51 protein-coding genes (1 of these 51 running past the window's edge) are annotated in these 57,671 nt (G+C 35.1%); 46 read left to right on the forward strand and 5 right to left on the reverse strand.

Features of this window, described 5'->3' with window-relative positions; all coding sequences use genetic code 11:
* Window positions 1-54: 54 nt before the first annotated feature.
* From Q0039_RS08860 to carA, 3 genes are all read left to right on the forward strand, one after another.
* Window positions 55-1,047 (forward strand): DNA-directed RNA polymerase subunit alpha, encoded by a 993-nt coding sequence (locus tag Q0039_RS08860; RefSeq protein ID WP_297511792.1) that lies wholly within the window; start codon window positions 55-57, stop codon window positions 1,045-1,047.
* 27 nt (window positions 1,048-1,074) lie between these two features.
* Window positions 1,075-1,587 carry a 50S ribosomal protein L17 gene (gene rplQ, locus Q0039_RS08865; protein WP_297511794.1) on the forward strand — a complete coding sequence of 171 codons (513 nt, stop codon included), beginning with the start codon at window positions 1,075-1,077 and terminating at the stop codon, window positions 1,585-1,587.
* Between the two features lie 127 nt (window positions 1,588-1,714).
* Window positions 1,715-2,833, forward strand: coding sequence for a glutamine-hydrolyzing carbamoyl-phosphate synthase small subunit (gene carA, locus Q0039_RS08870; RefSeq protein ID WP_297511796.1), 1,119 nt, complete (start codon window positions 1,715-1,717; stop codon window positions 2,831-2,833).
* Here carA and Q0039_RS08875 read toward each other — a convergent pair.
* On the reverse strand, window positions 2,830-3,861 hold the full coding sequence (locus Q0039_RS08875) for a hypothetical protein (protein WP_297511798.1): 1,032 nt from the start codon (window positions 3,859-3,861) through the stop codon (window positions 2,830-2,832). The two genes, carA and Q0039_RS08875, sit on opposite strands and share 4 nt — an antisense overlap.
* A gap of 295 nt (window positions 3,862-4,156) precedes the next feature.
* Here Q0039_RS08875 and eno point away from each other — a divergent pair, with 295 nt between their 5' ends.
* The 8 genes from eno (at window position 4,157) to ctlX (ending at window position 14,505) form a co-directional block, all read left to right on the forward strand.
* Window positions 4,157-5,449, forward strand: coding sequence for a phosphopyruvate hydratase (eno, locus tag Q0039_RS08880; protein WP_297511800.1), 1,293 nt, complete (start codon window positions 4,157-4,159; stop codon window positions 5,447-5,449).
* A gap of 286 nt (window positions 5,450-5,735) precedes the next feature.
* A complete protein-coding gene (locus Q0039_RS08885; RefSeq protein ID WP_297511802.1) occupies window positions 5,736-7,019 on the forward strand; it encodes a citrate synthase in 1,284 nt (427 codons plus the stop codon).
* A gap of 241 nt (window positions 7,020-7,260) precedes the next feature.
* Complete coding sequence (locus Q0039_RS08890; RefSeq protein ID WP_297511804.1) at window positions 7,261-9,117, forward strand: hypothetical protein; 1,857 nt, start codon at window positions 7,261-7,263, stop codon at window positions 9,115-9,117.
* Window position 9,118: 1 nt separating this feature from the next.
* Entirely contained in the window at window positions 9,119-11,095 is a 1,977-nt protein-coding gene (locus Q0039_RS08895) for a 3-coathanger stack domain-containing protein (protein ID WP_297511805.1), read from the forward strand.
* A gap of 77 nt (window positions 11,096-11,172) precedes the next feature.
* Window positions 11,173-12,087 (forward strand): arginine deiminase family protein, encoded by a 915-nt coding sequence (locus Q0039_RS08900; protein WP_297511807.1) that lies wholly within the window; start codon window positions 11,173-11,175, stop codon window positions 12,085-12,087.
* Between the two features lie 73 nt (window positions 12,088-12,160).
* On the forward strand, window positions 12,161-12,811 hold the full coding sequence (locus Q0039_RS08905; RefSeq protein WP_297511809.1) for a PIG-L family deacetylase: 651 nt from the start codon (window positions 12,161-12,163) through the stop codon (window positions 12,809-12,811).
* Between the two features lie 7 nt (window positions 12,812-12,818).
* Entirely contained in the window at window positions 12,819-13,406 is a 588-nt protein-coding gene (locus tag Q0039_RS08910; RefSeq protein WP_297511812.1) for a sugar transferase, read from the forward strand.
* 163 nt (window positions 13,407-13,569) lie between these two features.
* On the forward strand, window positions 13,570-14,505 hold the full coding sequence (ctlX, locus tag Q0039_RS08915) for a citrulline utilization hydrolase CtlX (protein ID WP_297511814.1): 936 nt from the start codon (window positions 13,570-13,572) through the stop codon (window positions 14,503-14,505).
* A 15-nt stretch (window positions 14,506-14,520) separates the two neighbouring features.
* Here the strand turns inward: ctlX and Q0039_RS08920 are convergent, their stop codons facing one another.
* The gene (locus Q0039_RS08920; protein WP_297511816.1) at window positions 14,521-15,141 is read right to left on the reverse strand and encodes a chromophore lyase CpcT/CpeT; all 621 of its coding nucleotides are present in this window, start codon (window positions 15,139-15,141) and stop codon (window positions 14,521-14,523) included.
* A 2-nt stretch (window positions 15,142-15,143) separates the two neighbouring features.
* Complete coding sequence (locus Q0039_RS08925) at window positions 15,144-15,773, reverse strand: MarC family NAAT transporter (RefSeq protein ID WP_297511817.1); 630 nt, start codon at window positions 15,771-15,773, stop codon at window positions 15,144-15,146.
* A 62-nt stretch (window positions 15,774-15,835) separates the two neighbouring features.
* Between Q0039_RS08925 and Q0039_RS08930 the strand changes: the two genes are divergently transcribed.
* Window positions 15,836-16,192 carry a CoA-binding protein gene (locus Q0039_RS08930; RefSeq protein WP_297511819.1) on the forward strand — a complete coding sequence of 119 codons (357 nt, stop codon included), beginning with the start codon at window positions 15,836-15,838 and terminating at the stop codon, window positions 16,190-16,192.
* On the opposite strand, the gene Q0039_RS08935 is transcribed toward Q0039_RS08930, so the two are convergent.
* Entirely contained in the window at window positions 16,189-17,691 is a 1,503-nt protein-coding gene (locus Q0039_RS08935; protein WP_297511821.1) for a sodium:solute symporter, read from the reverse strand. The two genes, Q0039_RS08930 and Q0039_RS08935, sit on opposite strands and share 4 nt — an antisense overlap.
* Before the next feature lie 68 nt (window positions 17,692-17,759).
* On the opposite strand from Q0039_RS08935, the gene recR reads away from it, so the two are divergent.
* From recR to Q0039_RS09060, 25 genes are all read left to right on the forward strand, one after another.
* Window positions 17,760-18,380 (forward strand): recombination mediator RecR, encoded by a 621-nt coding sequence (recR, locus tag Q0039_RS08940; protein WP_297511823.1) that lies wholly within the window; start codon window positions 17,760-17,762, stop codon window positions 18,378-18,380.
* A gap of 67 nt (window positions 18,381-18,447) precedes the next feature.
* Complete coding sequence (locus Q0039_RS08945; protein WP_297511825.1) at window positions 18,448-19,227, forward strand: polysaccharide biosynthesis/export family protein; 780 nt, start codon at window positions 18,448-18,450, stop codon at window positions 19,225-19,227.
* 9 nt (window positions 19,228-19,236) lie between these two features.
* A complete protein-coding gene (locus Q0039_RS08950; RefSeq protein WP_297511827.1) occupies window positions 19,237-21,711 on the forward strand; it encodes a tyrosine-protein kinase in 2,475 nt (824 codons plus the stop codon).
* A 2-nt stretch (window positions 21,712-21,713) separates the two neighbouring features.
* Entirely contained in the window at window positions 21,714-22,697 is a 984-nt protein-coding gene (locus tag Q0039_RS08955) for an SDR family oxidoreductase (RefSeq protein ID WP_297511828.1), read from the forward strand.
* Between the two features lie 8 nt (window positions 22,698-22,705).
* Entirely contained in the window at window positions 22,706-24,097 is a 1,392-nt protein-coding gene (locus Q0039_RS08960) for a UDP-glucose 6-dehydrogenase (RefSeq protein WP_297511830.1), read from the forward strand.
* 11 nt (window positions 24,098-24,108) lie between these two features.
* Entirely contained in the window at window positions 24,109-25,386 is a 1,278-nt protein-coding gene (locus Q0039_RS08965) for a nucleotide sugar dehydrogenase (RefSeq protein WP_297511832.1), read from the forward strand.
* A 1-nt stretch (window position 25,387) separates the two neighbouring features.
* A complete protein-coding gene (gene rfbB / locus Q0039_RS08970) occupies window positions 25,388-26,434 on the forward strand; it encodes a dTDP-glucose 4,6-dehydratase (protein ID WP_297511834.1) in 1,047 nt (348 codons plus the stop codon).
* Between the two features lie 116 nt (window positions 26,435-26,550).
* Window positions 26,551-27,588, forward strand: a complete 1,038-nt coding sequence (locus Q0039_RS08975) for a glycosyltransferase (RefSeq protein ID WP_297511836.1) — start codon at window positions 26,551-26,553, stop codon at window positions 27,586-27,588.
* On the forward strand, window positions 27,585-28,742 hold the full coding sequence (locus Q0039_RS08980; protein WP_297511838.1) for a polysaccharide pyruvyl transferase family protein: 1,158 nt from the start codon (window positions 27,585-27,587) through the stop codon (window positions 28,740-28,742). The genes Q0039_RS08975 and Q0039_RS08980 overlap by 4 nt, the downstream gene beginning before the upstream one ends.
* Window positions 28,739-29,932: a glycosyltransferase gene (locus tag Q0039_RS08985; protein ID WP_297511840.1), complete on the forward strand. Its 1,194-nt coding sequence runs from the start codon at window positions 28,739-28,741 to the stop codon at window positions 29,930-29,932. Before Q0039_RS08980 ends, Q0039_RS08985 begins: the two co-directional genes overlap by 4 nt.
* Window positions 29,925-31,121 carry a glycosyltransferase gene (locus Q0039_RS08990; protein ID WP_297511842.1) on the forward strand — a complete coding sequence of 399 codons (1,197 nt, stop codon included), beginning with the start codon at window positions 29,925-29,927 and terminating at the stop codon, window positions 31,119-31,121. Before Q0039_RS08985 ends, Q0039_RS08990 begins: the two co-directional genes overlap by 8 nt.
* A gap of 16 nt (window positions 31,122-31,137) precedes the next feature.
* Window positions 31,138-31,692: an acyltransferase gene (locus Q0039_RS08995; protein ID WP_297511844.1), complete on the forward strand. Its 555-nt coding sequence runs from the start codon at window positions 31,138-31,140 to the stop codon at window positions 31,690-31,692.
* Window positions 31,693-31,702: 10 nt separating this feature from the next.
* Window positions 31,703-32,887 (forward strand): glycoside hydrolase family 88 protein, encoded by a 1,185-nt coding sequence (locus Q0039_RS09000; protein ID WP_297511847.1) that lies wholly within the window; start codon window positions 31,703-31,705, stop codon window positions 32,885-32,887.
* Entirely contained in the window at window positions 32,887-34,437 is a 1,551-nt protein-coding gene (locus tag Q0039_RS09005; RefSeq protein WP_297511849.1) for an oligosaccharide flippase family protein, read from the forward strand. The genes Q0039_RS09000 and Q0039_RS09005 overlap by 1 nt, the downstream gene beginning before the upstream one ends.
* Before the next feature lie 4 nt (window positions 34,438-34,441).
* Window positions 34,442-35,536, forward strand: coding sequence for a glycosyltransferase family 4 protein (locus tag Q0039_RS09010; protein ID WP_297511851.1), 1,095 nt, complete (start codon window positions 34,442-34,444; stop codon window positions 35,534-35,536).
* Window positions 35,536-36,741: a glycosyltransferase gene (locus Q0039_RS09015; protein ID WP_297511853.1), complete on the forward strand. Its 1,206-nt coding sequence runs from the start codon at window positions 35,536-35,538 to the stop codon at window positions 36,739-36,741. Before Q0039_RS09010 ends, Q0039_RS09015 begins: the two co-directional genes overlap by 1 nt.
* A gap of 121 nt (window positions 36,742-36,862) precedes the next feature.
* Entirely contained in the window at window positions 36,863-37,954 is a 1,092-nt protein-coding gene (locus Q0039_RS09020; RefSeq protein WP_297511854.1) for an EpsG family protein, read from the forward strand.
* Between the two features lie 4 nt (window positions 37,955-37,958).
* A complete protein-coding gene (locus tag Q0039_RS09025) occupies window positions 37,959-38,960 on the forward strand; it encodes a glycosyltransferase (RefSeq protein WP_297511855.1) in 1,002 nt (333 codons plus the stop codon).
* Window positions 38,961-40,115, forward strand: a complete 1,155-nt coding sequence (locus Q0039_RS09030) for a glycosyltransferase family 4 protein (RefSeq protein WP_297511857.1) — start codon at window positions 38,961-38,963, stop codon at window positions 40,113-40,115.
* Window positions 40,099-40,710 carry a sugar transferase gene (locus tag Q0039_RS09035; RefSeq protein WP_297511859.1) on the forward strand — a complete coding sequence of 204 codons (612 nt, stop codon included), beginning with the start codon at window positions 40,099-40,101 and terminating at the stop codon, window positions 40,708-40,710. The genes Q0039_RS09030 and Q0039_RS09035 overlap by 17 nt, the downstream gene beginning before the upstream one ends.
* Entirely contained in the window at window positions 40,700-41,320 is a 621-nt protein-coding gene (locus tag Q0039_RS09040) for an acetyltransferase (RefSeq protein WP_297511861.1), read from the forward strand. The genes Q0039_RS09035 and Q0039_RS09040 overlap by 11 nt, the downstream gene beginning before the upstream one ends.
* Entirely contained in the window at window positions 41,313-42,446 is a 1,134-nt protein-coding gene (locus Q0039_RS09045) for an aminotransferase class I/II-fold pyridoxal phosphate-dependent enzyme (protein ID WP_297511863.1), read from the forward strand. The genes Q0039_RS09040 and Q0039_RS09045 overlap by 8 nt, the downstream gene beginning before the upstream one ends.
* 52 nt (window positions 42,447-42,498) lie before the next feature.
* Window positions 42,499-44,466 carry a nucleoside-diphosphate sugar epimerase/dehydratase gene (locus Q0039_RS09050; RefSeq protein ID WP_297511865.1) on the forward strand — a complete coding sequence of 656 codons (1,968 nt, stop codon included), beginning with the start codon at window positions 42,499-42,501 and terminating at the stop codon, window positions 44,464-44,466.
* Between the two features lie 63 nt (window positions 44,467-44,529).
* Window positions 44,530-45,285 carry a polysaccharide biosynthesis/export family protein gene (locus tag Q0039_RS09055; RefSeq protein WP_297511867.1) on the forward strand — a complete coding sequence of 252 codons (756 nt, stop codon included), beginning with the start codon at window positions 44,530-44,532 and terminating at the stop codon, window positions 45,283-45,285.
* Window positions 45,286-45,288: 3 nt separating this feature from the next.
* A complete protein-coding gene (locus tag Q0039_RS09060) occupies window positions 45,289-47,712 on the forward strand; it encodes a polysaccharide biosynthesis tyrosine autokinase (RefSeq protein WP_297511869.1) in 2,424 nt (807 codons plus the stop codon).
* A 10-nt stretch (window positions 47,713-47,722) separates the two neighbouring features.
* On the opposite strand, the gene Q0039_RS09065 is transcribed toward Q0039_RS09060, so the two are convergent.
* Window positions 47,723-48,451 (reverse strand): CpsB/CapC family capsule biosynthesis tyrosine phosphatase, encoded by a 729-nt coding sequence (locus Q0039_RS09065; protein WP_297511871.1) that lies wholly within the window; start codon window positions 48,449-48,451, stop codon window positions 47,723-47,725.
* 174 nt (window positions 48,452-48,625) lie between these two features.
* On the opposite strand from Q0039_RS09065, the gene Q0039_RS09070 reads away from it, so the two are divergent.
* The 9 genes in view from Q0039_RS09070 to Q0039_RS09110 are tightly spaced (at most 18 nt apart) and all read left to right on the forward strand, a layout consistent with a single transcriptional unit that may run on beyond the window.
* Window positions 48,626-50,338: an ABC transporter ATP-binding protein gene (locus Q0039_RS09070; RefSeq protein ID WP_297511872.1), complete on the forward strand. Its 1,713-nt coding sequence runs from the start codon at window positions 48,626-48,628 to the stop codon at window positions 50,336-50,338.
* 1 nt (window position 50,339) lies between these two features.
* On the forward strand, window positions 50,340-51,257 hold the full coding sequence (locus Q0039_RS09075) for a glycosyltransferase family 2 protein (protein WP_297511874.1): 918 nt from the start codon (window positions 50,340-50,342) through the stop codon (window positions 51,255-51,257).
* Entirely contained in the window at window positions 51,247-52,257 is a 1,011-nt protein-coding gene (locus tag Q0039_RS09080; protein WP_297511876.1) for an N-acetylneuraminate synthase family protein, read from the forward strand. Before Q0039_RS09075 ends, Q0039_RS09080 begins: the two co-directional genes overlap by 11 nt.
* Window positions 52,254-53,411: a UDP-N-acetylglucosamine 2-epimerase gene (neuC, locus tag Q0039_RS09085; RefSeq protein WP_297511878.1), complete on the forward strand. Its 1,158-nt coding sequence runs from the start codon at window positions 52,254-52,256 to the stop codon at window positions 53,409-53,411. The genes Q0039_RS09080 and neuC overlap by 4 nt, the downstream gene beginning before the upstream one ends.
* Window positions 53,411-54,112 (forward strand): acylneuraminate cytidylyltransferase family protein, encoded by a 702-nt coding sequence (locus tag Q0039_RS09090; RefSeq protein WP_297511879.1) that lies wholly within the window; start codon window positions 53,411-53,413, stop codon window positions 54,110-54,112. Before neuC ends, Q0039_RS09090 begins: the two co-directional genes overlap by 1 nt.
* Window positions 54,112-55,809 carry an asparagine synthase (glutamine-hydrolyzing) gene (gene asnB / locus Q0039_RS09095; protein ID WP_297511881.1) on the forward strand — a complete coding sequence of 566 codons (1,698 nt, stop codon included), beginning with the start codon at window positions 54,112-54,114 and terminating at the stop codon, window positions 55,807-55,809. Before Q0039_RS09090 ends, asnB begins: the two co-directional genes overlap by 1 nt.
* A gap of 18 nt (window positions 55,810-55,827) precedes the next feature.
* Complete coding sequence (locus Q0039_RS09100; RefSeq protein ID WP_297511883.1) at window positions 55,828-56,598, forward strand: class I SAM-dependent methyltransferase; 771 nt, start codon at window positions 55,828-55,830, stop codon at window positions 56,596-56,598.
* The gene (locus tag Q0039_RS09105) at window positions 56,591-57,382 is read left to right on the forward strand and encodes a hypothetical protein (protein WP_297511885.1); all 792 of its coding nucleotides are present in this window, start codon (window positions 56,591-56,593) and stop codon (window positions 57,380-57,382) included. Before Q0039_RS09100 ends, Q0039_RS09105 begins: the two co-directional genes overlap by 8 nt.
* Window positions 57,379-57,671 carry the 5' end (the start) of a hypothetical protein gene (locus Q0039_RS09110; RefSeq protein WP_297511887.1) on the forward strand. The gene runs 1,102 nt beyond the window's last position, so 293 of the gene's 1,395 nt are visible here — the first part of the coding sequence; it begins with the start codon at window positions 57,379-57,381; its stop codon lies off the right edge, out of view. The genes Q0039_RS09105 and Q0039_RS09110 overlap by 4 nt, the downstream gene beginning before the upstream one ends.

Below are 57,671 nucleotides of genomic sequence, written 5' to 3' on the forward strand. Positions count from 1 at the left end.
GAACAATTGATCGTAGAGTTGTACAACAAATAATAACTGACACCTGTCGAAATTATGGCATTATTTAATTTTCAAAAACCAGACAAAGTAATCATGATCGATTCTACCGATTTTGAAGGGAAGTTTGAGTTCAGACCTTTAGAACCGGGATATGGATTGACTGTTGGTAACGCATTACGTCGTGTAATGTTATCAGCTTTAGAAGGTTACGCAATTACTTCTGTAAGAATCGAGGGTGTTGAGCATGAGTTTTCAACTATCTCTGGTGTTGTAGAAGACGTAACAGAAATCGTTTTGAATTTGAAACAAGTTCGTTTCAAACGACAAATCGAAGATATTGATAATGAATCGGTGACCGTTTCTTTATCCGGAAAAGACCAAATTACAGCAGGAGATTTCCAAAAATTCATCTCTGGATTTCAGGTTTTAAATCCTGAACTAGTTATTTGTAACCTTGATTCAAAAGTAAATTTCAATCTTGAATTAACAATTGAAAAAGGACGTGGATATGTACCTGCTGAGGAAAACAAAAGACAAAATGCTGCCTTTGGTACTATTTTCATTGATTCTATTTTTACTCCAGTAATCAATGTGAAGTATGCTATCGAAAATTTCCGTGTTGAACAAAAAACGGACTATGAAAAGTTGGTTTTCGAGATCAAAACGGATGGTTCAATTAATCCAAAAGATGCACTTACTGAAGCCGCAAAAGTTTTGATTCACCATTTTATGCTTTTCTCTGATGAAAGAATCACACTTGAAGCTGATGAAATAGCACAAACGGATACCTATGATGAAGAATCGCTTCACATGAGACAATTATTGAAAACCAAACTGGTTGATATGGATTTATCAGTGCGCGCACTAAATTGCTTAAAAGCTGCTGAAGTAGAAACTTTAGGTGATTTGGTTTCTTTTAACAAACACGATTTGATGAAGTTCCGCAATTTCGGTAAAAAATCATTAACGGAATTGGATGAGTTGGTTGCTAATAAAAACCTAACCTTCGGAATGGATTTGTCAAAGTATAAATTAGATAAAGACTAGGGCTTTATTGAATAAAAAGATTTTAAAATGAGACACGGTAAAAAAGTAAATCACTTAAGCAGACAGAGCGGACATAGAAAATCCATGTTGGCCAATATGGCTTGTTCTCTAATCGAGCACAAACGTATCAACACAACTGTTGCTAAAGCTAAAGCTCTAAAAGTATTTGTAGAGCCACTTATCACTAAATCAAAAGAAGATTCTACGCACAATAGACGTATCGTTTTCGCTTATTTAAGAAATAAATACGCAGTTGCTGAATTGTTTAGAGATGTTGCTGCTAAAGTTGGAGATCGTCCAGGAGGATACACTCGTATTATTAAATTGGGTAATCGTTTGGGAGATAATGCGGATATGGCGATGATCGAATTGGTAGATTTCAACGAATTGTACAACGGTGGTAAAAAAGAAGAGAAAAAAGGAAGAAGCCGTCGTAGTGGTGGTAAAGCTAAAAAAGTAGAAGTTGTTACTCCTGCTGCTGAAGCTGCACCAGAGGCTCCTGAAACCGCTTCAGAAGAAACTACTGAAAGTGCTGAATAATGTATGATTCACATTAAATATAAAGGATAAGCTTTCGAGTTTATCCTTTTTTTTGTTTATAAAGTTTAATAAAAGAATTTTTTCAAATAAGTTCTAAATCCTAATTTTGTCCAACAACACTACTTAAATGAAATACACAACTCGTCCTCAAGCACTTATTTTATTGGCTGATGGTACCCTTTTTTATGGTAAATCTATTGGCATTTCTGGAACTACTTTTGGTGAAGTATGTTTCAATACCGGTATGACCGGCTATCAGGAAGTGTTTACCGATCCTTCTTATTTTGGCCAGATTATGGTTACAACCAATGCGCATATTGGTAATTATGGGGTTAATGCCAATGAAACCGAATCGGATGGGATAAAAATAGCAGGCTTGGTATGTAAAAATTTTAGTTTTACTCATTCACGACCCGACGCTGAAGGGGATTTATTGAACTATTTTATGCAGCATAATTTAGTTGCAATTGCCGATGTAGATACGCGTGCTTTGGTCAGTTATATTCGAGACAATGGCGCTCAAAATGCTGTGATATGTTCGGATGGTACACCTATTGAAGAATTGAAAAAACAGTTAGCTCGAGTTCCCGATATGAATGGCTTAGAATTGGCCTCAAAAGTTTCAACAACAGAAGCCTATACCTATGGAGACTCCACGGCTTCTTTTAAGATAGCCGCATTAGATTTGGGGATAAAACGCAATATTTTACGCAATTTAGCAAAACGCGATTGCTTTATTAAAGTATTTCCCTATGACACTGCTTTTGAGTCATTAGCGGCATTTAATCCGGATGGTTATTTTTTGTCTAATGGTCCTGGTGATCCCGATCCATTGGTTCAAGTACAAGAAACAGCGCGTCAAATGATTACTAGTAATAAACCCGTATTTGGCATTTGTTTAGGTCATCAAATACTGGCCTTAGCCAATGGAGTAAAAACCTATAAAATGTTTAATGGCCACCGAGGGATAAATCATCCAGTCATGAATATACGAACTGGAAAAGGAGAAATTACGTCGCAAAATCATGGATTTGCTGTGAATCGCGAAGAATTAGAAGCACACCCTGATTTGATGATTACCCATTATCACTTAAATGATAATACTGTAGCAGGAATGCGAATGCAATCAAAAAATTGTTTTTCGGTTCAATACCACCCCGAAGCGAGTCCAGGGCCACATGATTCATCGTATTTGTTTGATGAATTTGTTGCGGCAATTGAAGCTAATAAAAAAGAAACGGTTTAATCTGTTGTTGTAAATTTATCGTATAAATCCTCAAATTCAATATTGTTTTTAAGGAACAGACTATTGGTAACATACCATCGATTAACTAAATCACTTTTTTTGACTTGTAAATCGTATAGCGTGTCAAAAAAAGTGTTTTTTATTCGATTAAAGCGAACTACTTCCGCATTGTAAACTTCAACATTTGAATTATCATTTTGTTCTAAGAAATTTTTCTTTGTATTTTGAAAGGTATCATATACGGCAACATACTCTTGGTATAGAGGAAAAATAATTTCGTTCTGTTTGCTGATAAATTGCAGAAATTCCAAATTGGCTTCAATCAAGGATTGATCTTCATAATCATTTTTGTATGCAATTGTTTTTGCTTTTAACTCTTGCGATATAGTATTCATGTAGTGGATGCATTCGCTGACTTGTTCAATGTTGCGGTTTTTAAGCAATTGAATCAACTTATCATCTAAAATGTTAATCTTGTAAAACACCAAATTTTGGTAGGCATTGTATTCAAAAACATTACGCTTATTGTAATGACGAATAGTAATATTGTATTTTAAACCAAATTCTTTTTTTGACTGTTCATACCTTAAAATCTGCGCATAATAATGGGCTATTTCTTGTTCTTTATAGGCGTAGTTTTTAAAAATTTCAGCATAGGGTAATCCGCTTTGAAAAGTATAGTCGTTTAGTTTTAAGGATTTATTTTTTAATAAAGCAACTGTTTTTTGGTTTAATTGGATAAAAGCATCGCGTAATCCGGTATCCCCATCAATTCCGATGTCATTACGCAATAAATTTTCATTTAAAGATTCCAATTTTAAATAAATACGTTCGAGTGTCGAATTAACCCGTGAGTTGGGCGTAAAGTCAATAATAGATTTTGAATATTCCATTAAGGATTCCTTCACAAACAATTCGTTTTTGCCAAAGTCTGTTACATACGCCTTGGCATTGCGATAATTTTGCGCCTGAAGAAATGTAGCACTGAGTAGCCACGTAAAAACACTAATCTTGACTAAGGTTTTCATGCTTAAATATAATTGATTTTTTATTCTCACCGTTAAAATTAATAACTTTAACTGGTTTCAACCAATTAATTATTCGATTAAACACTATAAAAATCGACTAAATGCATAAATAATATTTAAAAGTAAGAAAATGCATAAATAAATATTTTTATTCAACGATGGTCTTTTTAATACGAATTTCGTGCCTATGGCTAAAACGTTTGCGTTTATAAGTTTTTTTAGTTTTGATAAATTCGTACAGATCGATTAATTAAATTTGCTTTTTATTATTGAATAACTATTAAATTCATACCTAATGAGTATTATAATTAAAGTTCATGCACGTCAAATTTTGGATTCCCGAGGTAATCCTACAATTGAAGTTGATGTAATTACAGAAAATGGAGTTTTAGGACGTGCTGCTGTTCCTAGTGGAGCTTCAACGGGAGAGCATGAGGCCGTTGAATTACGTGATGGTGGTAGTAATTATTTGGGCAAAGGTGTTTTAAATGCCGTTAAAAATGTAAATACTAAAATTGCTGCTGCACTGGTTGGAACTTCAGTTTTTGAACAGAATTGGATAGACAAAACCATGATTGACTTGGATGGCACCTCAAATAAATCCAATTTAGGAGCAAATGCTATATTAGGTGTTTCACTTGCGGTGGCTAAAGCAGCTGCTAATGAATTGGGGTTACCATTGTACCGATATGTAGGAGGCGTTTCTGCGAATACATTGCCCGTTCCTATGATGAATATTATCAATGGGGGATCTCATTCGGATGCGCCTATTGCATTTCAAGAGTTTATGATCATGCCCGTAAAAGCAAAATCATTTTCTCATGCAATGCAAATGGGTACTGAAATATTTCACAACTTAAAGAAAGTACTGCACAATCGTAATTTATCTACTGCTGTTGGAGATGAAGGTGGTTTTGCTCCCAATTTGCCAGGTGGAACAGAAGATGCATTAGATACTATTAAAAAAGCAGTGGAAAATGCTGGTTATCAATTTGGTGATGAAATCATGATTGCTTTAGATTGTGCTGCTTCAGAATTTTATGTTGATGGAAACTATGACTACAGTAAGTTTGAAGGGGCTTCAGGAAAAGTACGTTCTTCAAAAGAGCAAGCAGAATATTTAGCTTCTTTGGCCGCAAATTACCCTATTATTTCGATAGAAGATGGAATGTATGAAGATGATTGGGAAGGTTGGAGCTATTTAACTGAATTAATTGGTGATAAAGTACAATTGGTTGGAGACGATTTATTTGTAACTAACGTAAACCGATTGTCAATAGGGATCGAAAAAGGAATTGCCAATTCCATTTTGGTGAAAGTAAACCAAATCGGTACGCTCACTGAAACAATTGCAGCGGTAAACAAAGCACACAATGCGGGATATACTTCGGTAATGTCGCACCGGTCAGGAGAGACAGAAGATACAACTATTGCCGACTTAGCGGTAGCTTTAAACTGCGGACAAATTAAAACCGGTTCTGCGTCCCGTTCGGATCGTATGGCCAAATACAACCAGTTGTTGCGTATTGAAGAAGAATTAGCTGAAACAGCCTATTTTCCGGGTGTTAACGCCTTTAAACAAAAATAAACGTAGTAACTATTTGAACATTAAGAACCCTACGCCAATGTGTAGGGTTTTTTATTCGATTTTTTATACAATTCGGTCTAATTGAGTAATACTTCCCTTTTTTTTTTAAGATTAATGATTACCTACTTTTGTGTTTCAATTTTCGTGCTTCGGGGGGTAAGCTAGATAATATGAAAAATTTATCCTTTTTTTAACGAAATCGTTAGAATCTTTCTTTTTTAATTCGATGTGAATTCTCTAAATTTGTTAAATTAATAATTAGTTGATTTAATTCCCAATTTATATCATGTCAAAAACTGCAACAATCGAGTTGGATGGACAAAAGTATACGTTTCCAGTAATCGTTGGAAGTGAAAACGAAGTCGCCATCGATATTGAAAAATTACGTGCACTTACTGGAGCTATAACTATTGATCCAGGGTATAAGAATTCCGGTTCATGCGAAAGTAAAATTACATTTCTAGATGGTGAGGAAGGTATTCTTCGTTATCGAGGTTATTCCATTGAAGAATTGGCTGAAAAGGCTACGTTTCTTGAAGTTTCATTTTTATTAATTTTTGGTGAATTGCCAACGGCTGCTCAATTGCAACAATTTGAGGAGGATATTCGCAAGTACACTTTAGTTAATGAAGAAATGAAAAATATCATTGATGGTTTTCCTAAATCAGCACATCCAATGGGTGTTCTTTCTTCCTTAACATCGGCATTAACTGCGTTTAATCCAAAAACAGTAAATGTTGATAATGAAAAAGAAATGTATGAGGCGGTTTGTAAAACCATGGCGAAGTTTATTGTTATTGCAACATGGACCTACCGCAAGTCGATGGGTTATCCATTAAATTACTATGATAATACGAAAGGCTATGTAGAAAACTTCATGCGTTTAATGTATGAGTTGCCTACCGGTCCATATCAAACGGATCCTGTAATTGTAGATGCGTTGGATAAATTGTTTATACTCCATGCAGATCACGAGCAAAACTGTTCGACGTCTACAGTGCGTATTGTGGGTTCATCCCATGCAGGTTTGTTTGCTTCAATTTCTGCAGGGGTTTCAGCTTTATGGGGTCCACTTCATGGCGGCGCCAATCAAGCTGTATTAGAAATGTTAGAGCAAATTAATGCCGATGGCGGTGACGTAGCCAAGTATGTTTTAAAAGCAAAAGATAAAGATGATTCATTCCGTTTGATGGGATTTGGCCATCGGGTTTATAAAAATTTTGACCCCCGTGCAAAAATTATCAAAAAAGCAGCCGACGAGGTATTGGCAAAATTAGGCGTTAATGATCCCCTTTTGGCAATAGCAAAACAATTGGAACAAGTTGCTTTAGAGGATGATTATTTCAAAGCTCGTAATTTATACCCCAACGTTGATTTCTATTCGGGTATTATTTACCGTGCATTAGGTATTCCAACAGAAATGTTTACGGTTATGTTTGCTATTGGTCGTTTACCCGGTTGGATTGCGCAATGGAAAGAAATGCGAGTCAATAAAGAACCAATCGGAAGACCACGACAAGTCTACACTGGCTATCCTTTACGTTCTTTTGTTGATTTAGAGAAACGTTAATAATCCATAATTTTTTTATAAACTCCCTATTGGGAGTTTTTTTTTGGAACACCTCTAAATTGTAAGAAATATAATTCAAAAAAAATAAAAACATGTAATACATCGATTATTTGTGTTTTTTGTCGTTTTTTAATTGATTTATTCTTTACTTTTGAAAGTGTAAATAGAACACCATTTGTTTTATATACATCGAATCAATAAAATCTTAATTATTAACTCACCCCTCTAATAAATTTAGCCTATGAAAACGAATAAAATTACTTTGGTTTGGTTGTTTTTATTTCAAATTACAGCTTTAATGGTTGTTGCACAAACGCCAACAACTGCCGTAAACAATACGTTTTATGGGCAACAAACAGGTGCTTTTAATACGGGAAGTTATAATTGTGGTTTTGGAGTTAATACTTTAATCAATAACACAGGGAATAGCAATACTGCATTTGGAACACAAGCGTTAATAAGTCCAACGGGAGAGTTTAATTCTGCCTTTGGCGCAAGTGCTATGAAAAGTAATAGTACAGGTTCGCTCAATGCTGCTTTTGGAACGCGAACTTTAGAAAATAATACTTCGGGTAGTTTTAATGTTGCGATTGGTCACCGTACCATGGGTGATCCTCGAAATCCGGGAAATAACAATACTGCAGTGGGTTATGCTGCCTTACGGACTAATTTTGGATTTGGGAATGTTGCCATTGGCTATGCTAGTCCTCGGCATTTGCTTTTTGGAAACAATAATATTTTTATTGGTAACGAAACTGCTTTAAATCTGACGCGCGGTAACGGTAATGTATTTTTAGGAAAAGTAAGTGTTCTGCCTTTAACGAGTTCATCGCATTTGGTTGGCAACGACACAAATAATACTCTAATTTTTGCTGATGGTGTAGGTAATCAACGATTAACCATTTCCAAAACCGGATTTGTTGGTTTAGGATTGGGTAATAATGTTTTAGCATCCAATCGTTTGGAGGTTAATGGAGGTGCTGTTATAGGGAGAAATTATGTTTCAAAAGCAAGTGCTCCAGGTTTTACCGCCCCAAGTAATGGTTTGTTGGTAGAAGGGAATGTTGGTATTGGAACGGCTACTCCACGTAATCGATTAGAAATTACACACGGAACAGCGGGCTCATCAGGTTTGCGTTTTACCAATCTAACCAATGCATTTGTCCCAACGACGTCAAGTAGTGCTCATAAATTTTTAACGGTAAATGCTACGGGCGATGTTGTTATGGAAAATGTAGCGACTACAAATGTTTTGGCGGTCAATGAAAATAATCTTACAAGTACCGTAAATGGTGTGGCTTCAAGTACTCCAATTATTAATTCGGTAACGACTATTGTTTCTGAGAATAATCAACTTACGACGTTTGTTAATGGTGTTGCAAGTGCTTCTGTTGCCTTACCTTCATCAGTAGATGAGCAAAATTTATCGGTATCAGGAAATGTATTAACAATCTCCAATGGAAATTCGATAACATTGCCACAAACGGTTGTAACAGCGGGAGATAATATATCAGTTACAGGAACTGGTTCTACCGATACACCTTATGTAATTAGTTCAAACGATTCGAGTTTGTATACTGCCAACGGATCGATTAGTCAAAACACTACGACTGGTGCAAATCGGGTTGTGAATATGAATAGCCGTAATATTTGGTTTAATACGGCTACTAGTACTAGCAATGGTAAAATCTATATCGGAAATACAACGGCTTATCCTACAACAACGGGGGATTATCGCTTGTATGTTGAAGGCGGAATTTTAACAGAAAAAGTTAAAGTGGCTTTACGAAATTCAGCGAATTGGGCAGATTATGTTTTTGAGAATGATTACAAGCTTATGCCCTTACAAGAGGTGGAGGCTTTTATTCAAAAAAACAAACATTTACCTGGGGTAGCTTCTGCAGAATTTTTGGCAAAAGAAGGCCTTGATTTAGGGCAAATGCAAGCGAAACACATGGAGAAAATTGAAGAATTAACGCTTTATGTGATTGATCAAAATAAAAAACTATCCGCACAAAATACAACGATTCAAAAACAACAAAGTGAAATTGATACGTTGAAAGCGCAAGTAGCATTGTTAATTCAAAAAACAAAATAACATGAAGAAGTTTCACTGCCTTCTTGGTATTGGCGCTCTGTTTTTGAATATAACTTTTGGACAAGCGCAAGTTCAGGAATACCTGGACCAAGAGAATAAACGTATTGAAGTAGCTAATGGAATTGAACGGGAAGTTGAACAGTTTATTGAAGCTAATTTTTCTAAATACCGCTTGTCAAAATTAACGACAGTGCAAACCATAGAAGAATTAAGAATTCATGAAGATTTTACAGACGCAGAAATTGAAAAAGCATTAATTGCTGCCAAACGCAATGAATTGCGAAAATTATTTTTCACCAAATTTCCAGAAAAAACAGCTTATTTCCGGGCAGGTGAAATTCCTGTTAGTACGCAACAAAATTGTGTTAACGGTGATTTTGAAGATGGAACCGCTGGTTATACCTTTTGGGCAGATTTGTATCCCCAACCCCAGTCCGGACTTGCATTTTTTCAATCCTGCGCTACACCAACTGCCTTAACAACAACCAATGTTCTTACTCCAACAGTAAATAATTTTACTTCGCGCGCTACTTTAATCGATAGTAATGCTCCCAACTACCGCCAGTTCGATCCAGTATTGGCCAGTTTTGGTGTTAATGTTCCTACATTAAATACAAATGGAGGTACGCGTTGTATTAAATTAAACAATACCGGTGGAATGGGCTCTTCTGATTTGTCTACAGTTTCGCGTTATATTCCCGTGATTAATGAAGCGACGTTGGATTTCAACTTTTCGTTAATCATGGATAATAAACCCGACCATGAACAAGATATTCAGCCGTATTTCCGTGCACGCGTAAAAGATCTTAACGGAAATGTAGTAGATGAGTTTTGTATCATCGCAAATCCAAACAATTGTTTGTTCAACCGAATTACCATTAAGTCCACGCGCCGAATATTATATACGGGTTGGGTTTGTGCTCGTTTAAATGTAGGCGAATTATTGGGGCAACCCGGAATTTTAGAGTTTTCAGTGAGTGATTGTCAGCCCTCAGCCCACTTTGGAACGGTTTATATCGATAATGTGTGTGGTATTGTTTGTGGTGCACCCGAATTAGGAGCCTTAAATATTGATCCTATTCAGTTGAATTGCCCATCAAATACAGCTGCTGATCCAATTCAAGTTTGCGGTACATTTAGTCCGCCCGCCAATGCTACACTAAGCACTTTGGTTCTGCAAGTAACACAAGCTGGAACTGTTGTAGGTTCGGTAAATGTACCTTCGCAACTTACCTCGGGTAATTTCTGTTTTACGTTGCCTCCAACAATTTTTGGAGTTAACCCTCAAGGCGATTTCGAGTTTCAAATTGAAGCTACTTTTAGTGTTAACTGTCCGGCAGGCGCATTTTTTTATACCATTACTGATTCTTCAGCTGCAATTGGACCCGATGTTACGTTTGATAATTGTTGTTTAGCCACGCTATCGTTGACCTCTCCTGTGGATGACACGAGTAATAATGGACAACTCGCCGATATACAAAAAGAACGCTCAGATTGGATTCGGGCTTCCAATGTGATCGCTCAAGGCAATTCCGGTCTGGGTAACGGAGTGATTTATCACGCTGCTAATTTTGTTGAATTATTACCCGGATTTGAAGCGGTTACAGGATCTCAATTTGCGGCATATCCCGAAGGATGTAGTGGGGATTATTTATATAAATCCACACCAACCACCCAGCGGGATGATGATACAGTCTCGGTAGAATTAATTCCTGAGGAAATTAATTTAGAACGTATTGGAATCGGATTCACTTTGGTCCCCAATCCTGCTCATAGTCAGGTTGAAATTGCAATTGATGAGGGTGAATTCAATGCCTTTACAATTACAACTATCGATGGAAAAATCGTGATGCAACAAAATATTTCGGCCTCTAGTCGCCATAAAATAGAGGTGAGTGCCTATGTTAACGGAATTTATCTTATTACCGTTAATTGCACCAACGGTGAAGTTTTAACTGAAAAGTTAATCAAAAATTAAGCGATTATGTTTCTTGTTCATAAAGCTTCGTCGTTCGGCGGAGCTTTATTATATTTGTAAAAGCCAATAAATAAATTATGCTACCGTTAAATGTAAAAAATGAAACCGCACGCTTGAGGACCGTGGTGTTGGGTACTGCCGTTAATAATGGACCAACACCTACCGCCGAAGAAGCCTACGATCCAAAGTCACTAGAACATATACTCGCTGGAACCTACCCTATAGAAGTTGATATGATCAATGAAATGGAAGCGTTTAATCAAGTGTTTCAAAAGTACGATGTACAAGTATACCGCCCTGAAATCATCGAAAACTACAATCAAATTTTTTCCCGCGATATCGGCTTTGTTATAGACGATACGTTTATTAAAGCTAATATTTTACCCGATCGAGAACGGGAATTGGAGGCCATTCAATATATTATTGATCAAATGGATCCCAATAAAGTAAAACGCCCACCAGAAGAAGTCCATATTGAAGGGGGCGATGTAATGCCTTGGAATGACTATATTTTTATAGGCACATATAAAGGTTCTGATTACAAGGATTATATTACTGCACGTACGAATTTACAAGGAGTGGAGTATATTCAAAGTTTATTTCCCAACAAAAAAGTGAAAGCATTTGACTTGGTAAAGTCCAAATTGGAAGCGCGCGACAATGCATTACATTTAGATTGTTGTTTTCAGCCCGTCGGGAAAGACAAAGGAATTATTTACAAAAGTGGATTCCGCGAAGAGGCCGATTACGTTTTTTTGCTAAAAATGTTTGGTAAAGAAAACCTCTTTCATATTACACGTGATGAAATGTACCACATGAATTCGAATGTGTTTTCAATTGCTGAGGATGTAGTCGTTTCAGAACGAAATTTTACGCGATTAAATAATTGGTTGCGCAGTAAAGGATTTACGGTTGAAGAAATTCCCTATGCCGAAATAGCCAAGCAAGAAGGGTTGTTGCGATGTTCAACTTTGCCATTAGTAAGAGATTAAAGATCCTTTGGTAGCACTACATAGAATGAAAATTTTTCTACATTTTGTAGTGGAAGCATATTTTTATAATTGAATGGATTTAATTGCAAAAAAAATTTTAGTCGTTATTGCTCATCCTGATGATGAAACTTTAGGGTGTGGTGGATTATTATCAAAGGCCTCAAGATTAGGAGCAGAATGTAAAGTGATTTTACCGCTTAAAAGGACTAATCAAAGGGAAAATTATAGCTGGAATGATGAGGTTTCTCATTTTAAATTAGCATGTAAACAATTAGGTGTTACTCCGGTTATTTTGGAAGAATTGGTCCAAGATGATATTGCGTCTTTAAATATTCAAAAAATAGCTAATTTAATAGAAGCCTATGTTGATTGGGCCGATATCATTTTATCCCATTGGAAGTACGATGTGCACCATGCTCATCGGGCTATAGCAAATGCGGTAGAAATTTCTACACGACCATTTAAAAAGTTGAAAACGGTGATGTGTTTTGAAATTTTAACCTCAACCGATCAAGGATTTGAAAATTCATTTTCTCCAAATTGTTATATTCTACTAGATGAAATAGATTTTAATAATAAAAAAACTGCTATGGGAAATTATGTGTCAGAAATTTTTAATGGACGCACCCCTTCAGATTTGGAAAATCAAATGCGATATCGAGGTTCTCAATCTGGGGTAAAATATGCAGAAGCTTTTATGATAGTTAGACATTTTATTTACTAAATAAAATATGACAAAAATAATTGCATTTATTATTTTATGTTTTTTTCTTCCATTTCTACTATTAATTGCTTTAATAATTAAGTTAAAATATCCTGGGCCTATATTTTATTCGCAAGTTAGAGAAGGCAAGAATGGAAAGCCTTTTAAAATTCTAAAATTAAGAACTATGGTTGTAGATTCAAATCTAATTTTAGAGAAAATGCTAGAAAAAGATAAAGAGTTTGCTAAATTATGGGTAGCTACAGGAGTAATTAAAAATGATCCCAGAATTGCCGGAAAGTTTGGGCGTTTATTACGTCAATTAAGTATAGATGAAATTCCTCAACTGATTAATATTTTAAAAGGTGAAATGGCTTTTATTGGCCCAAGACCTTTAGAAATCGAGTCTGTTAAAACGTTTAGTCCTGAAGCTAGATTGATTCGCAGTTCAATTTTACCGGGTATTACAGGCTTAATGCAAGTTCGATTCCGAAGTGCAAGTATAAGACAGATGATGCTTTATGATCGTATTTATATCAAAAATCAAAGCATAATTTTAGATACATATATTTTATATAAAACTATATTTGCCATACTTAAAAGAACGGGAAAGTAAAAGAGACATCCAATAAAATAATTATTCATTAAATTAAGCTATAATATATTTTGGGTTTATAATCATATTGAGTTATGAAGCTCAATTTAAAAATCAATTCAAAAATTCTTACATCTATAGTATCCGTTACTATAAATACAATAATCAAACTAAATGATCTAATATGAATCAAACGACCAATGCTATCTTAATGATTCGCCCAGTGGCGTTTCGAATGAACGAACAAACAGCAGTCAATAATTATTACCAAAAAGTAATAGACGGTTTATCACCCGAAAATGTAAATGCAAAGGCACAAGTTGAATTTGATGCTTTTGTCCAAAAACTTCGATTGGTTGGCGTTGATGTAACCGTTGTTGATGATACCTTAACTCCTAATACCCCCGATAGTATTTTTCCGAATAATTGGATCTCGTTTCATGAAAATGGTGACGTGGTTTTGTATCCTATGTTTGCCGAAAATAGGCGTGCAGAACGTCGTGAGGATGTGTTGGATCTACTCGAAGCGAAAGGGTTTTTAGTAAACGATATTATGGACTACACCGCAGCGGAGGATGACAATATTTTTTTGGAAGGTACGGGAAGTTTATTGCTCGATCGTCAAAACGGAAAAGCGTATTGTGCATTATCACCGCGTGCTGATGAAGAGTTGTTAATCGAGTTCTGTGAAGATTTTGAATATACCCCGGTTATTTTTGAAGCCTTTCAAACTGTAGCGGGTGATCGTAAATTAATTTACCACACGAATGTAATGATGTGCATAGGCGCTACTTTTGCAGTGATTTGTGCCGATTGCATCGACGATAAAAAAGAACGCAAAATGGTGTTGGATTCGCTTCGAAGTGATGAAAAAGACATTATATTAATTTCAGAAGATCAAGTCAATAATTTTGCAGGTAATATGCTCGAAGTGAAGGGTGCTGATGGCAAACGTTATTTGGTAATGAGCACTGCTGCTTATAAGGCATTGACCAAAAAGCAAATCGCTCAAATCGAACAACATGTTACGATTCTACATTCGAGTTTAGATACTATAGAAGCTTGCGGAGGTGGAAGTGCACGCTGTATGATGGCCGAGGTATTTTTACCCAAAAGCTAAAATAATTTTGAGGGTTTACATTTTTATAAATTGATAGCCACCTTTTGTGGCTCCCCAAACTTGTTTGCCTTCTTTGTCAAAACCTTGGTCCCACGAAAGAATTGAGTTCTCGGTAACAGTTACTTTTGAATTGGCCCAACCTGCGCCGCGTAACTCACTAGGGCACGTTTGATTTCCGGTTGCGCCTTCAAATGTGTTTTTAGAAACGCGATTTAAGACTACTTCACAACCGGTTTTAATTTCGATATCATTTTCGGTAAGTTGGTTATAAACTTCTGGAGTTGCCCATTTGCCTATCCAAGCTTTTTCATCCTTTACGGTATAAATTGAACTAATGAAATTATCGCCTTGTTGTGTTAATTTGTAAATACGGACTCTGTAGGGTTGGTCTTGTTTGTTGTAAATTGCTTGTTCGACAAACAAATAGTTTCCCTTCGATCTCCAAATAGGAGTCATCCGTAAAGAAATGTTGAAATAATCTTTATCGGAAATAGATTGTTTTTCCGATGTATAGTGACCTTGCATAATTGCTACTAATTCGTTTAGTTCAGCACTGTTTTTTTTAAAATTTTGATGGGGTGACTTGCAGCAAATGCTGATTAAGGCAACAAATAAGGACAGAATTACGATTCGCATAATTATAAATTTAGGTCGTGAAGAATGCTTGAAATGGCACTAATAATATATTGTATTCCAATAGCAATCGTTAAAAATCCAACAATGCGAGAAATCGCTACAATTCCAGAAGCACCCAAGTATTTGGCTAAGTAATGGGCACTGCGTAAGATTAGAAAAATTAATAGGGCTACTGCCAAAATAGCCAAACAGGAGGATAAAATGGCATTCGTTTCATGATGCTCCTGGTAATAAGCAATTAAAAGAGAAATTGAACCGGGGCCGGCCAACATAGGCATCGCCAATGGGGTCAAGGCAATACTGTCGCGTTGTTGTGCTTCTTCCTCTGCTTTTTTATCCAAACCTTTGTTGCGACTGAATTTTCCATTAAGCAAACCAAATCCAGAACTTGCAATAATTATTCCTCCAGCAATACGCAGGGCCGGAATTGTAATTCCAAAAAAGGTCAACACATATTCTCCAACAAAATAGGAAATAATCAATATTAAAAACACATTGATTGCGGTCCATAGCGATACTTTTGAGCGCTCTCGTTTGGTGTAGTCTTGTGTTAGCGCAACAAAAATTGGAACTGTTCCAATGGGATTCAATACCGAAAACAATGCCGCTAAAAGAAAAATGAATTCATTCATAGCGCAAAGGTAAGGCAACAAACTTTTACTTGTATTTTTGTAGTAATAAAATATGATTAGGTATGAAAACCTTAATTATTGGAGCTTCTTCCAATCCAGAGCGATACAGCTATCAAGCGCTATTAAGTTTGCAAAAACACGACCATGAAGTGCTAGCTATTGGGCAAAAAGTTGCAGTTGTAAATGGTGTCTTGATTCAGGTGGGTTTGCCGGATATCAAAGAGGTAGACACCGTGACATTATATTTGAATCCTTCGCGTCAACAAATGTATTATGATTATATAATTGGACTCCAACCACGTCGCGTATTATTTAATCCAGGGACTGAAAACCCCGCTTTTTATGCACTTTTGACTTCGCATGGAATTCAAATCGAAGTGGCTTGTACGCTGGTATTATTGGCTACGCATCAATATTAAAAACGCGTTTCTGATACGGCCGGTTTGCTGATGAACAGTAAGCCAATAAACGTAAACAAACCATTTACAATAATCAATTCGTTATCAAACTGATACGCTCCAAAAAGTGTTTTAGAATAGTAAGTTAATAACCAACAGAGTAAAGGTGCTACAACACAAACAAGCGGTACCCACTGATCGCGTACGGTTTTGGTTTTCATAAACAGGCCAAATCCATATAATCCTAAAAGCGGCCCGTAGGTATAACTCGCGACTTTAAATATCATTTTGACAACCGAATCATCGTTAAGCACATTAAATAAAAGGATGACTATAAAAAGTAAAAATGAAAATCCTAAATGTACCAAATGGCGCAGTCTCACCATCTCCTCAGGTGAATACCGGTTAGTTGCTACTTTATCCATTTGAAGAAAATCAACACAAAACGATGTGGTTAATGCAGTTAAAGCACTATCGGTTGTAGCAAATGTCGCTGCTGTGAGTCCAAGCAAAAAGGTAACCGCCGGAATGATTTCTAAATGATGGAATGCAATTTCTGGAAACAATAAATCGGTTCGGGCTACATTATTGATTTTTGGAATATCAATTCCATTTTGATGGGCATATAAATACAATAAAGCCCCAACACTTAAGAAAAAGAGGTTGATAATCACAAAAATTCCAGTAAAAGTGAACATGTTTTTTTGTGCTTCTTTAATTGTGGCACAGCTCAAGTTTTTTTGCATTAAATCTTGATCCAAGCCCACCATGGCAATGGTAACAAAAATTCCACCTAAAAGCTGTTTCCAAAAATAGTTTCCTTTGAGGTAATCTTCGTAAAAAAAGATTTTCGAATAGCTACTGTTTTTTATGGCTTCAAACGCTTGGGTTGGACTATAATTTAGGCTACTACAAATGAAATAGATGGTTAGAAATACAGAAGTCACTAAGAAAAAGGTTTGCAACGTATCGGTAATGATGATTGTTTTTAATCCACCGCGATAGGTATAAGCAAAAATGAGTCCGAGCGAAATTAATACCGTTGCTGCAAAAGGGACAGAAAAGGCATCAAAAACATAGCGTTGCAATACCAAAACAACCAAATACAAACGAAATGCCGATCCGATTGTGCGACTGATTAAAAAGAGTGAAGCCGCCGTTTTATAGCTTACGGTTCCCAACCGCCGTTCGATATAACTGTAAATTGACGTCAAATTCATCCGGTAGTATAAGGGTAGTAGTACGGTGGCGATAATTAAAAATCCTATTGCATTCCCCAAAATAAATTGAAAGTAGGAAAATTGTGCTTCTTCATTGCCTACGGCACCCGGGACCGAAATAAAGGTTACGCCCGAAAGTGCTGTGCCAATCATACCAAAGGCCACTAAATACCATTTTGAATTTTTGTTGGCTTTGAAAAAAGTATCGTTGTCGGTTCCTTTTTTACTAACCCGATAAGCGATAAAAATGAGAATTCCAAAGTAAACTAGGATGATGGAAAGAATAAGTAGCGGACTCATAATTTGTTTTTTTAGGTCGAAATGTACAAAAATAGTAGTACGATTTTCAAATTATGTACTTTTGTAGCATGGAATTTTCATCAAAATTATTGGAAAAGGCCGTGAATGAAATGGCGCAATTGCCCGGAATTGGCAAACGTACGGCCTTGCGCTTGGTGTTGCATTTACTAAAACAGCCTGCTACACATACTCATTTTTTGGCGGAAGCATTGACCGAAATGCGCGACCAAATTAAATTTTGTCAAAGTTGCCACAATATTTCCGATGTTGCGTTATGCGAAATTTGTAGTAATCCAGCGCGAAATCATCAGATTATTTGCGTAGTTGAAGATGTACGCGATGTTATGGCTATTGAAAATACCAATCAGTTCAAAGGAGTATACCATGTGTTGGGAGGCAAAATTTCACCAATAGATGGGGTAGGACCGAGTCAGTTGAACATTGCTTCGCTAGTTGCGAAAGTGAAATCGGGTACTGTGGAAGAATTGATTTTTGCCTTAAATTCAACCATGGAGGGTGATACCACCAATTTTTATATTTATAAACAAATTAAAGATTCTTCCATAAAGATTGCAACTATAGCTCGAGGTATTGCCGTAGGCGATGAGTTGGAATATGCCGATGAGGTTACCTTAGGGCGCAGTATTTTGCATCGAATTCCCTATGAAAATTCCCTTAAAAATAATTAGAGAAAACTAGGACTTCACTTTTGATATTACATTTGAAAAGTTATCTTTGTTCATTAAAACAAAATTGATGAAAACCAAACTACTGACGTTTTCCGTCTTCTTGTTGTTGCTATTCTCTTCTTGTGTTCCAACGAACGATTTAACATATCTTCAAAACAAATCACCAAAGGTTGAAAATCAAGTTGTAGAGGCTGCTAAACCCTACCGTTTACAAGTAAATGATGTTGTTTCCATCACCATTAAAGCATTGGATGAAAAATTAGTTGAGATATTTAGTTTAACTAAATCAACCGTCTCACCTACGATTGAAAATGTGTATTTTAATGGATATACCGTAGATGATCATGGAAATATTCGTTTGCCTATTTTAGGTGAAGTGAATGTATTAGGTAATACGGTAGAGGAAGCAAGAATAAAAGTTGAGTCAAAATTGTTGAATGAATATTTCAAGAAAGAAGCACAATTGTTTGTGAGTATAAAGTTGGCTGGATTTCGATTTGCAGCCAATGGCGAAGTCAATAATCCGGGATCTAAAGTGTTGTATCAAGATCGCGTAAATATTATTGAAGCATTATCAAACGCAGGAGATATTACGATGGTAGGTGATCGTAAAGACGTAAAAGTATTGCGCCAATACCCTGGAGGAATTCAGACCTATTCAATTGATTTAACGGATGCCGCAGCGATGGGCTCTCCGGTGTTTTACTTACAACCCAATGATTTGATTTATGTAAAACCTTTGAAGCAAAAATCATGGGGTACCGGTGGAACGGGTCGCGAAACATTAACCACGTTGATTACTTCCTTATCTTTAGTGGCCACACTTTTTATTCTACTTAAAAATTAAGATGCTAGAATGTTAGATATTAAAGATTTTGCCTTTTTTGAAAAACAAAATAGTTTTGACTTCAAAGCTTTTTTGATCAAAACCGCAAGCTATTGGAAATGGTTTGTTTTAGGTCTTGGGATTTCGTTATTTGTAGCGTATCAAGTCAATATTCGCAAGCAAAAAATCTATGCTTTAGAGACTACGCTTGCAGTAAAAGAGCAAGAAAATCCATTGTTTACAAATAATACCAGTTTAATTTTTAATTGGGGAGGAACTTCAGATCAAGTGCAAACCATTGCGACAACTTTGAAATCTCGTTCTCATAATGAGCTAGTTGTAGATAAACTTTCGTTCTATGTGGATTATTTGAAAGAAAATAAATATTTTACAGAGGATGTTTATGGTTACACGCCGTTTATCATCAATTTGGATAAAACAAAAGAACAACTTTTTGGGATGCCGATTTCAATAGAGTTTAAAAGCTTAAGTGAATATGAATTATCGGTAGTTTTTAATTCCAATTCGGCGCCATTAATCAACTACAGTACTAACATTAAGTCGAGTCAATCGGTTGTTTCTGGAACTTTTGTAAAACGTTTCAAAGTTGGGCAGCCTGTCCGCATTCCTTTTTTGAATTTTACTTTAGAAATCAAAGACATGCCAGGGAATTATGTAGGGGAAAAGTACCTTGTTAAAATGAATTCCTTTGACGATGTAGTCACTCAGTACCGCAATGTAAAAGTCAATATTGATGAGAAAGCGGGTTCAATTATTAAATTGTCGTTACAAGGGACCAATAAAGCACGTATTGTAGATTACCTCAATGAAACCGTGCGGATGTTGATGAAAAAGCAGTTAGAAAGTAAAAATCTTTTTGCAGAAAATACCATCAAATATATCGACACCACGTTAACATTGATGGAACAAAATTTAAAAGATGCCAATAACGATTTAAAAGATTTTAGTAAAGGGCGCAACGTTATCGAGATTGAAAAGCGGGGAGAAACGTATCAAAATCAAATCCAAGAACTCGACCTTTCGCGCGATTTAATTAAGCGTAAAATCAATTATTACAATGCATTGAGTAATTACTTGATGAACAGCAAAGAATATTCTAAATTACCTGCACCCTCAGTTGCCGGAATTGATGACCCAAATTTGATTAATAGTGTTGCAAAGTTAATTGATTTGTCGGTCCGTCGTTCAGAAATGGCTTATGCAGTAAAAAGTGAAATGATGTTTAATAACATCGATAATGAGATCGCTGCAGTTAAAAAATCTGTTTTAGAAAATGCTGCTGCAGCTAAAAGTGCCATTAGAACAGAATATGATCAGGTGAATTCCAAAATTAGTCAGTCGGAGGGTAGGATTGAACGATTGCCTGAAGAAAGTCAAGATTACCTTCGTATTACGCGAAAATTTAATTTAAGCAATAGTGTTATTGATGCCTATTTACAAAAACGCAATGAAGCACAAATTGTTAAAGCAGCTAATCTTTCCGATATCCATTTTATTGATCCCGCCAAAGATATAGGTGGGGGATTAATTGGTCCGCGAACGGGTGTAAACTATGTGATTGCGCTTTTTGTTGGGTTGTTGTTGCCTTTGTTAATCGTGTTTTTGATTTTCTTTATCAATAATGCTATTCAAAATGTTGAGGATATTAATGCGCTAACCTCAGTACCTTTAATTGGTGTGGTTGGTTTGAAACAGACTTCATCGAATTTAGCTGTATTTGAAAAACCAAAATCGGCATTGTCCGAATCCTTTAGAGCAATTCGTTCTTCTTTACAGTTTTTGTATAAAAAACAACAAAAAGACGGAACTAAAACCTTGATGATTACCTCTTCAGTATCGGGCGAAGGAAAGACATTTTGTTCTATCAATATTGCAACCGTATTTGCCATCAGTGAAAAGAAAACGGTTATTGTAGGTCTTGATTTACGTAAACCTAAAATCTTTGAAGATTTTAATTTGAACAATAAAGTGGGTATTGTAAATTATTTGATTGGAGAAAAATCGTTGGATGAAGTGGTGCAAAAAACCAAAATTCCGTATTTGGATGTGATTTCATCGGGTCCAATTCCCCCCAATCCTTCAGAACTAATTATGGGTGAGTCGATGCGGGAGTTTATAAAGGAATTAAAAAATAATTACGATTATATTATTTTAGATACTCCACCCGTAGGATTGGTTACAGATGCTGTAGAATTATCAGAGTTTGTTGATGTAACGTTATTTGTTATGCGCCAAAATTATACCAAAAAAGACATGGTAAATTTGATTAATACTCGTGTTCAACGGGATGAACTTCACAACGTGAGTATTGTGTTTAATGGATTTGAAAACAAAGCGAAATATGGAACAGGATACGGCTATGGCTATGGCTATGGCTATGGATACGGCTATGGCAATTATTCAAACGGTTATCACGAAGAAGACGCCCCAATGCCTTTACTACAAAAAATAAAAAATCTCTTTTCAAAAAGTAAAGCCAAATAATTATGGGGAACAATGTCCAACCTACAATTTTAATTACAGGTGCGGCCGGATTTATTGGGTCTAATTTGTGTGAATACTTTTTGTCAAAAGATTTCAAAATTGTTGGGTTAGATAATTTTTCAACTGGACATCAGTATAATATCGAACCTTTTTTGAGCCACAATAACTTTACCTTTATCGAAGGAGATATTCGTGATTTTTCAACGTGTCAACAAGCGGTTTCTGATGTCCATTACGTATTGCATCAAGCAGCTTTAGGCTCAGTTCCACGTTCGATTCATGATCCCATTACAACCAATGCGGTTAATGTTACCGGTTTTTTAAATATGTTGGTTGCTTCCCGCGATGCTGGGGTAAAGCGTTTTGTTTATGCAGCGAGTTCCTCAACCTATGGCGATTCTGTTGAATTGCCAAAAGTCGAAGAAGTTATTGGAAAGCCATTGTCACCCTATGCAATAACCAAGTATGTTAATGAACTATATGCGGATATTTTTGGAAAAACATATGGACTTTCAACTATCGGTTTACGCTATTTTAATGTATTTGGCCGAAAACAAGATCCCAGTGGAGCTTATGCTGCTGTAATCCCTAAATTTGTTAAACAGCTAGTTAGAAAAGAGTCACCTGTGATTAATGGCGATGGTTCATTTTCCCGAGATTTTACCTATATTGACAATGTGATTCAAATGAATGAATTGGCTTTGTTTACAACTAATGATAAAGCTATCAATACCGTTTACAACACTGCCGTAGGGGACCAAACTACATTAAATGAAATGGTAACATTGTTAAAATCGTATCTTTCGGTTTTTGACCCTGATATCGCAAATGTTGAAGTGATTTACGGACCCAATCGGGTGGGAGATATTCCGCATTCAAAAGCGAGTATTGAGAAAGCAAAACAATTATTGAATTATCAACCTAACTATCAATTTGCCGCGGGCTTGAAAGAAGCAGTAACTTGGTATTGGGAAAATTTAAAATAAATGACCAAATGAAGATTACAAATATTTGTTGTATTGGTGCCGGATATGTGGGTGGACCTACAATGGCAGTTATCGCCAATAAATGTCCACATATTAAAGTAACCGTTGTTGATTTAAATGAAGCACGGATAGCGCGATGGAATGATGCTGATGTAGATAATATTCCGGTTTATGAACCGGGTTTAGGTGCTATTGTAGCACAATCCCGTGGGAAAAATTTATTTTTTTCAACCGAAGTAGATCAAGCGATTGATGAAGCGCAAATGATTTTTATTTCGGTAAATACCCCAACCAAAACCTATGGTTCAGGAAAAGGGATGGCGGCCGATTTGAAATATATTGAATTATGCGCCCGTCAAATAGCCCGCGTTTCTACTACCGATAAAATAGTAGTTGAAAAATCAACCTTGCCTGTTCGAACAGCTGAAGCTATTAAAAGTATTTTAGATCATACGGGTAATGGAGTGCAGTTCCAAATTTTATCCAATCCTGAATTTTTGGCAGAGGGTACCGCTGTAGCCGATTTATTGCATCCTGATCGCGTATTAATTGGTGGCGGAACCGATGCGTTAGGACAAAAAGCAATTCAATCATTGGTCGATGTATATGCAAATTGGGTACCTACAGATCGTATTTTAACTACCAATGTTTGGTCGTCAGAGTTGTCTAAATTAACGGCTAATGCTTTTTTAGCACAACGGGTTTCGTCTATTAATGCAATGTCAGAATTATGTGAAAAAACAGGAGCTGATGTAAGTGAAGTAGCCCGTGCAATTGGAATGGATAGTCGAATCGGTTCTAAATTTTTAAAAGCCTCCGTTGGTTTTGGCGGTTCTTGTTTTCAAAAAGATATTTTAAATTTGGTTTATATTGCCAAGTCATTCGGATTAAATGAAGTTGCCGATTATTGGGAACAAGTGATTATTATGAATGATCATCAAAAGCGTCGTTTTGCTCGAAATATTGTAAGTACATTGTACAATACAATTGCCGGAAAAAAAATTGCTTTCTTAGGGTGGGCTTTTAAGAAAGATACAAACGATACGCGTGAATCAGCAGCCATTTATGTAGCCGATGATTTGATAAATGAACAAGCAACTATCGCAGTGTATGATCCAAAAGTAAATCTGCAACAAATCCTGAATGATGTGGATTATTTAGAGTCGCGTACTAGTGATGAAAATAAACAAAACATCCATTCTTATACTAATCCTTATGAGGCTTGCAAAGGGGCACATGCCATTGCTGTTTTAACAGAATGGGATGAGTTTACAACCTATGATTGGCAAAAGATTTATGACGGAATGTTAAAACCTGCCTTCATTTTTGATGGCCGAAATTTATTAGAGGGCGATCAATTAAAGTCAATTGGATTTCACTATCAAGGAATCGGATCGTAAATTTTACACCAATGGATATAAAAGTAGGAGTTATTGGTTTAGGTTATGTGGGGCTTCCTTTAGCACGTTTATTTGCTACAAAATACCCCGTAGTTGGATTTGATATCAATCAGCAGCGTGTTGAAGCACTAAATAAGGGTAATGATTTTACGCTTGAAATTAGTTCAGAGCAACTCCATCAAGTTTTAGTAGATGACTTTAATGGCAATAATGGATTGATTTGTAGTTCAAATTTAGACGATTTGCGGCAATGCAATTATTATATTATTACCGTACCAACACCTGTAGATAAGAATAACCGCCCCGATCTTACCCCGTTGTATAAATCGAGTGAAACGGTAGGTAAAGTTTTAAAAAAAGGAGATATCGTTATTTATGAATCTACAGTTTATCCTGGATTGACAGAAGATGAATGTGTTCCGGTTTTGGAACGGGTAAGCGGTTTAAAATTTAATCACGATTTTTTCGCCGGATATTCACCGGAGCGAATTAATCCAGGGGATAAAGAACATACGGTAGAAAAAATTCTCAAAATCACCTCAGGTTCTACCCCTGAAATAGGTGTTAAAGTGGATGCGTTATATAAATCAGTTATAGTTGCAGGAACCCATTTAGCTCCATCGATTAAAGTGGCAGAAGCCGCAAAAGTGATTGAAAATGCGCAACGCGACATTAATATTGCTTTTGTCAATGAATTGGCCAAAATTTTTAATCTTTTGGATATTGATACTCAGGCTGTTTTAGCAGCTGCCGGAACTAAATGGAACTTTCTAAATTTTAAACCCGGTTTAGTAGGCGGTCATTGCATAGGTGTTGACCCATATTATTTGGCTCAAAAAGCACAAGAAACCGGTTATCACCCCGAAATTATTTTGGCAGGTCGCCGTTTGAACGATAGTATGGGTGAATATGTGGCTTCTCGTATTATCAAATTGATGATAAAAAAACGTATACCAGTAGATAATTCCCGTCTTTTAATGCTAGGGATAACGTTTAAAGAAAATTGTCCCGATGTTCGCAATACAAAAATCGTTGATGTTATTAATGCTTTAAAGGATTATGGCGTAAATGTTTCTATCTATGATCCTTGGGCAAATCCTTCAGAAGTTATGCATGAATATGGATTAGCAACTGTTAATCAATTACCCAAAGAGCGTTATGATGTGCTGGTTTTGGGGGTAGCGCATAAAGAGTTTTTGGATTTGGATTTGGAAATTTTGAAAAATCCAAAATCTGTTGTATATGATGTTAAAGGGGTATTGACTTGCCCCATAGATGGTAAATTATAAGATGAAAAAAATTTTAATCACCGGTGGTGCCGGATTTATTGGTTCGCATGTAGTGCGCAGAATGGTAACTCGCTATCCCGAGTATCAAATTTTTAATTTAGATGCGCTTACTTATGCCGGCAACTTGGAAAATATTAGCGATATAGAAAAAGCTTCCAATTATTCCTTTGTTAAAGGGGATATTACCGATGCACATTTTATTCAAAATTTGTTTATAGAACACCAATTTGATGGGGTTATTCATTTGGCTGCAGAATCACATGTCGACCGATCAATTACCGATCCTCTGGCTTTTGTTCGCACAAATGTAATGGGTACCATGACGCTTCTAAATGCGGCAAAAATGATTTGGAATGGAAACTATGAAGGTAAACGGTTTTACCATGTTTCTACCGATGAGGTTTATGGTTCGCTTGGTCAAACAGGGTTTTTTACGGAAACTACGGCTTATGATCCCAATTCGCCCTACTCGGCATCCAAAGCAAGTTCGGATCATTTTGTTCGCGCTTATGGTGAAACGTATGGATTACCATATGTGATCACCAATTGTTCCAATAACTATGGACCCAATCATTTTCCAGAAAAATTAATTCCTTTGTGTATTAATAATATCATTGAAAAAAAACCATTACCAATTTATGGTGACGGTAAGTATACGCGGGATTGGTTGTATGTAATTGACCATGCAATCGCGATAGATTTGGTATTTCATGAAGGGAAAAATCATGAAACCTATAATATTGGGGGCTTTAACGAATGGCAAAATATCGATTTGGTTCGTTTGTTATGTCAAATTATGGACCGTAAATTAGGACGAGCAGCGGGTGAATCTGCGGCCTTAATAACATTTGTGAAAGACCGACCCGGACATGATTTGCGCTATGCTATCGATGCTTCAAAGATTAATTCAGAACTGGGATGGAAACCATCGGTAACTTTTGAAGAAGGATTAGAGCAAACGGTCGATTGGTTTTTACAAAATACAGCGTGGTTGCATAATGTGACCTCAGGTAATTACCAAAAATATTACGAGCAACAATACCAGTAAAAAATCAAATTCAAATTACACAATTAATTACTTGTGATAAAGCACAAATGGTTATAAATTTAAACGAGTAAAGTTCCCGCTAAATGTATATTTAATATAATTTAAAATTGAATTATATGGTTTTAATATCGGTGATTATACCTGTTTATAATTCAGAATACTATATTTCGGCATGTATTGAATCGCTATTGGCACAATCATTATCGTCTTGTGAGTTTATATTTATCAATGATGGTTCAACAGATGGTAGTGAAAGAATACTTGAAAGTTATAAAAAAACGGATAGCCGTATTGTTCTAATTCACCAAGAAAATAAGGGAGTTAGTGCTGCTAGAAATGCGGGAATAAAGATCGCGAAAGGTGATTATGTTGGATTTGTAGACGCCGATGATACCATAACTCTAGATTATTTTGAACATTTGTTTCATAACGCGATTACTTTTAAAGCCGATGTTGTTTTTACATCATTAACACAAGAGCAAGAGGGTTTATGGACTACAATTAATTTTCCTTTTCTAGAAAATCAAATTTTGGACCGCGAATATATTCAGAAAAATATTTTGCCCTACATGATTTCTGAAGATGGTTTAAATTCTGTTTGTACAAAATTGATAAAGCGTGAAATAATTTCTCATAATACACTTTTGTTTCCTTTGGGAATGGCATTGGGAGAGGATGGTTTTTTTAGCAGACAAGTTATAAGTTATGCAAATAATGTAATGTATGTTCCATTTTGTGGTTATCGATATAGAGCGGTAACGGGGAGTGCCACACGAAATTTGTTGCAAAAGGATTATTTCTCAAAAGATTTGGAAATCTATCACTTGGATTATAAAAGTGAACTTCAAATTAACTTAAGTGATGGCGAAATTAATTCCTTAAAGAACATACGTCTATTGGATAAAGTTTATTCAAATGTTATGATTTACTTCAGTAATAATAATGGATTAACTTTCCTAAAAAAATATCAGTATGTTAGAAAAATGCTCTATCATAAAGAGTTAGAAGTCCTATGGAAATCAAGCTCTGCAAAGGATTTTTCAAATCGCGGTGTATTTCAAAAAATAATGTTAATTTGCATGCAGTACAAATTGCTAATTCCAATTTTTATTTTGGTAAAGTACAGCAATTTTAGAAATCGGTATATACTATGAAAATACTTTTATTTTTCCACGGAGGAAGTAAAAATAGGGGGTGTGAAGCTATTATTCGCGCAGCAATTCCCATAATTAAAAAAGCGATGCCTCAAGCAGTAATTAATATAGCTTCTTTTGATCCTGAGTCGGATCAACATTTTGATGGAATTAATACTATTTATGATACCTCATGGAAGCCAATCAAAAGATTTACTTGGCATTGGCTTATTAGTTTTTTTTATGTGAAATTTATGGGTAATGAAGACTATGCGCATAAAGTAATCAATAAAAAGTTAATCGATCTCGTTCCTAATCATGATGTATTTCTTTCGGTCGGAGGAGATAATTATTGCTATGGGGAACAACCGTGGGTCTATGTAATTGATCGATATATTAAATCTGCGGGTAAAAAATTAGTTTTATGGGGAGCTTCAATTGGGGAGGAAGATCTTTCTGAAGCAAAAATTAATGATTTAAAACAGTTTGATTTATTATTGGTTCGCGAGTCTTTAACGTATGAAATTTTAAAAAGCAAAGGAATCACGAAGGTTCAATTGTGTGCCGATGGAGCTTTTATTATGCAAAAAGAAGAATTGCCCCTCCCAGAAGGATGGCAAATTGGAAATACAATCGGATTTAATTACAGTCCACTTGTATGGAAAATGAACCCAAATTCAAAAGACGCAGTAGTTACATTAATTAATCATTTGCTTGCTACAACAGAAATGACCATTTGTTTAACACCTCATGTTATCTTACCCGATAATGATGATTATTTAATGTTAAAAGAACTCAAAGAACTCTTTTCTGATGATCCGCGAATTATCCTTTTGCCTAATAACTTAAACGCACTACAATATAAAGGGTATATTGCAAGAATGCGATTTTTTATTGGGGCAAGAACTCATGCAACTATAGCCGCCTATTCTAATTATGTTCCAACAATGGTTCTGGGATATAGTGTTAAATCAAAAGGAATTGCAAAAGATTTATTTGGCTATGAACGATTGGTTCTGGGATTGAATGAGTTGTCAGATTCAAGTAAAATGTGTACAACATGTGATGCGTTATTACGCGATGAAATAGAAATAAAAACAATTTTAAACAATCGTATTCCTGAAATACAAAAAATGGCATTCAAAGCGGGTGAACTCTTGAGGGAAATACTATGAAAAAAAAACTCCTTTTTGTAATTCCTAGCCTAGATGCCGGTGGAGCCGAAAAAAGTCTAATCACACTATTGAATACAATTGATTATTCGTTGTATGAAGTTGATTTATTGGTTTTTCATAAAAAAGGATTATTTCTTTCATTAGTGCCGCAAAGCGTTTCAATACTAACATTAGAGGGCGACTATGTTGATTTTTCAAAACCATTAGTGCGTTCGATAATTTCATTCATAAAAAAAGGAAAACTGAATTTAGTCATTAATCGATTGTTATTTTTTTTTAAAAATAAAATTGAAAGTAATGTTTCTAAGGCCGAACAAAATACCTGGCGATATATAAAATCCTCGATACCAATAAGCCCTCAAACTTATGATGTTGCAATTGGTGCTTTGGAGAAGACTTCAATATATTTTGCAATTGAAAAAGTTCGTTCAACAAAAACGATTGGATGGATTCATACAAATTATTCAAAGTCGGGAATGCAAAGGAGCTTTGATCTTGATTTTTTTAAAAAATTAGATTTCTTAGTCACGGTTTCTGAGGAGTGTAGCGCTGACTTACATACGGTTTTCCCAGAAATTCAATCAAAAATTAAGTGTATTTACAATTTAGTTTCACCTGATTTAATTAATGAATTAGCCCAACATCCACTTACTGATGCTGCCTATGAGCGTGCTCAGTTTACTATTTTAACCGTAGCACGTTTAAGTAAGGAAAAGGGGATTGAATTAGCAGTTGAAACCTCCTTAGCCTTGCTAAAATTAGGACTTGATTTTAAATGGTATGTTATTGGTGATGGTCAAGAACGGAACCGAATTGAGCAGATTATCAAAGAAAACAAACTTGAAAATGTTTTTGTTTTATTGGGATTAAAAGAAAATCCATATTCGTATATAAAGGCTGCAACTTGTTATGTACAGCCCTCAATTTATGAAGGAAAATCGATTGCTATTGATGAAGCTAAGATATTAGGAAAGCCTATTGTTATTACAAATTTCCCAACTGCAAAAGACCAAATCCAGCACGAACATAATGGTTTAATTTCTGAAATGAATTCAATAGCATTAGCCAATATGATTTTTAATTTGCTTAATGATGTGCAGTTACAGCAACATTTAATTGTAAATTTGAATAAAAGTGAATACGGGACATTAAGTGAAATTGAAAAATTTTATCAATTGTTAAATGACTAATTCTAAAAAGAATTTACTTTTTATCATGAATGATCTGCGTTGTGGCGGGGCAGAAAAATCATTAATTTCATTACTACAAACTATTGATTACAGAAAGTACTCGGTTGATTTATTCTTATTTCAACATCGAGGAATTTTTCTAAATCAAATACCTAAAGCCGTAAATTTATTAGAAGAACCCCACTATTACAAGTATTTTGATATGCCTTTTTCGGAAGTTGTTAAATCGTGTTTTAACAAAAATGGAATTCGTATACTTTTTCTTCGAGTACTTGTTTCATTGTATTATTTACTTGATAAAAACAGTGCACGAGCGGAACAAAAATCTTGGAAAATACTTCGCTATGCTTTAAAACGACTCACTAAGGAGTATGATGTAGCAATCGGTTACTTAGAAAAAACGCCCAATTATTTCTGTGTTGATAAAGTTACAGCCAAACGTAAAATTGGATATGTTCTAAATGACTATGTCAAATTAAAAATGGATCCCTCAGTAGATAAAAACTATTTTGAAGTATTGGATTTTATTGTGGTAGATTCAAAACCAAGTTGGGACATAATAGTTCATCAATTTCCAAATTTTCAACATAAATTTAAAATAATACAAAGTATTATTTCCACCGACTCTATTCAATCACTTGCGAATGAGCAGGTTGCTGATTTTCCAGATGGATTTTCAGTTATTTCTATTGGACGATTAGCCTATCAAAAAGGATATGATTTGGCCTTAGAAGCCATGCAAATAGCGATGCAAAAAGCTAGTTTTAATTGGATAATTTTAGGGGAAGGGCAAGAAAAAAGAGAGTTGCAAGAAAAAATAGCTACTTTGGGACTAGGTCATCGTATTTTTTTTCTTGGAATTAAGGAAAATCATTATTCGTATTTAAAAAAGGCAGATTTATTTTTACATACTGCACGATTTGAAGGGTATGGTATCGTAATTCAAGAAGCAAAGATTTTAAATAAAGCAATTCTTTTAACCGACTTCAATACGGCTACACACCATATTGAACATGAGAAAAATGGCTATATTTGTTCAATGAAAGTGGATGATATAGCAGCATCTATAGTGCGATTAGTTTCAGATACCTCAATTCGAATGCAATTTCAAAAACAACTCGCCTCTAGTTTTTATGGAACAGAAAACGAAATAGAGAATTTTTATACACTAATTGATAGTGAATCTTAATTTTTAAAAAGTATTTATGCGATTATTTAATTTTCTTAGGGCGCGATTTAGAAAGTTTTTAAACGAAGAATACTGGTTGGAGGATTACCTTAAAGCGGGTATGAAAATTGGAAAAAATTGTGATATCAATCCAGGTTTATTAATTGACCACTCACATTGTTGGCTTATAGAAATTGGAAATAATGTCACTTTGGCTCCTGAAGTATATTTGTTAGCACATGATGCAAGTATGAAAAGAACGCTTGGAAAGACAAAAATTGGTAAAGTTGTTCTTGAAGATAATACTTTTATAGGAGCAAGAGCTATCATAATGCCTGGAGTTACAATTGGTCAAAATTCAATCGTTGCTGCTGGTAGTGTAGTAGTTAAGTCGGTACCTCCAAATTCAGTGGTTGGAGGTAATCCTGCGCGGCATCTGATGACAGTTCAAGAATTTATGTGTAAACATGAACAAATGATAAGTCAATCAATTTGCTATGATAGTTCATGGTTAATCCAAAATGGAATCACTCCAGAAATGAAAGAGCAAATGGCACAAACCCTTCATCAAAAACAGGGTTATATAGTTTAATATTTTTTGTATGGATTTTAATATGGCTTATGGATTTTGCGTTTTGATTGTTGTGCTTTTCCTTTTATTGCCTGATGGAATTATGCATTTCAATACTTGGCAAGCTCGCATAAAGATTGGACGGTATTCAACTGTAGATTCATGGGAGAATAAAGTTTTGAAGCGCACACTTAAATGGCTAAAACATACCCCAACAATTAAATTGACCGATAATTCTCGACTAATTATAATTGATATCATTAAAGGAAATTACAAACGTGACGCTATTCAATATTGGCAAGAAGCGGCATTAGTATTAGGTCTTTTACCTTATGCTAAACATAAATCTGAATGCAACACAAAATCAAGTATTACTGCTTTTTTTGATTCTAAAATTGATGCGTCAGGTAATTGGAAATCAGCTCCAAAAGAAATAGATGCAGCTATTTTGGCGTATGCTTTTTTAAGTATTGAATGGATTGATCCAAACAAGAACAAACCTGCATACGACACTATTTGGGTACTTATCCAAGATTTATTAGGTGAAGACGGTACAGTAAAATATCGAAAATCAATGCCCGATTATCGCTATGTTGATACTATTGGATTTATATGTCCTTTTTTAGTAAAATATGGTCTACAATTTAATAATGAAAATGCAATTGATTTAGCAATTAATCAAATTACTGCCTTTAATCAATATGGTATGTATCCTGATAAATTTATACCCTGCCATACGTATCATTTAAAATCAAAACATGCGGTAGGATTATTTGGTTGGGGGAGAGGGCTCGGATGGTACGCAATTGGTCTCATTGATGCATGGTTGGCATTACCTAATAATCATAGTCAAAAAAAGATATTGACTAAATGTGTAGTTGATTTTTCTCAGATGGCAGCACAATTTCAAAATCCTGATGGTAGTTGGAATTGGATTGTGAGCAGTAAAGAAGCGCGCCCCGACTCTTCAACTACAGCTACTCTTTTATGGTTTTTTACCAATGCAGCAAGTATTGAATCAATTTCAGAAAATAGTAAAAGTGTTTGCAATAAGGCGATTCATTATTTAATGAAAGTAACCCGTCGCAATGGATCTATTGATTTTTCTCAAGGAGACACAAAAGGAATTGGAGTACATTCACAAGAATTTGATATTTTACCCTTCACACAAGGATTTGCATTACGTAGTGTTTTTAGATTAACAAAAGGACTATAATGTTAGAATCTCGGGTACATAAATCGATTAAAAATGTTTCATTTGGACTTTTGACTCAAGTTGTCCAAATGTTGTTAGGCTTTGTCAGTCGTACGGTTTTTATTCGCTATTTAGCCGTTGAATATTTAGGGGTAAATGCTCTGTTTTCCAGTATTTTAACATTGTTGTCATTGGCTGAATTGGGAATTACGAGTGCCATTTTATATGCGCTTTATAAGCCATTAGCCGAAAATAATGAAGAGCAAATAGCGGTATTAATGAATTTTTTTAGAAAAGTTTATTTAAAAATAGCGTTAGCAGTTGCAATATTGGGCTTACTAATTTTTCCTTTTTTACAGAGTATTGTTAAAAATCCACCTAAAGCATTAGCCGATGATTTAACGTTAATTTATTTTTTATTCCTTTTCAATACAGTAGCTTCTTATTTTTTCTATTATAAATTAAGTTTGTTTCATGCCGATCAAAAAAGTTATCTTATTTCCGGGCGGAATATTATAATCTCAATCATTCAAACTGCACTACAAATTATTTCGTTGCTTTTTTTTCAAAATTTTATTGCTTATTTAATTATCCAAATACTTTGCCAACTTTTGGGTAATATTTATTTATCCCAATTAGTAAACAAACATTATCCATTTTTAAATCATTTTCCAAATTCAGAATTAAATCCAACAATAAAAAGTGAAATTTATTCCAATTTAAAGTCAACTGCCATTACGAAAGTAGGTGGACTTTTAGTCAATAATTCTACCAATTTAGTGCTAAATTATTTTTCGGGTTTAATCGCAATCGGTTTATTATCTAATTATGTGTTGTTAATCGGGTTAATAACAGGAATAATTGCGCAAATTTTTTCAAGTTTAACCAGTAGTATAGCGCATGTTAATGTAAAAGAATCGATTGAAAAAAAGCGACAAATATTTTTTATTATCAATTTTACCAATTTTTGGATTTATGGAATCGCAGCGGTTGGAGTACTACTTTTTATCAATGATTTCATCACACTTTGGGTAGGGCAAAAATTTGTATTGCCCTTTTCAACTGTTATTGTTATTGCCTTAAATTTTTATATGGTTGGTATGCAAAATGCCGTTTGGACTTATAAATCAACCTTAGGGCTTTTTAAATATGGTCGTTGGTTGATTTTGCTTACTGCATTTTTAAATATTGTATTTTCATTTGTTTTGGGTTATTGGTTTGGTCTAACAGGTATATTGTTGTCGCTTGCTTTGGCAAGATTACTTACCAATAGTTGGTATGATCCATATATTGTATTCAAGAAAGCATTGCAATTATCTGCTGCTAGGTATTTTTCTAGATACCTCGGGTATTTACTTTTTTTATGTTTATTATCGCTTGTAATGTTTTATGCTAATGCATCAATTATAGAAATCAATAGTGGGGTTTTACTTTTAAAAGTAATTGTGTATTTAGTGGTATCCAATATCTTATTGTATCTAGTCTTTCGTAAGTCAGATGAAATACAATTTATTGTACATGTTATTACACATTTTTATGATGTAATTCGTTCAAAAATTAATCGCAATTAGCCCAATGAAAAGACTTCTCTACATCACCAACGGAATAAAAGATCCCGCAGGACTAGAGCGCGTATTGTCAATTAAAGCGTCTGCATTTGCCGATTCGAAACGCTATGAAGTACATATTGTGGTGTTAAATCATAATGGAGCTGTCCCTTTTTATACATTTAGTCCGTTAATTCATTTGCATGATGTTGTTGTGAAAGGCAATGCGATAAAATATTTTTGGAGTTATGCTATGGGACTGCGAAAATTAGTAAATCGAATTCAACCCGATTTGATTTTGGTTTGTGATGATGGATTAAAAGGCTTTTTTTTACCGCTATTACTTCCCAAAAAGGTGCCTATGGTTTATGAACGGCATGTTTCTAAAGTAATTGAATTGGGATTAAATCCTTCATTACTTAAACGTATTAGGGTTCGATTTAAATTCTTTATTATGGAACAGTTAGGAAAACGTTTTGATCGTTTTGTTGTACTTACAGCTTCCAATTGTGAAGAATGGAAAATGAAAAATGTGCGAGTTATTGCTAATCCCCTTTCCTTTTATCCAGAAAAAAGCGCTCAATTAATTGAAAAAAAAGTAATTGCTGTTGGGAAACAAAGTTTTCAAAAAGGGTATGATCGTTTATTAGATGCTTGGGCCGCTGTTGTAAAAAAATATCCCGATTGGAAATTAGAGATTTATGGTAAAAAAGCACCCGAGGAAAATTTAGAATCCTTAGCTTGTACTTTGAAAATTGAAACAACAGTTGCTTTTTATGATCCTACTTCGTCTATTCAAGAAAAGTATCTTAACGCTTCGCTTTTTGTTTTGTCTTCACGGTTTGAAGGATTCGGCATGGTGTTAATTGAGGCTATGGCATGCGGTTTACCTTGTGTTTCATTTGATTGTCCGCACGGACCAAAGGATATCATTAGGCATGATGAGGATGGTTTTTTGGTTGAAAATGACAATAATTTAGAATTGTCTGCCGCAATACAAAAATTAATCGCTAATGAGGAATTACGAATACAAATGGGACAAAACGCAAGAAATAATGTTCGACGTTTTTTGCCTGAGCCAATTATTCAAGAGTGGGAAATGCTTTTTAAAGAACTTATCTGATGAAAAGAGTTGCATTAATAATGCCTTACGGAGGTGTTGGTGGAATTGAGCGATTAGTTGCTTATTTATATTCGCATTATAAAAATTTAAATTATACCGTTAAAGTAATAAAGATCATAAAACTGGATACCGATTTAGTTCAGTTTGGAGAGGATGAATATGCTTTAAGTGAATGTGATTTTATTGAAATGTCTAAAGTAGGTCGCTTGCTTTTTTACCTTCAAGCTCCTATCCATTTAAGAAGAATTCTCAAACAAGAAGCGATTACCCATTCAATTGCTTTCGGTGATATGGCTAATTTATTTAGTTCGTTAACATTTACAAATGAATATAAGGTTGCAAGTATTCATGCACTTAAGAGTGTTGAATTTCTTAATCCTTCTTATATCAATACGGTGTATAAATTAGCTTATCGCACTTCGTATAATAAGTTTAATAAAGTGGTTTGTATTAGTAAATCGATACGGTACGATTTAATCGATAAATGCAATTTTAAATTTCATGATAAACTTAAAGTAATTTATAACCCTCACGATATTGAATTAATTCGTCAAAAAGCAATTCAACCTTTAGAGTCGTTTGAGGAGATGTATTTTGAAGGCAAAACAATTTTATTTTTGGGTAGAATTTCCCTTCAGAAAGCACCATGGCACTTGATTAAATCGTTTTCAATTTTATCTAAACATTTAGAAAAGGTTACTTTAGTTTTTGTTGGAGATGGAGATCCATCGGTTCAGGCCTATTGTAATCATTTGGTCAATCATTTTCAACTCGAAAACAAAGTATTATTTTTAGGGAGACGCGATAATCCTTACAAGTATCTTAAACGCTCCGATGTTGTTGCTTTAACTTCTTATTATGAAGGAACTCCAAATGTAATTGTAGAGGCAATTGCTTTGGGAATCCCAGTAGTAACCTCAAATTGTACCGATGGAATTATTGAATTAATGACTTCATCATCTCCTTTGATTACTGAGGAGGGCTTTTTTGAAACAGAAACAGGTATTATTACGCCTTCTTTTTTTAAAGGTCAATTTAACATACCCAATTCCGATGACTACATTCAAGAGGAGTATACATTCTCTAATGCCTTATTGCGGGTTATTGAAGGATATAAAACCAATGATGATTTTCAACATGTGCAAAAAGATTTATTAAAAAAATTTGATTTGAATCAAGTTGCAGCGAATTATTTTAAAGACTAATAACGGTATTAAGTTATAAGAACTTAACTAATTGTTGTACTTTTGGAGTGGTAAAAGATATGTCAATCAACTGCTTTGGTTGTCCTTTTTGGTTTAACTTATAACAAGAAAATGTAGCAAATTGAAAAGTATTATCCCTATTGAATATTATTCGCTCGTTTTTTTTATAACCCTTTTATTTATAGGTTTAACGCCATCTTTTTTAACAAGTAATTCGAATGAAAAAGTCAAAGGAATTTCTTTTTGGGGATTCTTTCTGTTGTTTTTTACGGTATTGTATATTGGATTACGTCCCTTAAGTTATCTTTTTGGAGATATGGTAATGTACAATATTCACTTAAAAGAATTATTTTATTCAAATAAATTATCCCGTTCGTTTGAGTTTGGATTTGAAGCCTTGTTACGGTTTTTTAGTACATTTAAAAATGCTACTTTTTTCTTTTTTGGATGCACGATTATTTATACTTTACCACTTTATTTTGCGTCAAAAAAATTATTTGGAAATCTCTGGTTTTACTTTTTTTTAGCCTTAGTAGCTTCTTTTTCTTTTTGGGCGTATGGTGTAAACGGAATTCGAAATGGAATTTCAACTTCTCTTTTTATTTATGCACTTTCGTTAAAAAAAGAATATTGGAAAATTATTTTTTTTCTATTGGCTTATTCAATGCACAGTTCAATATTACTGGTAATTGTTGTTTATTATTTGGTAAAATTCATTAAAAACACGCTTTACTTTTTCTTTTTTTGGTTAATTTCAATTCCGATTTCTTTCGTGAGTGGTGACTTTTTTAAAAATTTATTTTTGGGATTTAATTTATTTGAAGATAATCGCGTTGAAATTTATTTTGATGATTTTGAGAAATTAAATGAGTTAACCAAATTAGATACAAGTTTTCGTTTGGATTTTATTATTTACAGTGCAATTCCTATTTTGGTTGCCTATTATTTTATCTACATAAAAAAATTAAACGATACTTATTATTCATCAATAGTGCGGATGTATTTAATGTTGAATGCTTTTTGGATTTTAATTATTAAAGTGAATTTTTCAAATCGATTTGCCTATCTTTCCTGGTTTATGATGGGGTTGGTTATTTTTTACCCCTTTTTGAAGTACAGTGTCTTTAAACGGCAACAAGTTGTATTAAATGTTTTTACATTTCTTTATGTTGTAATTGGATTTGTGTTGAATGTTTTTGTAGCAAATAAATAACCCTATGAAATTAAGTATTATAGTTCCCGCTTTTAATGCAGTTAAAATACTTGAAAATACAATTTCAACCGCTTACGCACAAAAATTAGAAGAACACCAATTTGAAGTAATAATTATTGATGATGGATCCAATGATTCTACGTATGATTTGGCGTTATCATTGGCTTCAAAAAGAACCAATTGTATTGTAATTCATCAAGAGAATAAAGGATTAGGTGGTGCAAGAAATACCGGTATTAAAGTAGCTAGAGGTACATATATTTGTTTTTTGGACGCCGATGATTTTTTAATTGAAAATTCCCTGAATACCCTATTCGATTTGGCTTCACAATTTAATCTGGATGTTTTAGAATTTGGTGCACGAGGAGTTTCAATAGCGGGTCACGTTATTTATGAATACAAAAACCATTCCTCTCAGGTGCTGGATGGTTTAAGCTATTATAAATCCATTCGATATATGAATTCTGCTTGTAATAAATTGTACAAGAGATCTTTTTTACTCGAAAATCAATTGTTTTTTTTAGAAAGAATTTTTATCGAAGATTATGAGTTTAATACGCGTATATTTATCAAAGCAGAAAAGGTTTATGCTACTTCATTAATAGGTGCAGAATTTGTTCAATCGGCTAATTCAATTACGCGAAATAAAGAGGTGTCCAAAAAGCAAAAAATGCTTCATGATATTTTTGAAGTGATAAGTATTATAAATTCTGATTTTAAAGTAGTTGAACAAACGCAGAATGAAAGTCAAAAAGCGTTTTATTTAGAGCGGTTAAATTTTTTAGTTGTGACTTTATTTTTTCAATTGTTTAAAATGAATAGTCCAATAGCGGACTGTGTTTTTTGGAAAAATAAATTGAAAATTCAAGGAATGTGGTATGTATATAATTCCATTTATGATCGTAAAAAATTTGTGTTTAAGTTATTGTTGATTTTCTTTCCTTTATTTTTACTCCTTGTGTTTGTAAAAGGAAATATTTCAAGATTATTTTCAATTGAGAATTAGATGTTAAAAATCATCCGAACCGCAACAGTACCGCTCTCGCTTGACCTACTTTTGGAAGGACAATTGAAGTATTTATCACAATTTCACGAAGTAGTTGCTGTTTCTGGAAGCGATCATCATTTAGAAAAAGTTGCCCAGCGCGAAGGAGTACGCACAGTGCCTCTTGCAATGGAGCGGGCTATCAATCTAAAAAAAGATGTCATTGCCCTTATTCGGTTATATTTTTTATTTAAAAAAGAAAAGCCACAAATAGTACATTCTATAACACCCAAGGCTGGCTTATTGTCAATGATTGCCGCGCGATTAGCAGGAGTCCCTATTCGTATACATACCTTTACGGGATTAATTTTTCCGTATCGTACAGGAATGTTACATTTTATTTTAAAACAAATGGATCGGATAACTTGTGCTATGGCAACACATATCATTCCTGAAGGTGAAGGAGTTAAAGCACAATTACAAATAAATAAAATTACCTATAAGACGCTACAGGTTTTAGCCAATGGAAATGTAAATGGTGTAAATACAGCTTTTTTTTCGCCCGATGCAGTGCTTTCTTCTCGTAAAGAGTTACGTGAATTGTATTCATATAATAATACAGATTTTGTTTTTGTTTTTGTTGGCCGATTAGTTGTAGATAAAGGAATAGTAGAGTTAATTGACGCTTTTTTAAATGTATCAAAGCTGCATTCCAAGGTGCATTTGCTTCTTGTAGGCCCATTTGAACCCAATCTAGATCCGCTACCTGAGTCAACAATTCATGCAATTGAAAACGATTCGAGAATTATCCATGTAGGTTTTAAAGAAGATATTCGTCCTTTTTTAAAAATGAGCGATGCATTAATTTTGCCAAGTTATAGAGAAGGTTTTCCTAATGTAGTACTTCAAGCAGGTGCTATGGAACTCCCATGTGTTGTTACCGATATTCCTGGTTGCAATGAGGTAATAGAAACCAATATCAACGGACTAGTGGTTCAATTAAAAGATAAAAAAGGGTTGCAATTGGCTATGGAGAATTTGATTAAAGATCCCGTATTTTTATATCAATTAGGACAACAAGCCAGGGTGAAAATTTGTGCCAAATACACCAATGCGATAGTCTGGAATGCTCTTTTGGAATTTTACAAAAAATGTATTGATGAAAAACGTATATAAACTACAAATTAAGCCCTTTTTTGATGTTCTCTTTGCTTTCTTGGGTTTGCTATTGCCACTTCCGGTTTTCCTTTTGGTTATGCTGTTATTGACCTATGCTAATCAAGGAAATCCATTTTTTATTCAAAAACGTCCGGGGCGAAAGGGTAAAATATTTAGTATAATCAAGTTCAAAACCATGAACGACCGAAAAGATGCGGAAGGCAAGTTGTTGCCCGATGCCGTGCGATTAACTAAGGTTGGTTCTTTTGTGCGTAAAGCTTCGTTAGACGAAATTCCACAATTAATTAATGTACTAAAGGGTGATATGAGCTTTGTAGGTCCCCGCCCTTTATTGACGCATTATATGCATTTGTATAGTGAGTTTCAAAACCGTCGCCACGAAGTAAAACCGGGTATCACGGGTTGGGCGCAAGTCAATGGGCGAAATGCGATAGCTTGGGATAAGAAATTTGAATATGATGTTTGGTATGTTGATCATATTTCCTTTATTTTGGATTTGAAAATTCTTTTTAAAACAGTTAAAAAAGTACTCATCAGTGAAGGTATCAATGCAGCCGATTCTTCAACAATAGAACCGTTTAATGGAAACTAAAGTACTTTTATATGGGGCCAGCGGGCATGGAAAAGTGGTATTGGATATTCTCCAAGCCCAAGGGGTTTCGATAGATCGTATTTGTGACGACAATCCTAAATTCCCACATATTCATGGCATATCTGTTGTGACTACAGATACTGTTGATTGGGAAGAAAACTATGTAATGGTTTTTTCTATTGGGAATAATGCCATTAGAGCGGCTTTAGCCCAACGGTATGCAGGTCCTTTTTTAACGGCCATTCATCCTCAAGCGATTGTTTCTCCTCAGTCATTTTTAGGTGAGGGGAGTGTGGTTATGGCGGGTTCTGTTATCAATACGGATACGCGAGTAGGTGTACATAGCATTGTCAATACTGGGGCGACTTTGGATCATGATTGTGTGATTGGGGATTTTGTCCATATTTCGCCCGGGGTTTCTTTAGCGGGCAATGTTACTATTGGCACAGGGACTCATGTTGGGATAGGGGCTTGTGTTATTCAAGGTGTAACGATTGGTCAATGGTGTACCATAGGAGCAGGTGCGGTAATACTTCGCGATGTACCCGATTATGCGGTCGTAGTTGGTAATCCGGGCAAAATAATTAAATACAATGAAGCGCATGTCTAAGTCAAAAATTTGGTTGTCTTCACCCCACATGGGTGGCAACGAACAGCAGTATGTAAATGAGGCATTTGCCACCAATTGGGTTGCCCCATTGGGTCCAAATGTAACCGGATTTGAGTCGGATCTGGAACAATATTTAGGCAATACACATGCCGTTGCAGCATTGAGTTCAGGGACAGCGGCTTTACACTTAGCTTTAATTCTAGCAGGAGTAAAAGCAGGTGATGAGGTGATTTGTCAATCGATGACTTTTTCGGCATCTGCCAATCCTATTGTCTATCTTGGTGCAACGCCTATATTTGTTGATTCTGAACCTACAACCTGGAATATCTGTCCAGTAGCGTTAGAAAACGCACTTGTGGATCGTATTGCCAAAGGAAAGAAGCCGAAAGCCATTATTGCGGTCCATTTGTATGGAATGCCATTTCAAGTGGATGCAATAGTCGCATTGGCAAAAAAATATGAGGTACCTCTAATCGAAGATAGCGCGGAGGCTTTAGGAAGTCATTATAACGGTAAATTTTGTGGTACTTTTGGAGATTTTGGTGTATTATCGTTTAATGGAAATAAAATTATTACCACTTCTGGGGGTGGAGCTTTGGTATGTTCGAGCCAAACGGTTAAAGAAAAAACGGTTTTTTTAGCAACCCAAGCACGCGATCAAGCGCCACATTATGAACACAGTCATATAGGGTATAACTACCGATTGAGTAACATCTGTGCGGGTATCGGTCGCGGGCAAATGGAAGTTTTGAATGCACATATTCAAAAACGAAGGGAAATGCATGAATTTTATGTCAATTTATTTGCCGATAAAAAAGGGATAAGTGTATTATGTGAACCTAGTGCTTCCTATTTTTCAAACCATTGGTTGTCGGCAATTATAGTAAATCCTGAATTCAACAATGGTAAATCAAGAGAAGATTTACGATTAGCTTTGGAAAAAGAAAATATTGAATCCCGACCTTTGTGGAAACCGATGCATTTACAACCGGTGTTTCAAGAAGCTCCCTATTATGGGAATACAGTAGCCGAAGATTTATTTGTCAAAGGTTTGTGTTTGCCGTCAGGTTCGAATTTAACCGATGAAGACCGTGAGCGTATTGCAGCTGTAATTAATACCTTTTAAGTTTTTTTAAGAAATAAAAATTACTAAATTTACCCTTGTTAATTTTTAAGGATTGAAAGACCAGGATAAACATAACTACATTGCTTTATTTTTTAAAGCGTTCAGTGATATCAATACCGGTTTTAATTTCAAAAGCTTAGGTTATCTCCCGCGTTGGCTCATCTTACTTTTAGATGTAAGTATTGTAGTTGCCTCAGGAATACTCACGTATTTTTTATTTAAGGGGCTGCGATTATCGTATGTGCCCGATCAACATTTTACTTTCGCAATTGTTTTTTATGTAATTATTAATGTATTTTTCTTTTGGTTATACCGAACCTATTCAGGTATTATTCGGCATTCTTCGTTGATAGATGCATTAAAATTGTTTTTTGCACAATTTTCAACGTTTATTGCCATTTTAGTATTCAATTTTATCGTTGTTATTTTTACTAAAAATAAAGTATATTTAACTACTGGTGCGTTTATTAATGCCGTTTTATCGTTTAGTTTTTTGTTTTTTTTTCGATTAGTTGTCAAGCAAGTTTTTGATAGAATTTTTACTTCTAATTCAACCGATGCCAAAACAAAAGCAATTATTTTTGGAACTGATGCCAATGCTACTGCTTTGGCAAATGCTTTGTTATCAGAGCGGCCTGGGCGATTTGCAATTGTTGGTTTTATCGATAAGGAAAATCAAAATTTTACCAAGCGCATACTAAACCTTCCGATATTTCAAATTAAAAAAAGTATTCCTGTTTTGTTGCGTTCAAAAGGAGCCGAAGCGATGATTGTTGCCGACCGATCTTTAACAAAAGATGAACAGTTTAATTTGGTAGATGAATGTATTGAGTATGGTTTTAAGGTGTATACACTACCGGTGGTTTCCGATTGGGATGATACGCGTGAGATTTCTAAAAAAATTAAAAATTTTGAAATTCATGATTTATTGGAGCGTGCACCAATTACCCTTGACAATCATTTGATATCCAGTAATTTAAATAATAAAACAATATTAGTTACCGGTGCAGCAGGTTCAATCGGAAGTGAAATCGTTCGGCAAGTTTTGAATTTCCAACCCAAGCGAATTATTGTATTGGATCAAGCGGAGACGCCATTACATAATTTATCGTTAGCGATAGCCAATACAAATGCCGATGTTGAGATGGTAGATATTGTTGGCGATGTTCGGGATTATCAATTTATGGAATTGGTTTTTAAAACGTATGTGCCCGAAGTTGTTTATCATGCAGCAGCCTACAAGCATGTGCCACTTATGGAAATCAATCCGGCGCAAGCCGTATTTACCAATGTTTTAGGGACAAAAAACGTAGCCGATTTATCCAATAAATACCATGTCGATCGGTTTGTGATGATATCAACCGACAAAGCTGTCAACCCGAGTAATGTAATGGGTGCTAGTAAACGTATTGCCGAAATGTATGTACAGTCAAAGCATTTTAAACATAAAGTATTACAATCGGAACAATTTACGCATTTTATTACGACTCGATTTGGTAACGTTTTGGGATCCAACGGTTCGGTAGTTCCCTTGTTTACGCGCCAAATTCAAGAAGGAGGTCCAATTACGATTACGCATCCCGAAATTATTCGCTATTTTATGACCATTCCCGAAGCTTGTCAATTAGTTCTAGAAGCAGGTTCAATGGGAAGTGGTGGTGAAATTTTTATTTTTGATATGGGTAAACCAGTCAAAATTATTGATTTGGCAAGAAAGATGATTCGTTTGGCAGGATTTGTTCCTGATAAAGATATTTCGATTAAAATTGTAGGATTGCGCCCTGGAGAAAAATTATATGAAGAACTATTGAATGATTCGGCAAAAAATTTACCAACTCATCATGAGAAAATTATGATAGCTAGGGAAACTTATGCCGATTTTGAAGAAATCAATCAACAAATAGCAACCTTAATTGCAGCAGCTCGAAATGGAGATGCCAATGAAACAGTCGTCATTATGAAAAAGTTGGTTCCAGACTTTAAAAGTAAAAACTCGATTTATGAAGAACTCGATAGTTAAGAACTTGGAAAATAAAATAACTCCACTACAAATGCTATCTTTGCATTTCTTAATTGTATTTAAATGAGAACTAAAATCAAGCTTATTCTTCTGATTTGTATTGCTTTAACACAATTTTCATGTGTTTCAAAAAAGAAGTATTATTTACTTCAAGGAACGTATGATATGAAAAATGCATCTTCAAACTATGAACCTATTATCCAAAAAGACGATCGGATTTCGATTTTAGTATCAACCTTTCAAAAGGAATTAGCAGAACCCTTTAATTTAAATCCAAATACAAATAACAATACGGCAAATACTAATAATATAAATAACGGATATTTGGTTGATAGTGAAGGAAATATTGATTTTCCAGTATTAGGAAAACTATCGGTAGCGGGCTATACAGTTGATCAATTGAAGTTAATGTTAAATGATAAATTAAAGTCTTATCTAGTTGATCCAGTAATAAATATTAGAATTTTAAATTTTAAAGTTTCCGTTTTAGGAGCGGTCCAAAGTCCTGGGATTAAAGATTTTCAAACCAATCGCGTTACTTTATTGGATGCTCTTGCAGCTTCAGGTGATATCACACCTTATGGGCGCAGGGATAATATTTTAATCATTCGAGATTATCAAGGGGTAAAAACCTTTAACAATGTTGATATAACCAATGCAAATGTTGTAAATTCCCCGTATTTCTATTTGGATCAAAACGACGTGATTTATATTCAAGAACGCAAAGCAAAAGTTGATGCAAGTGCATTACCTAATTTACCTTTAATTGTATCAGTAGCCAGCTTTTTAACCACGGTACTTATTCTTCTTAATCGTTAACCAATGATGCAAAATCCCTTACCTTTAAATACTGAAAAAACAACATCCGATAGTGGAAACATTAAGGATGAAGTTTTTAAATATTTATTTCATTGGAAATGGTTTGTAATTTCCGTTATTATTTGCATTGCTATTGCCATGATTTTTTTACGGTATAAAGTAATCAATTACGGGGTTAATGCTACAATATTGATTAAAGATGAAAAGAAAGGAGGCGCAAGTGAATTTTCAGCATTTAGTGATCTTAGTATTTTTTCGTCAAAAAACAATACTGAAAATGAGATAATTATACTCAAGTCGCGTGCAATAACGCAAGACGTCGTTAAAAAACTAGATTTAGATATCAGTTATTTTGGTGAAGGCAGAGTGGTGACAAAAGAGTTGTATCATGAATCTCCTATAAAAATTGTATTTACAGATAAGAAGGCAAATTATTACAAAACACAACTGAATCTTCATGTGCGTCTCCAAAATAATAACGAATTTGAAATTAGTTTTCAAGATATAAATAATCCAAAAAAATACAGGTTTGGTCAAGTGATTAACTCACCTGTAGGTTCGTTTTTACTTCAATTAAAATATCCTTTACCAAAAAATACGACTGCGAATTTTTTAATCGTAAAAGGGACCTTAGAAAATGTTTCCAATGCTCTACGCTCTAAATTGGTAGTTTTATCGCAAGATAAGACCAACGTAATTGATTTAAGTGTAAATGATTTAGTTCAAGATAGAGGTATTGATTACTTAAACACCTTAATTGATCAATACAATGAAGATGCCATTAGAGATCGGAATCAAGTTGCTGAGTTTACTAAGAATTTTATTAATAAAAGACTTGAAATTATTACTGAAGAGTTAGGAGGTGTTGAAGGTACCGCTGAACAATTCAAAAAACAACGTGGACTTACCTATTTAGAATCCGATTCAGAAATAAATCTAAATTCTAAGTCAGAATACAATAGACTTTTGGTCCAAATTGAAACCGAATTAAAAGTAAGTGATTATTTGCTCAATGAGGTTCGAAAAATGAAACCCGGAAGTTTAATACCCGCTAATGTGATTACTGCTTCACCAGCTATCGTTTCTAGTATTGAGAAGTATAATGAAATGGAGCTGCATAGAAAAACTTTGCTAACCTCTGCAACAGAAAATAATCCCCAAATACGTGTTATCGATAAAGAATTGGATGAAATTAAATCCAATATTGTTGGAAGTATTCAAAGTCATCAAAGGGATTTGAAGATTAAAAAAAATGATCTTTCCGGACAAAGTAATTTCTTTCAAGGTAAGATTTATGAAGTGCCTTCCAATGATCGATTTTATAATGAAATTGCACGGCAACAGAAAATTAAAGAATCATTATATCTTTACCTTCTTCAAAAACGTGAAGAAACTGAAATTTCGTTAGCGGTTACTTCTCCTAAAGCAAAAATTATTGACCGTGCATTTTCTACGGGACCCATTACCATTAATTCGCTTTTAGTTTATATAATAGCTTTTTTGATCGGCTTGATTCTTCCTTTTACTATCTTGTTTATTCGGTTTTTCTTGGATACAAAGATTAAAACAAGAATGGATGTCGAAAACAATGTTTCCATACCCTTTTTGGGTGATTTGCCCCGTTCGGAAAATAACGAAGAAATTATAAATTCAAAAAGCCGTTCCAGTTCTGCGGAAGCTATTCGGATTATTCGAACCAATCTTGAGTTTTTATTAGCACATGTGCCTGAGGATAAATGTAAAACGATTTTTGTTACATCTTCAATTCCAAAGGAAGGTAAAACTTTTATGGCAATTAATTTAGCAACGACTATTGCATTATCAGGTAAGAAGGTATTAGTCATCGGTTTGGATATTCGTAATCCAAAGTTGGATCAATACGTAAAATTGCCAAGTAAAGGGTTAACCAATTATTTGTCAAAAACCGGCGAAAATATTAACGATTATATAGTCAGAATTGAAGGGCACGATCATTTTTATGCGCTACCATCTGGGGTAATTCCGCCCAATCCGGTTGAATTATTAATGACGCAAAAGATAACCGATCTATTTACGGAATTAAAAACACAATTCGATTACATTGTGGTTGATACAGCACCGGTTAGTTTAGTTACCGATACTTTTTTAATTGCTAAAAATGCAGATGCATTTATCTATGTAATGCGTGCCAATTATTTGGATAAACGAATGTTGCGTTACGCGGAGTCGATTTATAAAGATGGTAAATTGCCCAACATGGCTATCGTTTTAAATGATACAGAACTTAAACGAACCTATGGTTATGGTTATGGTTATGGTTATGGTTATGGTTATGGTTATGGTTATGGTTATGGTTATGGTTATGGTTATGGTTACGGAGTTGAAGAGAAGAAACTAACATTTACAGATAAAGTACTCGCGTTTTTTAAACCTAAGGACAAAAAATAACCGTTGGGATTTAGCGGAAAAACTCATTTTTTTCCAGCAATCCGTTTAAATGGGCTCTATTTTTAATTATGACTGGATTTTTGAAAGCATCTAGATGTCGTTGATGGTGAATATCGCTTCCCGTGAAATCGTAGAGGTTTTCTTTTAATAACAAATCGGCAGTTTTGGTCACTGCAAAACCATAATATCCGGTAACGGCTGCTAAATTTAATTGGAACAAACAACCTACTTGTTTCAGCTTTTTATACGCTTCTCTATTTCCATGTAAAAAATTGTACCGTTCCGGATGGGCTAACACCGGCCGGTATCCTTCTACCTGCAACTCAAAAAGAATGTCATAGAGTGTGAGGGGGGCTTGTTGATACGACATTTCTACCAATACAAAATTGTCTTTTAAAGTCAATAATTGTTCTTGATACATGCGTTTATGAAATTGATCATCCATCATATATTCAGCCGCAAATCGTACCGATGCATTTTTGAAATGGGGTAACCCACTTAAATTATTAAAGCGATCACCAATAGTTTTAGGGGTATTTTCCCAAACATGACTCATAATATGGGGTGTCATAATAAGCGTTTCAAATCCCATTGCATGCATTTGGGCATGCAGCGATTCCGATTCCTCAGCATTTGCAGCACCATCATCTAATCCATACAAAACATGATTATGAATATCTATATAGCGCTCCGGTATTAAATCGGAAAGAATTGGTTTGGATTTTTTGAAAAAAAACATAAAGCGATTTTTATTGTAAATGTAATTAAATTAAGGATGTGTTAAAACTATCAAAATATGTTTCCTAAATTTGAAGTGTAATTTTCAAGAATGCGAAATCAACTCAAGGCAATATTAAAATCTCAGTTTAAGTATCTGCATTTTTTTTACCGAATTTTGAAGGTACGATTAATAATGATTCTATTGATAAGTGTATTCTACAGTTTAATAGATGCGTTGAGTCTCACCATTTTTATTCCACTTTTTCAAATCGCTTCGGGGGAAGATACCGGTTCTGTTAGTCAAAAAACTTCCTATTTTATTCGGTTTTTCGAATGGATTGGTCTGCAACCTAATGTAAATTCAGTTTTACTATTGATGATTTTTTTCTTTAGTTTGAAAGCACTGTTTCGGTATGTCGATGTTTTTTATCGTGTATTAGCCACTTCATACTTCATTAAACGAATTCGCCACCGTTTATTGGAAGCTATTGCCAATGTTGAATATGCAAAATTTGTTACCCTTAATTATGGAACCATTCAAAACACGGTTACGGGTGAAATTTTAAATGTAAACAATGCATTTGCTCAATATATCTCGGTGATTCAAAATCTCATATTTGTCTTTGTCTATTTGTTATTGTCTTTTTTAACCAATCCAAAATTCACATTAATAGTCATTGTCGGCGGGTGGTTATCACGATGGGTTTTTAAGTCGCTATATAAAAGTTCAGAAACCTTATCTTTAAAAATTACCCATCAAAATAATGAGCTTTCAGGATTAGTGCTCCAAAAAACGGGCAATTATAAATACCTCAAGTCAACGGCTTTATTGGCGCGCTATTTGTCAAAAATAAATGATAAAGTAAATGCTATTGAAAAACAGGTCGTTGTTTTAGGTAAAAATTCTGCCAAAGTAATGGCATTTAGAGAACCAATAATCGTACTATTTCTTGTACTAGCTATTTTTATTCAAATGAATATTTTAGGGGGAAAGTTTAATGCGATTATCGTAATTTTACTCTTCTTTTATCGCGCATTTGGAAGTTTAATGAGCGTACAACAAAGTTGGACTGCATTCCTAAAATATGTAGGATCCGTTAATCATTACGAATCCTTTTTGGATGAATTGAAAACAAATGCAGAATCTACTCAAGGAAACTCTTTTCAATCTTTTGAAAAGTCCGTATCCTTATCAAATGTTTCTTTTGCGTATCAAAATGGAAAATCGATTTTAAACGCAGTGAATTTAACGATTCCTAAAAATAATTCTATAGCGATTGTAGGTAAAAGTGGATCGGGAAAAACTACACTCGTGAACTTAATCTGCGGATTATTAAAACCCTCGACAGGTGAAATTGTAGTTGATGGCCAACCTTTACGTACCATAAATCTGGCTTCATTTCGTCAAAAGATCGGATTTATTGCCCAAGAAACAGTTGTGTTTAACGATACCCTTTTTAATAATGTTACCTTTTGGGATGAAAAAAATGAATACAATGTAAAACGCTTTAATGAAGCAATTAAGAAAGTGGATTTGGAAGCGTTTATGCAAAGAAGTGAAAATGGAGCCGATACCATACTAGGCGACAGCGGGGTCGTTATGTCGGGAGGACAACGGCAACGCTTATCCATTGCTAGAGAATTGTATAAAAATATCGAAATACTTATTTTGGATGAAGCTACTTCTGCTTTGGATTCTCAAACCGAAAAATTTATACAAGAAAGTATTGAAAATTTAAAAGGTCAACTTACCATTATCATTATTGCACACCGTTTATCCACAATTAAACATGCCGATACCATTGTTTTACTAAAGGATGGAGAGGTTGAAGCTTCTGGGAATTATCAGGAATTACTTCAAAAATCGGCAACTTTTGCACAAATGGTAGCCCTTCAAGAATTGTAACATGAAAAAATTCGCCGTACTTTTTACTACAAAAAATCGTAAAGATGCGCTTATTTTTACGTTGCAAAAAATTGGAGATTTGATAGACCGGCCAGATGTAGAGTGCATCGTTTGTGATGATGCCTCAACTGATGGCACCTCAGAATATTTAGCACTCCATTATCCAACCATCCAGCTCTTGCGCAATGAAACGACCCAAGGGTTGATTTTTAGTCGCAACCGACTCATGGCAGCAACTCAAGCTGAATATGCGATTTCGTTGGATGATGATTTGCATTGTATTACCCAAAATCCGTTAGAGAAAATCGAACACTATTTTCGCGCGCATCCCGAATGCAGCGTATTGAGTTTTCGCATTTTTTGGTCTATTCATGAACCCGAGTCAACCGAAACCCAACAAAAGCCACATCGTGTAAAAAGTTTTGCTGGGGGCGCTCATGTATGGCGTGTTGCCGATTGGAATACAATTCCACCTTATCCCGAATGGTTTTTCTTTTACGGAGAAGAAGATTTTGCATCGTATCATTTGTTTAAAATCAATAAGCAAGTGCATTATTTCCCCGAAGTATTGGTCAATCACCGCGTGGATTTATTAGCGCGTAAAAAAAATGCCGATTACCATATACGTCTTCGAAGAAGTTTGCGATCGGGTTGGTATTTGTATTTTTTATTTTACCCAAAACGAATAATACCTAACCGACTAGCGTATACGATTTGGATTCAATTATCAAAACGTATCAAGAAAGGCGATTGGAAAGCACTCATTGCAATTTTTCAAGCATTATGCGATGTATTGCGTAACTTTGGGAAGTTGATGAAAAACAGCAACCGTTTTTTAAACGAAGAATACCGTACGTATTTTAAGTTGCCCGAAACCCAATTGTATTGGAAACCCACTGATGAACACCATGAAAAGTAATTCCGTATTTATCATAGCCGAAATAGGTCAAGCCCATGAAGGAAGTTTGGGTTTGCTTTATTCCTACATTGATGCATTAGCAGAAACTGGCGTAAATGCTGTTAAATTTCAAATGCATATTGCTGCCGCCGAAAGTAGTATTCACGAACCTTTTCGTGTACAATTTGCAAAAGAAGATGCTACGCGTTATGCCTATTGGCAACGGATGGGTTTTACATTTGAACAGTGGCAAGAAATAAAAATGTATTGTGAAGCGAAAGGGATGGAGTTTCTTTGCTCTCCTTTTAGTAATAAAGCGGTGGATTGGTTGGAAGCATTAGCCGTAAAAAGATATAAAATTGGTTCGGGTGAAGTCTTTAATCATTTGTTGTTAGAGAAAATTATACAAACTGGAAAACCCTTATTGGTCTCAACGGGCATGAGTAATTGGGATGAATTAGATGCAACTGTAGCTTTTTTACGGGCACGAAATGCCGATTTTTCCTTGCTTCAATGTACCACATCATATCCGACAACTCCCGATCGATATGGATTAAATGTAATTCAAGAGTTAAAAGCGCGTTACCAAGTTCCTGTAGGTTTTTCCGATCATTCTGCGCAAAAATCAACCGGTATCGCTGCAGTGACTATGGGGGCATCTATCCTTGAATTTCATGTTGTTTTTGACCGACGTCAGTTTGGTCCCGATTCAAGTTCTTCACTTACGATTGATGAAACAAAGGAATTAGTACTAGCCCTACGGCAACTAGAAGTTGCACTAGCAAATCCAGTTGATAAAAACGATGGGGCGCCCTTTCATGAGTTGAAAAAAATGTTTGGAAAATCATTGGCAGTCAATAAAGACTTAAAAGCAGGACATGTGCTGACTTTTGAGGATTTGGAAGCAAAAAAACCTATGGGATACGGAATAGATGCTAAAGAATTTCAAAAGGTCTTGGGTAAAAAACTTATTTTTGACAAACCGCAATGGGATTTCTTAACCGATGAAGATATACAATGAAAAGACGTAAAATAGCTGTCGTTATTACTGCCCGACCTTCTTACAGCCGAGTTAAATCGCTTCTCCAGGCCCTTAAGGAGCATCCCGATTTGGAATTGCAATTAATTATTGCTGCGTCTGCCTTATTGGACCGTTATGGTTCAGCGGTAAACTATATCGAAAAAGACGGCTTTTCTATTGCAGCCAAAGTTTTTAATGTTTTAGAGGGAGAGAATTTAACTGCAGCTGCCAAAACAACTGGCATAGGTATTTTAGAATTATCATCTGTTTTTGACAATATACGTCCCGATATTGTAGTGACTGTTGCCGACCGATTTGAAACAATGGCTACAGCCATTGCAGCGTCCTATATGAATATTCCATTAGCGCATATTCAAGGAGGAGAGGTTACGGGTAATATTGATGAAAAGGTACGTCATTCCATTACAAAACTCGCCGATTATCATTTTGTGGCCTCAGAAAGTGCACGTGAACGGGTAATCAAACTCGGTGAAAATGCAACATTTGTATTTAATACAGGATGTCCTTCTATTGATTTAGCTCAAGAAGTACTCCAGCAGGGCGGACTTGCATTTGATCCGTATCAAAAATACGGAGGGGTTGGACGTCAGCCCGATTTATCTAAGGGTTATTGGGTTGTGATGCAACATCCAGTAACCAACGAGTACCAAGATTCTCGGTTACACATTGAAGAAACCTTGAAAGCAGTTGCTAAATTAGATAGTGCTTGTTTATGGTTTTGGCCTAATGTTGATGCTGGAGCCGATGGAACGTCTACGGGAATAAGAAGTTTTCGGGAAAAAAATCAATTAGAAAACGTTCATTTTTTTAAGAATATGGATGGAATGGATTTTCTAAACCTTTTACAAAATTCCAAGGGATTAATTGGCAATTCGAGTGTTGGAATTCGCGAATGTGCTTTTATGGGAGTACCGGTTATTAATATTGGTTCCCGTCAAAATAGACGAGATCGAGGCAATAATGTGATCGATGTTGGCTACAATGAGCATGAGATTATTCAAGCCATTCATCATATAGGTGCACAATCACGTCCAATACCTTCTAATGTATATGGTGGTGGTGATGCCGGAAAAAAAATTGCTGCAATTTTGGCTCATGTCCCCTTACAATTTCACAAAACAATCGCGTATTAATGACAATTTTAGCTTTAATACCGGCTCGAAGTGGTTCCAAAGGTGTTCCTGGGAAAAACACCAAATTATTGGGAGATAAACCTTTGTTGGCTTACACGATTGAACATGCATTGCAAACACAACTTTTTACTAAAGTTATGGTTTCAACCGATTGTGAATCTATTGCTGCCATCGCTAGAAATTATGGTGCAGAAGTACCGTTTATTCGACCGGCTGCACTCGCAACTGATACTGCCTCAAGTATATCAGTGGTACAACATGTCCTCGAAAGCTATAAAGAACGAGGGGAATATTATGATGCCGTTTGTTTATTGCAACCTACCACGCCGTTCCGAGCACCAAATTTAATTGCCAATTGTATTCAGAAAATGAAAATTGAGAATTGGGACGCCGTAATCAGTATGCTACCAGTTCCCGATGAGTTCAATCCGCATTGGGTTTTTGAGGCCGATGAAAAGGGTGCATTGCATATTGCTACTGGAGAATCTACAATCATTTCACGTCGTCAGGACCTGCCGCAAGCGTATTATCGGGATGGTGCGGTCTATTTAACGCAAACAAAATGGTTGGAAAAAGGTTCGTTTTATGGAGAAAAATTAGGTTTTGTACTTTCGGATCCCCAATATATTGTCAATATTGACACCCCGGCTGATTGGGATAAAGCAGTACAGTTACATCAATTATTGAATTTGAAAAGCTAATGTGCGGAATTGCCGGAATACTTGGAGCGGCTGCTTCTGAAAACACCGTATTAAAGTTACTTGAAAAACAACGGCATCGAGGTCCCGATGCTGAAGAATATTGGTGCCAACCCGGAATTGCTTTAGGTCATAATCGGCTGAGTATTTTGGATTTATCTAAAGCCGCTAACCAACCGATGTTTAGCCATAACCGCCGCTATATCATGGTTTTTAATGGGGAGATTTATAACTTTAAAGAGCTTCAAAAAGAACTAACTTCCTTTCATTTTACGACCACATCAGATTCAGAGGTCATGCTTGCAGCTTACCAAAAGTGGGGAGTAACGATGTTGTCCAAATTAAATGGAATGTTTAGTATTGCTATTTGGGATACGGAAAAGCGAGAACTGTTTTTGGCACGTGATCGATTTGGAGTCAAACCACTGTATTATTCCTTTTGTAACGGAAGTCTTTATTTTGCAAGTGAAATAAAATCGTTATTTCATGTAGGGGTTCCGAAGGTTATGAATGAACCCGTATGGGCTGCCTACTATAAAAAAGGGTCCTACGGAATGCCAAATCAGTCGTTTTGGAAAGGTGTTGAACAGTTGCCAGGTGGTAATTATGCAATTCTTTCGCTCGAAGACACCACACTACAACCACAGCTTTGGTATGATTTTGTTGACCGGATAAAAAACACGCCAAAATTACCAGTTACTGAATTAAAAGAATCCTATGAAGCCCTTTTATTGCATGCCATTCGATTGCGTTTTCGCGCTGATGTTCCAATTGGTATGAACATCAGTGGCGGTCTCGATTCATCTATCTTATTGGCTATGGTAAATGCCCATTTGCCTTCTCATGAAAAAATAGATGCCTTTACTTTTTATTGTAATGACCAAAAATACGATGAATTGAGTTGGGTTGAAGATTTGATTTCCAATACTGGATATCACCTAAATAAGGTGTTGTTTACTCCTAATGCGGTTCCCGATTTAATACAAAAAGTTAGCTACTTTCAAGATGAGCCTTTTGGAGGTTTTCCAACATTGGCCTACAGCTTACTGTTTGAAGCTGCCCGAAAGAAAAATATACCGGTTTTGTTGGATGGTCAAGGAATGGATGAGGCTTGGGCAGGATACGATTATTATTTTACGGATTCGAATTTTTTAATACAAGGATTAACGACCAATCCTGTGCATCCGGAATGCATCGACCCTGAACTATTGGCACAGAAACAAATAGAAATTTATGATAAACCCTTTGAGAGTCAACTGCAAAACCTCCAATACCGGGATTTAATGTATACTAAAATACCACGCGCCCTTCGGTTTAATGACCGGGTAAGCATGATGTACGGTGTAGAATTGCGTGAACCATTTTTAGATTATCGTTTGGTCGAATTGGCTTTTGCTCAAGAGGATGCCCTCAAACACAATGGAACCGACTCAAAATGGTTGTTGCGCGAAATGGTTAAAGACAAATTCAATTCTACTATAGTTTATGCCCCAAAAAAAGCATTACAAACTCCCCAGCGTGAGTGGATTGGTATGCAACTGCAAGAAGCGTTTAACGATTGGATTCATCAATTTTCAAAATTAGATTTTGTCAATCGCAAACAAGTTTTATCCATTTGGGACCAATATTGTAAGGGAAATAATGATAATAGTTTTTATATTTGGCAATGGGTAAACAGTTTATTTCTACTTCAGAAATAACTTTAGAATTTCGGTCAAATGATTCAATCAATAAAAAAAAATATTCATTTTAGAACCAAGCAAAAAATCAAAAACAAGTGGAAAGCTTTTTTGGGTTTTTTTGCTTTTGGAAATTTGACCCAACGGGCAATATTGTTTAAAACCGACAAATGGGGTGGGCACTTTTACACCCCTCATTACCAATTGCATTTTAAACCCTATCGATTTAAGCGTGTAAAATTGTTAGAAATAGGAGTAGGGGGCTATGAATCTCCTTTTTCTGGAGGAAATTCGCTTCGGATGTGGAAATCATATTTCCCATTGGGTAAAATATTTTCGCTCGATATTTATGATAAATCACCCCAACAAGAATCCCGAATAAAAATCTTTCAAGGCAGTCAAGTCGATTTTGAATTTTTGCAAAAAGTTATTGCGCATACCGGTGAATTGGATTTGATTATTGACGATGGAAGTCATATTAATGCGCATGTGATTCAAACGTTTGAGTTTTTATTTCCCAAATTAAAAAAAGGAGGAATCTATGTTATTGAGGATACCCAAACTTCATACTGGGAGCATTATGGCGGAACTTCTAATGATTTCAATCAAAAAGGAACCATTTATGAATATTTCAAATCTTTAATTGACGGATTAAATCATTCGGAATATATGATACCGGATTATCAGCGCAATTACTATGATGCACACATTATCTCGATGCATTTTTACCACAACATGATTTTTATTTATAAAGGGGATAACAATGAAACCTCTAATTATTTGATGAATAATAAAGTGAAGAATGGATAAATCAAAAATTGCGCTAATTTCTACAGTTATCAATTTTGAATTATATCAAAAATCTTCTCCTTTGTTTCCAAAAGGCATCCAAAACTATGTGATTGATGGACGAAATGGAATGCATGGAATACATAGCCTACATTATCTTTTTAAAAAATTAAAAGGAAAAGGAATTGAATGGTTAATAATGGCAGATGAAGACGTTCTTTTTACACAGTCGGATATTGTTTTTTCATTAATTGAAACCATGGAAAAACAGCAATATACCGTTTGTGGCGTTCGCGACGGAGGTGTAATTGCGCACCGCAATTATAATCCCTTTGTTATCAATACGTTTTTTTCAATATTGAATTTCAAGGCCATTGAAAAAATATACAATAAAAGGGAAATCCAAAACCATCAGTATTGCACTCCAGGGGAATTCCAGGATGATATTTCGAAATTACCGTATGCTTACAATACGGAAAGTACATTTGAAATGTATTATTGTTTTTATTTCTGGCTGCGCCGAAAAGGGCATCGGTTCTTGTTTCTCGATTCAATTACAGAATCCGATTCAATTGCTAACTCGATTTATGTGAATGGCAAAAAAATGCTAACCCATACCTGGTATGCTCGTAGTTATGGTATTAATGCAAAGCATACCGAGCGAATCGAAACTTTTCTAAATCAAATCCCAACCTTAAATTCCACCAGGCCAGCAGTGCCTATTTTATTCAAAAAAAGTACCTTTACATTGCAACAAAAATGGAAAAAGTTTCTTGCTAAAATTCGCCATAAACTCGCACAATGAAAAAACTCGGAATCGTAATTACAGACGGCGTAGGGTACCGCAACTTTATCATGAGTAATTTTATGGAGGAAGCGGTTCCTCAAATGGATCAAATTATTATTTATTCTGGTTTGCCTGCTTCGATTTATTCTATTGACCAATGGCCAAACGTAACGGTTCATGAATTGGATGTTTACCATGAAGGACCGATTTCTTTTATTTTTAGAAAATGGAAAGAAATTGCGCATATGGAAAAAAGCAAACACAATTTCGGCATGACTGATAATAACCGAACGAATTATCCAAAGTC

Origin of the sequence: Flavobacterium sp., from assembly GCF_027484945.1 — a bacterium.
GTDB lineage: Bacteria > Bacteroidota > Bacteroidia > Flavobacteriales > Flavobacteriaceae > Flavobacterium.

What these genes read in the sequence shown, in the direction of transcription:
- Q0039_RS08860 (WP_297511792.1), top strand. Translation starts at nt 55, where the DNA reads ATGGCATTATTTAATTTTCAAAAACCAGACAAAGTAATCATGATCGAT.
- rplQ (WP_297511794.1), top strand. Translation starts at nt 1,075, where the DNA reads ATGAGACACGGTAAAAAAGTAAATCACTTAAGCAGACAGAGCGGACAT.
- carA (WP_297511796.1), top strand. Translation starts at nt 1,715, where the DNA reads ATGAAATACACAACTCGTCCTCAAGCACTTATTTTATTGGCTGATGGT.
- Q0039_RS08875 (WP_297511798.1), bottom strand. Translation starts at nt 3,861, where the DNA reads ATGAAAACCTTAGTCAAGATTAGTGTTTTTACGTGGCTACTCAGTGCT.
- eno (WP_297511800.1), top strand. Translation starts at nt 4,157, where the DNA reads ATGAGTATTATAATTAAAGTTCATGCACGTCAAATTTTGGATTCCCGA.
- Q0039_RS08885 (WP_297511802.1), top strand. Translation starts at nt 5,736, where the DNA reads ATGTCAAAAACTGCAACAATCGAGTTGGATGGACAAAAGTATACGTTT.
- Q0039_RS08890 (WP_297511804.1), top strand. Translation starts at nt 7,261, where the DNA reads ATGAAAACGAATAAAATTACTTTGGTTTGGTTGTTTTTATTTCAAATT.
- Q0039_RS08895 (WP_297511805.1), top strand. Translation starts at nt 9,119, where the DNA reads ATGAAGAAGTTTCACTGCCTTCTTGGTATTGGCGCTCTGTTTTTGAAT.
- Q0039_RS08900 (WP_297511807.1), top strand. Translation starts at nt 11,173, where the DNA reads ATGCTACCGTTAAATGTAAAAAATGAAACCGCACGCTTGAGGACCGTG.
- Q0039_RS08905 (WP_297511809.1), top strand. Translation starts at nt 12,161, where the DNA reads ATGGATTTAATTGCAAAAAAAATTTTAGTCGTTATTGCTCATCCTGAT.
- Q0039_RS08910 (WP_297511812.1), top strand. Translation starts at nt 12,819, where the DNA reads ATGACAAAAATAATTGCATTTATTATTTTATGTTTTTTTCTTCCATTT.
- ctlX (WP_297511814.1), top strand. Translation starts at nt 13,570, where the DNA reads ATGAATCAAACGACCAATGCTATCTTAATGATTCGCCCAGTGGCGTTT.
- Q0039_RS08920 (WP_297511816.1), bottom strand. Translation starts at nt 15,141, where the DNA reads ATGCGAATCGTAATTCTGTCCTTATTTGTTGCCTTAATCAGCATTTGC.
- Q0039_RS08925 (WP_297511817.1), bottom strand. Translation starts at nt 15,773, where the DNA reads ATGAATGAATTCATTTTTCTTTTAGCGGCATTGTTTTCGGTATTGAAT.
- Q0039_RS08930 (WP_297511819.1), top strand. Translation starts at nt 15,836, where the DNA reads ATGAAAACCTTAATTATTGGAGCTTCTTCCAATCCAGAGCGATACAGC.
- Q0039_RS08935 (WP_297511821.1), bottom strand. Translation starts at nt 17,691, where the DNA reads ATGAGTCCGCTACTTATTCTTTCCATCATCCTAGTTTACTTTGGAATT.
- recR (WP_297511823.1), top strand. Translation starts at nt 17,760, where the DNA reads ATGGAATTTTCATCAAAATTATTGGAAAAGGCCGTGAATGAAATGGCG.
- Q0039_RS08945 (WP_297511825.1), top strand. Translation starts at nt 18,448, where the DNA reads ATGAAAACCAAACTACTGACGTTTTCCGTCTTCTTGTTGTTGCTATTC.
- Q0039_RS08950 (WP_297511827.1), top strand. Translation starts at nt 19,237, where the DNA reads ATGTTAGATATTAAAGATTTTGCCTTTTTTGAAAAACAAAATAGTTTT.
- Q0039_RS08955 (WP_297511828.1), top strand. Translation starts at nt 21,714, where the DNA reads ATGGGGAACAATGTCCAACCTACAATTTTAATTACAGGTGCGGCCGGA.
- Q0039_RS08960 (WP_297511830.1), top strand. Translation starts at nt 22,706, where the DNA reads ATGAAGATTACAAATATTTGTTGTATTGGTGCCGGATATGTGGGTGGA.
- Q0039_RS08965 (WP_297511832.1), top strand. Translation starts at nt 24,109, where the DNA reads ATGGATATAAAAGTAGGAGTTATTGGTTTAGGTTATGTGGGGCTTCCT.
- rfbB (WP_297511834.1), top strand. Translation starts at nt 25,388, where the DNA reads ATGAAAAAAATTTTAATCACCGGTGGTGCCGGATTTATTGGTTCGCAT.
- Q0039_RS08975 (WP_297511836.1), top strand. Translation starts at nt 26,551, where the DNA reads ATGGTTTTAATATCGGTGATTATACCTGTTTATAATTCAGAATACTAT.
- Q0039_RS08980 (WP_297511838.1), top strand. Translation starts at nt 27,585, where the DNA reads ATGAAAATACTTTTATTTTTCCACGGAGGAAGTAAAAATAGGGGGTGT.
- Q0039_RS08985 (WP_297511840.1), top strand. Translation starts at nt 28,739, where the DNA reads ATGAAAAAAAAACTCCTTTTTGTAATTCCTAGCCTAGATGCCGGTGGA.
- Q0039_RS08990 (WP_297511842.1), top strand. Translation starts at nt 29,925, where the DNA reads ATGACTAATTCTAAAAAGAATTTACTTTTTATCATGAATGATCTGCGT.
- Q0039_RS08995 (WP_297511844.1), top strand. Translation starts at nt 31,138, where the DNA reads ATGCGATTATTTAATTTTCTTAGGGCGCGATTTAGAAAGTTTTTAAAC.
- Q0039_RS09000 (WP_297511847.1), top strand. Translation starts at nt 31,703, where the DNA reads ATGGATTTTAATATGGCTTATGGATTTTGCGTTTTGATTGTTGTGCTT.
- Q0039_RS09005 (WP_297511849.1), top strand. Translation starts at nt 32,887, where the DNA reads ATGTTAGAATCTCGGGTACATAAATCGATTAAAAATGTTTCATTTGGA.
- Q0039_RS09010 (WP_297511851.1), top strand. Translation starts at nt 34,442, where the DNA reads ATGAAAAGACTTCTCTACATCACCAACGGAATAAAAGATCCCGCAGGA.
- Q0039_RS09015 (WP_297511853.1), top strand. Translation starts at nt 35,536, where the DNA reads ATGAAAAGAGTTGCATTAATAATGCCTTACGGAGGTGTTGGTGGAATT.
- Q0039_RS09025 (WP_297511855.1), top strand. Translation starts at nt 37,959, where the DNA reads ATGAAATTAAGTATTATAGTTCCCGCTTTTAATGCAGTTAAAATACTT.
- Q0039_RS09030 (WP_297511857.1), top strand. Translation starts at nt 38,961, where the DNA reads ATGTTAAAAATCATCCGAACCGCAACAGTACCGCTCTCGCTTGACCTA.
- Q0039_RS09035 (WP_297511859.1), top strand. Translation starts at nt 40,099, where the DNA reads ATGAAAAACGTATATAAACTACAAATTAAGCCCTTTTTTGATGTTCTC.
- Q0039_RS09040 (WP_297511861.1), top strand. Translation starts at nt 40,700, where the DNA reads ATGGAAACTAAAGTACTTTTATATGGGGCCAGCGGGCATGGAAAAGTG.
- Q0039_RS09045 (WP_297511863.1), top strand. Translation starts at nt 41,313, where the DNA reads ATGTCTAAGTCAAAAATTTGGTTGTCTTCACCCCACATGGGTGGCAAC.
- Q0039_RS09055 (WP_297511867.1), top strand. Translation starts at nt 44,530, where the DNA reads ATGAGAACTAAAATCAAGCTTATTCTTCTGATTTGTATTGCTTTAACA.
- Q0039_RS09060 (WP_297511869.1), top strand. Translation starts at nt 45,289, where the DNA reads ATGATGCAAAATCCCTTACCTTTAAATACTGAAAAAACAACATCCGAT.
- Q0039_RS09065 (WP_297511871.1), bottom strand. Translation starts at nt 48,451, where the DNA reads ATGTTTTTTTTCAAAAAATCCAAACCAATTCTTTCCGATTTAATACCG.
- Q0039_RS09070 (WP_297511872.1), top strand. Translation starts at nt 48,626, where the DNA reads ATGATTCTATTGATAAGTGTATTCTACAGTTTAATAGATGCGTTGAGT.
- Q0039_RS09075 (WP_297511874.1), top strand. Translation starts at nt 50,340, where the DNA reads ATGAAAAAATTCGCCGTACTTTTTACTACAAAAAATCGTAAAGATGCG.
- Q0039_RS09080 (WP_297511876.1), top strand. Translation starts at nt 51,247, where the DNA reads ATGAAAAGTAATTCCGTATTTATCATAGCCGAAATAGGTCAAGCCCAT.
- neuC (WP_297511878.1), top strand. Translation starts at nt 52,254, where the DNA reads ATGAAAAGACGTAAAATAGCTGTCGTTATTACTGCCCGACCTTCTTAC.
- Q0039_RS09090 (WP_297511879.1), top strand. Translation starts at nt 53,411, where the DNA reads ATGACAATTTTAGCTTTAATACCGGCTCGAAGTGGTTCCAAAGGTGTT.
- asnB (WP_297511881.1), top strand. Translation starts at nt 54,112, where the DNA reads ATGTGCGGAATTGCCGGAATACTTGGAGCGGCTGCTTCTGAAAACACC.
- Q0039_RS09100 (WP_297511883.1), top strand. Translation starts at nt 55,828, where the DNA reads ATGATTCAATCAATAAAAAAAAATATTCATTTTAGAACCAAGCAAAAA.
- Q0039_RS09105 (WP_297511885.1), top strand. Translation starts at nt 56,591, where the DNA reads ATGGATAAATCAAAAATTGCGCTAATTTCTACAGTTATCAATTTTGAA.